Raw genomic sequence first — 57,671 nt, 5'->3', positions numbered from 1 at the left:
GATACATGCGCAGGCAAAAGACTTGGATTGTGCGGCGCGGCGGGAAAGCGAACAGATCGGACCACGACAAAAAAGCTGTTCCCATGCGTGCGGCAGGGAACAGCGTGAACTTGCTTACAATTCGACTATGATTCTTCCTCTTGCTCGGCCTGCCAATAGGTCTTGTAGTGCCGATGGGACGTCACGCAGACGTACCGTACGGGCGCAGATCAGTTCCAGTGTTCCGGTGGGCTGCAGCGCTTCCGCTGTGTCCGCCCACAATGCATAGCGCCGCTCAATGGGGCATTGTACGGAATCAATACCCAGAAGACTCACGCCCCGCAAAATAAACGGATGCACCGTAGTAGGAACCGCTCCGCCCCCGGTTAAACCGCTGACTGCAACGGAGCCGCCGTAACGGATCGAAGCAAGGACAAAGGCGAGCGAACGGCCGCCCACCGGATCAACGGCGGCCGCCCACGTTTGCTTCTCCAGCGGTTTAACGGCGGCATCTGGGCTGAGCTCGCGGCGAGCAACGATGTGGCGGGCGCCCAATGCCCGCAAATACTCGTGCTCGGCCTCTTTGCCCGTACTGGCGGCGACCTCGTAGCCTTTGGCAGCCAGCAGCGCAACGGCGCAGCTGCCCACGCCGCCGGTCGCACCGGTCACGAGCACAGGGCCTTGCCCGGGCCACAGCCCGTTGTGTTCCAGCCGCTCGATCGATATGGCGGCTGTGAATCCCGCGGTGCCGAGCGCCATCGCATCGCGCAGATCCAGCTGCGGCGGCACACGCACGACCCAGTCAGCGGGAACGCGGGCCAGCGGACTCAATCCCCCGAAGTGCGTCACGCCGAGGCCGAAGCCGGTCGCAAGCACACGCTCTCCCGGTGAAAACCGGCTGTCGGACGATTCCAGCACCTCTCCGGCCAAATCAATCCCGGGAACCATTGGATAAGTTCGGATGATACCTCCATCCGGCTGACACGCCAGCGCATCCTTGTAGTTCAGGCTGGAAAACCGCACGCGGATCAACACCTCGCCAGGCGGAAGATCGCCCGATTGCATTTCCCGTAGGCCCACCTCCAGCGCTCCCCCCCGTTTATCGACAACCAAGGCTTCAAATGATCCAGTTGAATCGTATCCCATGTCCATCTCCCCTTTTCCATACTTGTCCTGCTTGGATATCAGTGCAGATGCTCGTTTTATCGCTGAGGCACCGTGACGCATCAGCCGCTGTCCTACATTTTCCCTTAAATTATACATTGTCAAGTCACACATTACACGAGCACAATGTTAGGTCCGGGCTTGGGGACTTCAGGCTGTCATTCCGCGAGTTCCCCCGTGCCGCTCCACCGAATCATTTTGGTGCATTGGCCAGCGAGCAAATATGGTGAATGTCTTGGCTAGCAAAGAGACGTAAGCTCGCTGCAAGGGCTTGCCGTCCGCCGATCTCACGATGACAATAGAACACGTATTTACCATCTACTGGTTGTAAGCCGGTGTAAAACATCCAACCACAGGTAAAGTCTAAAGCTCACTTGCGAAAATTGTCGAACGATTATGGACTACCTCCCGCAACGACCGCTTTGCGTGTGTTGCTGCCGGCTTTCGCTAACAATCACAGTTTTGCTCACGCAAACTTTTAGGAGGACAAACACCGTGAAAAAACCACTCACTGCCGCCCTGCTGCCTATTGCCCTCTCCGTTTCAACCTTACTCGCGCTGTGTTCCGATGCTGCTGCCGGTGTTCACGCCGCGCCAGCTGCAGGCACGGCGGCATTCAAGGATACGACCAGCCATTGGGCCGCTGGCGCCATCCGCTGGTCCGTGCAGAACGGTATCGCAGATGGTTACGCGGATGGTACCTTCCGCCCGGTCACGCCGGTATCGGAGCCAATGTTTCTCGCAATGCTGCTGCGCGCTTATCCCGAAGTGAAGCTGCCCGCTGCGGCACCTGATTCACCTTGGCATAAACCATACTACGACCTCGCGGTCAGTGGAATGGCCGGTTGCGCATAGTACCGATGCAAAGAAGTTCAACCGTGGACGAACCGCTATGATCGTTGCCGCCAGAGCTAACACTCGCATGCTAATCAATAACGGCGACGATGAGTTTGGAACATATGAAATGGACGGGTGTTACGTTACATTCTTCTACGACCTCCACCGCAGCGGCGTCGTAACCGGAGTACAGGCCGTTGACAAGGCGACCGAGCTGGGGATGTCCTCCTTCTATCCGGAAGCCAGCAGCACGCTGGTATCCGCTTACGAGCGGCAAAGCTTCGATTTGGCCAATGCGGCCCGCGCGAAGCTTGGCATGTCTCCTTTTGCTTGGGATGATAGGATTGCCGGTACTGCTCGGAAACACAGCCAGGACATGGCTGCCAACGACTTCTTCGACCATAACAATTTGCAAGGCGCATCGCCATTTGATCGGATGAAGCGTGATGGCATTAAGATCCGGGCCGCAGCCGAAAATATCGCCGCCGGCCAAACGAGCGCGATCTTCGCCCACCATGGCTGGATGAATTCCGAAGGCCACCGAAAGAATCTATTGAGCGACATCAAAAGGCTTGGTGTCGGTGTGGCGTTCGGCGGCAGCATGTCTATTTATTACACGCAAAATTTCTACACGCCTTAACCGCCTGCGACGAGCAAATTCCTTCACACCACAGGGTCGGCTTCCATGATGTAAAAAAGAACCCCGTTGCCATCCGGCACGGGGCTTCAAGGTTCATATATTAAAAAAAGGGGGTCATCTATTATTATATGCCCTGCTTGTTATCAAATTATGAACTAAATATTTCATTTACATTACATTTTTTTCCTTAAATCATTGGTTTTCCATGCATATTGCGACTTTTCTCTCAGCCGTCATGTTCCGTTAAGCACAAAGTCCCTCCTGCAGGCGAACGAGCCCATCAGCTACAGCCAATAGCATACGGCATCTCGATGCACGATCTGCCGAAGAAGTAGGCGCGATAAGGCTGAACAGTCGTCGTTACATGCACATCGCATAGGCGACCACGCGTTCCATCTCGAACAGCATGCATGGTTTCGCTGGAAAATGGTCATATTACAAAACGTCCAACAATTACCTTGCAGAGAGGAGCATTTCAACATGAAAGTATTTGAGATCGACCAACCTGAGACCACCGAAATAGATAGAGAAACTCCGCATCCAGATGGTACCGACGTATCGGGTGAGCGATAAGCACAATCCCCACTGAAAACTCGGTGGGGATTTTTGCTGACGAAAACCAACTCATATCACTTTTTTATTTTAAGTTCGCATCTTCATTGGGGGGACAACACATGAAAGCATTGAAAGAGCTGAAAGAGTTCGTAGACTATTTACCCAAGCAGCCGAGGTTATGCCGCGGCTGTGTGTGGGGGACCTGGGACGGCACAAAGCAATATTGTTCCAAGATCAAGTGTGTGCGATCAACAACGTAACCCGGAGCCGCGGCTCCGGTTTTTGCATTGAGATTGGCGCATCCACTTTCCTCCGAGTCACCTCTGCCGCGCTTGCTGCCAGTAGCTGCCCTCACCGAAGTAATCTTGGCACGCTGTATCCAGCATCTGCAATGAACGGATAAAGGCTTTCAAATCACATGTATGAAACGTGTCTCGCAGCTCGCGGTCCTCTTCCGTCACCGAGTAAACATGGATTTCCGCACAACCATCCCACCGGATATTGACATCCAGGTGTTGATCCTCCGTCTCCAGCTCCAACGCTGTCACGCCGTGATCTTCCTCTCGTCGATGCACTGTTTTCACTACCCACATACCTGCACACCACCTCTGCGCTTAGCATAGCCCAACACCTAACAGTCTCATACGCCACCGAATTTAACCCGGACAAATCACCTACGCCCAGATCTGGGCATATATTGACCACAGATTAACGGGATGGAGTGTGACAAAATGGAGAAATTAACAAAAGGATATCCAAGACATTTAGCGTGGCATGAAACATTGGAAATGCACGAGCTGGTGGCGTTTCAGTCGGCTCAGCTGGTCGCTTTCAAAAAGAAGCTTCCCATGGTTAAGGACCCAGCGCTAAGAGCCTTATACGGGGAGACGATTCAATGCGTGGAAAACAACATCCGAGAGCTGCTGCAGTATTATCCTCACGCACCTAAGCCGGGCTACAGCCGCGATGATCACGAGTTTACCGCAGTGGAATCGATTCAGCTGCTGGGCTTCGCGAAAACAGCTGTGCGCTACTACGCCATAGCCATCACCGAAACGGCTACCCCGCAGCTGCGGGAAACGCTGCATAAACAACTGAACATCTTGATCGCCCTGCATGCCAAAGCGTTTTACTTTATGTATGAGCGCAGTTATTATCCCTCATACAACCTGGAGCAATTATTGGCCAACGATGTGAAAGTTGCTCACTTGGCGTTGTCACTGTGAGCGCCTCGCAAAATAAGGGAAAGGCAGCAGCCCCGAGCTGCTCCTTTCCCTTTGCTTTTTACATCAGTTTACGATAGCATCGAGCGTGCGGATTATTCCAAAACTTCGCGGTCTTCTTCCAATTGCTCATTCAGTCGGCTGGCGGCCTCCGTGTGTCCGGTGTTGAACGCTTGACCTACCGAAGCATTGGCATGTCTCAACGATTGCTCCGCCTGTTCGAGCATCCGGTCGGAAGGATGTTCTTCCGCCTGAGCCACCGCGTTGTGAGCTGTTTCTACCGAATTTACCGCCTGTGTTACTTTATTTTGTTCTGCCACGGGAATCACCTCCTTTTCATTGTACCCGTCTTAATATCTCCTGTTAAAGCAAATTAATCCGCGTACATGCGGCCGGTTCGCCCAGAATCTACTGTGAAACACAACATGCCACATGCTGACCGGGAAACAGCAATTGATTAACAGCATGAAACATATGCGATGTTAATGCTTCACACCCGCGAAGGCATCAAAACCTGGGCAAATTCGAAAGGTTATTGCTGGGATCGCCATCCGGATAAGAGCGCAGCGTCTTCTGGCCCTCACGGTTTCTGCCGGTATTGACGTCCTCGATCATGCCCGCTTCTGCCATTCCGATAGCGTGAGCGATATCCGCTACTGCTCCATTTTGGAATTGCACCGCACCGATAGCACCGTTGTCATAGTGCACGGCGCGAATAATCGCTTTGTTGGGATTAACGGTATGAGGTCCCATCCCATACTGCGTGCCGTCCCTCATATAAGTACCGTATTGAATGGGCTGCCCAGTTGGACTGTAGCCGGTGTAGCCTCCTTGAAATCCAACGTTTCGGTCATCAGCATTATTGATCCCCGTGTTGCGCCTTCCATAAGGGGCACGCGGATTACCGGACGCGCCGGGCATGGGCATGCCGCCTGCGCGCGATCTCGTGCCAACAATCTCCGATGGAGCGAACATCCCCTGCTGCGTAATGCCTGCAGAGCCAATATTTGTCGGCTGAGATCCGACGCCAGCGGCTTGTCTGAATGGCATGAAGTGCCGGTAATCCGGTATCGGCTGCCCATTCCAGGCAAAGCTACCGTTGTGCGTTGGTTCTACGGCGTTTTCATAAGCTGTGTTCGGTCCCCAGTAAGTCATCCGCCCGCGTGTTGGCATATGCATCAACTCCTCTATGGCTTTCACGTTTGTGCTGCACTGGCAGCGTCCCCTTGCTGCGACTGCTTCCCCTGCTGCAACTGCTTTCCCCCCTGCAACTGCTGACCCCCAGCTCTGTGTGGCCTATGCCGCGGCTGCTCCATATGAATGCTGACTTCGCCCTTATTAAGGGTGCACCCACAAGGGCAAAACATGCATCCTCTGGCGCGCAGCCTACCGTTGGAATAACAAAACCGACTGCCTTGGAACCGCAGCTCAATTGCTAGACTTGTCTAACTTGTTGGGTGCAGTTCAGCCGCAGCCGGTTATACACGAAAAAATATGAATAGATTTGGACGGGTGCTGAAGGCAAAGGTTATGCCCCACCTGCTGCAGGCTTAACATTCCGTATGACACTTACTTCAACACGGCGGTTGACCGCTCTTCCTTCGGCGGTATCGTTACTCTCCAAAGCATGATACTCGCCGTAGCCGGTAGAACTGAACAACGAAGGATCCACTGACTGGTTAGCAAGCAGCAGCCTCATGAAGTTCACTGCCCGCGTCGAGCTCAGTTCCCAGTTATCGCTGAATTCCCCGTTGGTGATCGGCACGTTATCAGTAAAGCCAGCCACTTGAACCTCATATCCCGGGTACTGCGCAAGCATATCCGAAATAGCGAGCGCCAGCTTCCTCGACTCGTCTTTGAGTGCGGCGGAACCCGACTCGAACAAGGCACGATCACGGATGGTGACCATCAATCTGTCATGAGTGAGTTTGGTGTCGAGCTGTGTGGTCAGCTGATTCTGCTCGATGTACGCATCCAGCTGTTTTTTTAACTCCTCCAATTCTCTTTCTTCCTTGTGAAGCTGTGCAGCCATCGCCTGCTGTTCAGGTGCATGCGTTGCCGGTGCGTCGTATTTTTTGCTGTCCACATTCGGCGCTATGTTCATAGGCACTACGTTGGACACTTGAAATTGGCCCGTTCCACCGGTGAACGCCGAGTTGAGGGAATGCATCAAAATGTCATATTTCTTAGCATCCATATTGCTCATCGCGAACAAAATGATAAAGAGAGCCAACAGCAGCGTCAGTAAATCAGCGTAAGGAATGAGCCATGATTCATCCACGTGTTCTTCGTGATGTTCTTTCTTGTGCTTACTCATCGCGACCACCCTGCTCGTCGTCCTCAGAAGGCCGCGCCGAAGTTGGCAGGAAGATCATAAGCTTTTGCCGAACCGCTGTCACCGACACGCCGGATTGAATGGACAGCAGGCCTTCCACCATCATCATTCTTATTTCCGCCTCTTTTTTGGACTTTTGCTTCAGTTTGTTTGCAATCGGGTGCCACATGACATACCCGGAGAAAATCCCTAACAGCGTCGCCACGAAGGCTGCGGAAATCAAATGGCCCAACGCTTCGACCTCGGCCAGGTTGCCGAGTGCCGCGATGAGTCCGACCACAGCGCCGAGTACGCCAAGAGTCGGAGCATACGTACCCGCTTGAACGAATATGTGCGCGCCTGAGCGGTGACGTTCCTCCATCGCACTGATGTCCTCCAACAACACGTCCCTGACGAACTCCTGATCATTTCCGTCGACGATGAGGCGCAATCCGCTTTTGAGAAACGGGTTGTCCACCCTTTCAATCTGGGCTTCCAGTGAAAGCAGCCCTTCGCGGCGGGTGATGCTCACCCACTCGGAAAACAGTTCAACGAGCTCCATTTTCGAGACGAGCTTTTGTTCGGTAAAAACCAGCTTGATCAGCTTTGGAAACTTCTTTAAATCCTCCAGCGGGAACCCTATGAATAAGGCTGCTGCAGTACCGACGAATATAATTAAGAGAGCAGCCGGATTGGCTAGTGCGGCCAGGCTGGCTCCTTTCAACACCATGCCGACCCCAACAGCAATAACAGCAAGTACACACCCGATTATTGTCGATTTTTCCATGATAAATCCTTCCGTTTCTATGAATTTTGCAATACTGTTTTTTAATTATATCGGGAACAGTCTTCCTGGTAATTACAGTTTTTTTACGGGGCCGCGCAAATTTTGCAGGATTTGATCGAAATGAGTCGTTTGTATGAACGTTATGAGGCAAAAAACACACTTTTGTGCATTAAGTCCTATAACACCAAAAGGGACGTCCCATTAATCGGAACGCCCAAGTCCAATTTTATACAGTTTAAGGGTAGTGCACCTTGCCTAATCGCTTCTTCGCCGGCCCCTCGATCACTTCTCCTTGATACGTAAACCGTGAGCCATGACACGGGCAGTCCCAGCTCCTTTCTCCCGCGTTCCATTGCAGCTCACATTTCATATGGGTGCAGGTTGTGTCCACCAGATGCAAGCGCCCTTGTGCGTCCCGGTACGCTCCCGCCCGCTGGCCATTGACGCGTACGGCCGCCCCTTCATCATTCAACAGCTGCTCCGGCGTCTTTTGCACCATTTCCAGCTTACCAGTAATGTAATGCTTGACTACATCGGCGTTTTCGGTGATGAATGTTTTGACACTTGGGTCCGCATGAAATCTGGACGGTGCAAAAAGATCCGTGTAGCGGTTTGCTTCGCCCATGATCAGCTGCACATTCATCAGAGCCGATAGGACGCCTGTGGTCATGCCCCATTTTTTGAACCCGGTTGCGACCATGACCTTGCGCTCCTCGGATGTGACATGGCCGATATACGGCAGCCTATCCAGCGTGAAAAAGTCCTGTGCCGACCATCTATAGCGGATGCCCCGCAATCCGAATGTTTCCTCTCCAAACTGCTGCAGCGCTTCATAATGCTTCATCGTGCACCCGCCCTGCCCCGTTTGGTGCCCTTCACCGCCGATGATGAGCATGTCCTCACCGTCCAGCACAGCAGACCGCAGCGACCTTTTCGGGTCGTCGGCGCTGATATACATGCCCCCGGGAAACTCTGACTTCGCCAACACGCCCAATGCATAAGACCTGCTTGGAAACATCCTCATGTGGTAATAGCCGCCGGCACCGTAAAAAGGAAAGTGGGAACAGGACACCGCGTAGGTACATGCAATTTTGTGGCCGTGGTTTGTCGTGATTTTGGCTGGAGTGCCTTTTTCCAGTGTCTCTGCCGTGGTGTATTCAAAGATCAAACCGCCGTGTTCTGCGATATATCGGACTAGCGGCTGCAAAAACTTGATTGGATTGAACTGCGCCTGGTCTCTCATTCTCACCGCAGCTTTAGTCGTGAACGGCAGCGGGGTATCGTCCAAGTAGTCGCCGGGTATGCCGAGCTGTTCATAGGCTTTGAATTCCGCCTGAAGCTTATCAATGCTATCATCGGAGCCCGTGTAAACGTGCGCGTGCTGCTCTGCGAAATCACATTCGATCCTGTGCTCATTTATAGTTTGCTTGATAAATTCTATTGCCTCATGATTCGCATCATAATAAAGTCTCGCTTGCTCCGCACCAAAATGAGAGATTAACTCATTGTAGATTAAATCATGCTGCGCGGTAATTTTGGCGGTCGTATGTCCCGTTGTGCCGTGCATGAGCCGGCCTGCCTCGACCAGTGCCACCTTAAGCCCTTGCTTTGTCAGCAAATACGCCGTCGTTATACCGGATATGCCCCCGCCAACCACAGCTGCATCTACGGTTATATCGTGTGTCAGCTTAGGAAAGCTTGGGAAGTTCGAAGAAGCCAGCCAATATGATTCTGAGACTTGCGGAAGCGCTGCCGGAATGGCATCTTTATGTGTCATCAAACATTCCCCCCCCAACAAACATTTAGCCTAATATAGCCAATATGAACCGCTTTTATGCGAAAACAGCCAGGTGAAAATCGGACATGAATCGATGATATTTTTCAACAGAGTGTCATTATTTTGCGTAAGAGGCGCATAGGATGACATAGCACTGTGCTCATGTGATTGGAAAAAGTGAGCTTGCATACTCTTGGCAAACTGAGTCAGAGCATTGGATTCGCCTATGATTTTTCTGGGAGGAGGGTACACTTATGGCTATTCGGCCGCCTATGCTGCAGCGGGGAGACACAATCGGGATTGTCACTCTCGGCAGTCCATTGGATGCGGAAGTCATTAATGAGCGCGTGGCGTATCTGAGGAACCTGGGTTTTAATGTGATATTGGGACGGTATGTGTATGCCAGTAACGGGTTTTTGGCGGGAACCGCCGAACAGAGGGCTCGTGACTTGATGGATATGTTTGAAAATCCGCAGGTTAAATTGATTCTGCCCACGCGAGGCGGGGTGGGCGTAGCCGATATTCTGCCTCACCTAAATTATGAGCGCATCCGACGGAATCCGAAGCTGATATCGGGCTATAGCGATATTACGATACTGTTGAACGTTCTATACCAGTACGCCAACCTGATTACGCTTCAGAGCTTGATGTTGATTGATTTTCGACCGGACACGCCGCCGTATAATTTTAATCAATTTTTTGCTGCAACGTCCACATTGAGCGTGAATAGGCGGATAGAAAACCCGCCGGACATACCGCAGGTAAGCCGGGTGCCGGGCAACGTCACGGGACCGGTCGTCGGAGGCAATCTGACATCATTCGTCGATACATTAGGTACGCCCTATGAGATTGATACCAGAGGGAGGATTCTGCTGATCGAAGAAACACATGAGCCGACGAATAGAGTATACAGGTTCATGAATCATTTGCGCCTGGCGGGGAAGTTCGATGACTGCATCGGAATTATTATGGGGCAATGCACGGGCTGTCCGGCGGCTTACGGCGTTTCCTATGAAGAGCTAATCAATAACTTCGTCGTGCCGCTCGGCAAGCCGCTGATGACCAATCTCACCGCAGCACATGGCGTGTATAAAGCCTCTGTCCCTATTGGGGCCATCGTAAACATGAATACCGTGAACAACACGCTGACTCAGATCGAACCTACGGTGAGCCCGGCAAATCATTTCCCACAACAGCGCAACCGTAGAGGGCAATCAGAGAGCCGCATGACATGATTAAGAATGCAAGGAGGTGAAAATGATGGCGGTTGTCAAGGCCAGAGATCAGGACATTGCTCTGTTAGCGCGACTGCTGAGGGCAGAAGCGGAGGGCGAAGGCCCACAGGGCATGCTGATGGTGGGAGTCGTGGGGATTAACCGTATCCGCGCCAATTGTTCCGATTTTCGAGGGTTACGAACCATACCGCAAATGGTGTACCAGCCCCATGCATTCGAGGCGACGCAGCACAGCTATTTTTATCAAAAAGCGAGGGAACGCGACAGACGGCTGGCGCGCAGGGCCGTGAACGGCGAGCGAGTATGGCCTGCTCGATTCAGCCTGTGGTATTTCAGGCCGCCGGGCGATTGCCCGCAGACTTGGTACAACCAGCCGTTCGTAGGACGGTTCAAGCGGCACTGCTTCTATGAACCGGAAGCAGAGGAGTGCGAAGGCATTTATAATACTTATTGATATCACTGGCAGACGGGGTCAACTCCCTTGTCTGCCTATTTTGTTTGTGGGGCACAGCGCTTCGGGTAACATCGGGCGATCACTTCACCAGCACAATCAGAAATGGCAGTACGGCAAAAGACGCCAGCGTGGACCAGAGAATGCATTTCGACACAAAATTAGGTGCCGCATTGCATCTCTCTGCGAGAACCACGGCATTGACTCCGACAGGCATCGCGGAGAGGATCAACAGGACGGCAAACAGCGTCCCTCGACATCAAGAATACGCAATACGCACCAGGCGATAACCGGTGCCAGCACCAACCGGACACCCATGCCGGTCCAAAACGTTGTCTGCAGCGCACGATGGTGCTCAGATCTTTTCACGCTCACCATCTGCGCTCCCAGCACCGCCAGCACCACCGGGGAGTATGCGGCGGCTACCATGGACACGCCCTGTTCAACGCCGGCAGGCAGGTGAAGATCAGAGGCCCGAAACACAACGGCCACAATGGCCGCGTAAATAGCAGGCAGTGAGAATATCGACTTCACGGCATTATTGACCGAAAACTGGGAACGTGCCGCAAAATATACCCCAACCGTGTGTACGATGATCATTTGGCCTATCACATATACGGAAGCGTGGTCCAATCCCAGCTGTCCAAACGCCAACAGCACAAGCGGAAGTCCGTAATTGACACTGTTGGTCAGCGTGGATACCAGGGTCAGGCCGGCGGTCTCGGGCGAAGCCAGCTTCAGCAGTTTGCCCACTGCATTCGCGATAGCCCATAGGAACATAAGATTTAGCAGCGAAAATCCAATTGTTTTGTACACGTCCCCAAAAGATATTTGCGCGGTCAACAGTGTGTCCAATATGATTGCAGGACTCAAAAAGTACAAATACAGCGTTAACAGCGGCTTGGTATCCCAGCTCTTAAAGCGCCCAAGCACCGCGCCCACAATGACCGGTATGGACAGCGGGACAATGACTTGGAACAGCGTTGAAAAAACCGTATGAACCATAGCTCCAGCGTCCTCTCTGTATAGGAAGCACTTCTTCATGCGATATCTGTACTATAACTCCAACCCACCCCTGCGTCTAAGACATAAATTGAATAAATTTGATAGAAACAGCCTATGGCCCAGTCATATTCAAAAAAAAGGAGGTTTAGCTTGCCACATATTTGACCATGATGGGTAGTAGGTGCGAATGAGGAACTGCAACACGCTTCGGGGGAGGTGACAGCACGTGAAAGATCAACTCATCGTTCAAAAAATCAATGCAGCCATCATACATAACCGTCTCAATTTCTTGCTATGGGTCAGGACTGGGAATCCGCAATACCTCAACTTGATCAGCAAAAAGGGTTAAGCCAACGCTGGTGGTACGGCATATTAATCAACTCGGACAGCAAAAACGGAGCCGTACATGATGTACGAACTCCGTTTTTTCTCTGCCTGGCGTGTGCACTCGCATATGTTATGCGGTCGCTGTCGTGTGCGTGGTGTGCTGTATCTCAGGCACATGAACCTCGAGCTGACATACGCCTGCATGATATCGTTGGCCTGCGACATAGTGAAAACCGCTTTGAAAAATAATCTCCTTGTCAGACCCGTTCGCTGCGTGAATCGCCGCACATTGGATGCAATAATACATGTGGTTTGGACCCCATTTCTGTCATTAATACAATCTTAGACAAAATATATGAGGTTAAAACGCTGTTTATGACTAATTGGACAAAATTTGTGTGAGACACGAATGGAATGGACGCGACAGGGTCTTTTTCCTCCAACGGTGCTCAACTGTTACTTCTTTTGCTCATCTTCTTTCTTCTCACCTTTTACGTCTTCCGTAATGTCATCCACTACACCTTTGGTCGAGTTGCGGAACTCACGCAGCGTGTCGCCTACGGCTCTTCCCAGCTGCGGCAGTTTTGCCGGGCCGAAAACAACGAGTGCAATGATTAAAATCAGAATCAAGCCTGGGATCCCAATGTTGGACATTATGTTTACACCTCCTATCGTTGAACTATGAATTCATCGCATTCTCACGTTTGCGCAACTGCCAGCCCGACACAACGATGCTTAACTCAAACAATAAAATCAGCGGAATGGTAACAGCTATATGTGATACAAAATCAGGCGGTGAAATACAAGAACCTACGATAACGAGCACCAGATATGCGTATTTCCTCACTTGTCGCAGACGCTGTGGAGTGAGCAAACCGAGCTTGGTTAAAAACAAGATCACCACCGGCATTTCGAAAGCGATTCCCATAGGGAAAATGACATTAAACATAAAGGAGAAATAGCGGTCGATCCCGTACGTTTCGACGGCCCCGATGCTCTGGTTCAGTTTCCCCATAAACGAGATCATCATAGGAAACACGACAAAATAACTGAAAGACAGTCCCATGACAAAAAGCAGAAAAGACAGGGGCACATAGGTTAATGTACCCTTCGCCTCCCTTTCCGTCAATCCCGGTTTGACGAAAGCCCATATGTGATAGAGTGCCAGAGGCAGAGTAAATAGAATTGAAAAAACAAAAGCACATTTCATGTAAATAAACATACCGTCTGTCAATGAAAACACGTTCCAAACAATGTTCACTGCTGCCGGCTGGGATTTAATAAACGTCAAAATGTTTGGTGACAGATATAATCCTGCGCATAAAGTGATAAAAAACCACACGATCACATAAACCAAACGTTTTCTCAATTCAGCAAGATGGCCTACAAATTCGTTTTGTTCTTGCATTCTATCACCTACCTCTTAATACGGTAAGGCCATGTGCTATTCAAGCTTCCCACCCATGTTGTGTGTCGGTCAAAGTGATATGTTTATTATACCACTGAATAGACTCTGCTTTAAACTTTTCTCCCCAAGAAGGTGTACCGCTCGAGGCCACCGCCACGGCGGTTTTCGCCTAAGTTAATGGTGGCATACTTGTAGCTTATCCCCTGCCAAATTTTTGCTATTCCTCCGTCATTTTACGCCTCAATTCGACAAAAAGCTATAAGCAAATTGTGAACGTTGCGTGTACGAAATAAAAGCGCTGCCATCGGCGATTCGCTATCCGCACAAAAGTGAGGTCGCGAGCACAACATGAAAAGAGCCGCCCGTTATTCGTCTCCCTTGTCGCATCGGCAAGGTGTTATGCCTCCGACTATCAACTGATGTAAGGATAAGAACAACGGGCGGCCTGGCCGCAGATGAGATGAGTATCACATCATATTCAATTCTTAGCGCCGTCCTCTCGCTTCGCAAACCATGTCGCTAAGATCGAGCCTGAAATATTGTGCCACACACTAAATATCGCACTTGGTACTGCGGCGAGCGGATTAAAATGCGCAGCCGCCAAGGCCGCGCCAAGGCCGGAATTCTGCATGCCTGTCTCGAGAGTCACGGCTTTTCGCTTCGCAAGGTTCATGCCAAATAGTTTGGCAAAGAAGTAGCCCAACACAAAACCTAAGCCGTTATGCAAAATGACAACAAGAAAAATGAGTGCGCCTGTTTCGATAATTTTTCCCTTGTTGAGCGCGACCACGATAGCTACAATCAGCACAATAGCAACGGTTGAGACGAGAGGCAGAGCCTTGACACTAGCCTCCGCCTGCTTTTTGAACAGCGCCTTCACAATGACGCCGAGCAAAATCGGAATGATCACAACTTTGATAATGTCCATGAATAGCGACTCCGTGTTAATGTCCATCCACTGACCCGCCAAAAGTGAAATAATTGCAGGCGTCGCCAAAGGCGCGATTAAGGTAGAAACCGACGCAATGGATACGCCTAGCGCGACGTCGCCTTTCGCAAGAAAAGTCATAACGTTGGACGCGGTACCGCTGGGGCAGCTGCCAACCAGAATGACACCGACTGCGATTTCAGGCGGCAGCTTAAGCGCGACTGCCAGCACGAATGCAAGACCCGGCATGATCAAATAATGTCCGATCACCCCGATGACGACATCCATAGGGCGGCGAAATACTTCCCGAAAGTCAGCCGACGATAGAGTGAGCCCCATCCCGAACATCACTATGCCCAATAACAATGAGATGTGATTTTTTAAGCCGACAAACAGCTGCGGAGCGAAAAATCCGAATATGGCAAACACGATAACCCATACCGAAAACGTACCGCCTACGAATTTACTGATTCTTTCCACCATACAAAACGCTTCTTTCCTATTGAATTCGCTTATCGAAATAAACTTCACATATCTTACTACACACCTTATGTATTCTCCAACTGTTTTTTATACAGATATAAATAAAAATGCCGGATGGGGTTAACCTATGGATGATCTACTAAATTTTGCAGGAGGGATTCCAGTGACACTAGAGCCTAGCGATTTCCCGGAGGATATTGAACTAGATGAGGCGGAGGAGTTAGCGCCCGACGTAGATGAGGATGGAGATTACGTTCACGTAGAGTGGGCGGGCTTCATTTAACACCGGCCACTGAAAAAGGGGGCGGGACGGCAGATTGTCGCCGTGAACCCCGCTCCTAAATGACTTGGTCTGGCTAGTACGCCGCCCCGCGCGGCTGCATGGCGCCGCGACGCTGTGTCAGCCTGCAGACCGGTTTTCGGGCTGTGAGCTGTCGGCTGCGGCCTACTCGGGCCCTCAGTTTTTTCGGGCTGCCGGCTGTGGGCTGTGACTACTCGGACCGTCAAAGCGGTGTTAGCCTTTGGCGTCCGTTTTTCTTTGTGTATCGTGGGTTTCGTCCAGTCTGGCCGATACTTTTTGATATACAAATGAAATCCCGAGCAGCACCAGTCCGAAGCAGAAGTAGGCCATAATCTTGCTGCTGGTGGACAAGTAACTCAGATCATACAAGAAAAGTTTGCCTGTAGCGAACAGCGTAATCGCAAGGCCCAACCGCCGAATGTAGATGTAATGCTTCCGGAAGCCATACATGATATAACCAATTGCCAGGAACAAATAGGTCAAGCTGAAAAGCAGCTTCATTGCGCCCATACGTAATTGCACATCAATAAACACAGTTACTATAGCGAATAAGTAAACTCCCATGAGGATTGGATACATCTCCAAGCTCTGGCGGTGCCGACGCAGGAAAGCCATCAGCAGCCGGCGCCCGCTGAAACACACGTATACATTGAAGCCGAGAAGCAAGGCAAGCGCGATATAATTTGCCGCTGTGTTGTACGAGTAACGAGGTTCGAGCGTGGGAATATTCAAAGTCATGTACTGGCATATCAAGTAACTCATCGCATACAGAAAAGCACAGTAATACTTCACCACACGGTCGTACAGCACTCTGGTTTTGCTCAGCGTGTATGCGAGAGCGATCGAGACGAATGCCATGTACAACCGTTCGTAGAAGTCATAGTGCGAAAACCCGACCGGCACCGCTGCATTGTACAGCCGTCCGCCCTCATATAGGAGGTAAAACCATGCATTGACCACAGAGAAATACTTGAACACGGTAATTACCCGAAGCTCCGTCAAGCTGTTGGATGCCGCCGTGACTGTGTGTGATTCAGCAGTTTGCTTTGCTCTGAGAGCATAAAACACGGAAACGCCGAGTGTACCTAAAACGATCGAGCTGAATTTTACATTAAAATTAACGTTGTCATAATAACGCAGCAATTCCGTCGGGATGTCCCACAAGTAAAACGCCAATAAGCACAGCAGCAAAATACCCCATCCGCCCCGCTCCAATTGTTTGTACCGGTACAAACCGCCATAAATGATCAACAACACGCCCTCCACCAGCCATCCCGTCGACAGCCAACTGCTGCTAAATTGGAACGGTATCATGAGAACGGCAAACGTCAGCGAAGTAGCGTAAAACAGCACCCGTGTCGGCTTTTCCTGCGGTATCACTCTTTGCGCAGCTCTGCCGAGGCCGAAATACACCATACAAAAAATCAGCGCCAGCAATCCCCTAAAGTCCTCCAATCCGGCTTTCCCAAACAACACATGCAGCATTCCACAGCTGGTCGCCGTGCTTAGTGCAAGTAATGTCACATCCCAGCCGGACAGCCTGGTTTGGTGCTTCATCGGATAGTACAAGGTGATACCAAGATACATGACGAATATGAGCGCCGAATACAACATACCTGCCGCTTCACTATGTGCCAGCAGCACGAGCGCTACCATCGAAGGGGCATGGAACAGAAAGCTGATATAGTTCACGACCACCCAACGCTGCCTCAGAGAAACAAGTAAGATGAGCAGATTAAGCAGGAAGAGATATCCCATCGCGGCGTAGACGGCACTGCCATCGAGCCCAAATGTGCCCACATATGAAAAAAACGGAAAATATCCTCCGACCAGACCTAATGAGCAAATTGTCCGAGAACGGTATCGGAGCGATAACAGGACTGCCCCTGCCGTGACGATTACCGACAGCGCGAAGCTGACATATATGTTGATGATATCAAGCAAAAAATAGCTGTAAAAAATGGACCCGTAGAATACGGAGATTCCGCCGCCAAGTAAACCTAGTGCAAAGGTCTGTCTATTTTTGTGAAAAAACCACTCTCCTCCCGCAAGCATCAGCGCCGCCAGCAGAAAAAAGGCCAATCCTTTCATATGTCCGCTAAACCAAGTCGAGTAGGAATACTTGAATGCGGCACCCACACCTATAACGATGAGCAGTATGCCAAGCTTGTTTATCCAATTCAATCCGATTTTCATCTCGATTTGATTTTGTTTTATGCGGCGCTCGGCCGTCTCCTCACTTATGCCTTCAGCAGCAAGGCTCTGTAGTCCATGCCCCACCCTGGCTTGCACCCGCATCTCTTCTTCCGCCATACGCTTACGGTGTGCAGCAATTTTCTGATTCAAGTCGGCCGAAAGTTGTTCTAATTTCTGTATAATCTCTGTCTGCTGCCCGTTCAACCGGCTGGAGGCTTCACGGAAGAGATGGTCGATGTCATGTGTTGCCTGCTGCTCGAATGTGTGAAGCCGATTGGAATGAGCTGCCGACTGTGCGGCGAAATACGTGTCCAGTTTTTCATGTGATGCAGCGAGGATGCTCAACTTTTCGTCGAGCATTCGTTCCATCAGCGACGCGCGCAGCTTGACATTCTCTTCTTCCTTCTGTTTATATTTGGCCTGCAGCTCGGTCCAACGGAATTTGTAATCCTCGTACTGCTGTCGGAGCTTCACATTGTCATGGATGATGTCATTGGACTCGTACGCATCGATTAACGCTTCATACTCCTTCATCAAACGGTTCTGATTATCCCGGATGAATAACAGCCGATCCCTGAAATCGTTCATCTGTCGCCCTCCACTGACATTGTTGGTTAATAATTCCATTTTATTCGCAGGCATACAGCAAAAAAAGTACTATCTTCGCATAGTACTCACAGGTGAGACGATTTGTTATTGTATTAAACCATACAGATTAATTGGGCAGCTTGTGCTCCACCATGATACTGCTAACGCCTGATCAGCCAGCGGCCGTCTATTCCGCAGACCCCGCTTCGATCGTTTCGTCCGCACTGCTCTATTTGTTCGATTGCTGTTGAATGATCTTCTCCAACGTCTGTGCACTCTGGATGCCTTTTACCACTTGCTGACCTATGGTAAGCGTCGGCACAGCGGATATACCGGCTTCATTGTACGCATGGTTCCGCGCTTGTTGGTGCACGTCCCCTGTGCTTTCTTGTCTGCAGCGCGTCGCGAAATTCCCCGGTGTTAAAAGCTTTCAACCTCAATTTTTTTTCTGCAAGTCAGGTTGGGGCAGCAAAGCGGGAGTGAAGATTCCTACTATGGCGTTGCCCATAAAAAAGCAGCGGGCTGATATATAGTCAGCCCGCTGGCAGCTTTATCCGAATTGAACCCCGGATAACTTGTGACTCAGAAGTAGCCATCGGGCATGAAGCTGCGGTATGGAACGATTTGGAATTGTGGGTTCAATCCAGCCGCGGTGCCGTACTGTTGTCCGCCAGCCATTCCCATTCCTCCGCCAGCCATTCCGCCCATGGCAGCGCCGCCCATTGCGCCTGCTCCCATTGCTCCGCCAGCCATTCCGCCACCGGCCATGCCGCCACCGGCCATGCCAGCGCCCATGCCGCCATCCATAGGAGGAGCTCCCATGGCTCTGCGGTCCATGCCGCCGTCCATTGCGAAGTAGCCGGTACCGTATGCTCCGCCAGGAACTGCGCGGTTCATTCCGCCTGCTCCGCCAGCCATTCCGCCCATGGCAGCGCCGCCCATTGCGCCTGCTCCCATAGCTCCGCCAGCCATTCCACCATCCATCATGCCCATGCCGCCGCGCATAGCTCCGCCGGCCATTCCGCCGCCCATAGCTCCGCCAGCCATTCCGCCGCCCATAGCTCCGCCGGCCATTCCGCCGCCCATAGCTCCGCCAGCCATTCCTGCGCCCATGCCTCCGTCCAGCAGAGCAGCGCCTGCTTGAGCTGTGCGCATCATGTCTGCGCCGACAGCAGTGGCACCGTTACCCATTAGGCCGGTAGCCATTCCTCCGCCCATGCCATCCATTCTGCGCAGTCCGCTTGCGATACCGCGAGCCCGGCTAGGAGGTGCAGCGTAAGGTGCTCCGTCTTCTTGTGCTTCAGGGTTCACGCCGCCAACGAAACCTTCGCGGCCAAAGAACGCGCTGCCGCCACGTTGTGCGGGACGAGTGGAGTCTCCACGCAAGTCTTGGTCATGTCCAAGACGGTTACCACGGTAGTTAGGCATATGGTATGGAAGAGTAGGTCCAATGCGCCAGTATTGTCCGCCTTCCAGGTCACCTGTGTTGGAGTTTCTGGTCTCCCCGCCGAACAAGCTTGTGCGGATAGCACCATTGAAGTTGTTGTACATACCGGCACCAATAAATCCTGCGCCGCCCATGCCAGCTGCTCCAACTCCACCTGCTCCGATGGCACCTGCGCCCATCGCGCCGCCACCCATAGCACCTGCACGGCCGTAACCGCCATAGCCCATGCCGCCATCCATCATACCAGCGCCCATTGCTCCGCCAGCCATGCCGCCATCCATCATGCCAGCGCCCATTGCTCCTCCAGCCATGCCGCCATCCATCATGCCAGCTCCCATTGCTCCGCCGGCCATGCCACCATCCATCATGCCAGCTCCCATTGCTCCGCCGGCCATGCCGCCATCCATCATGCCAGCGCCCATTGCTCCGCCAGCCATGCCGCCATCCATCATGCCAGCGCCCATTGCTCCGCCGGCCATGCCGCCATCCATTCCAATACCCATGCCGGTGCCCATTGCTCCAGCATATGCGCGTGCCATATTTCCGTCCATTGCCATTGCATTTATTCCTCCTCTGTATGTTTGTCCAGCTATTGATCCATTGATCGCAGTGGCGCCCATGGCACCACCATATGTGCCGCCAGCCGTCATTCCGTTCATTGCACCCGTACCGAATCTCGCTAGTCCACTTCCTGCCCCTGCGCCCATCATCCTCCCGTCCATGGTAGCTCCGTCAACGGCTCGTGCACCCGTTTGGCCCATGTTTCCCTGACCGTAAAACGAGCTACCTTGGCGGAATCGTTGGTACACCGATGGCACCAGGCCGATTGGCTGATAGCCGCGGTATAGTCCCGCGCTGCCGCCCCTGCCGTAAGTATTCGCACCGTCTCCCATTGTTCGCGGAGGAGGCTGTGGATAGCTCATGCTCATGGTCTTCCCTCCTTTTTTTAGTGCTTCTAGGAGAATTTTTTCCTCATCCGTTAGAAGCCATTATTATTGTCAGTATTTTCTCTTGTTTTTATGAAAATATATAATTGGAAATTTTAAGCAAAGGGCAGTTTGCTGTAAATCTCCCTTTAATAACATTACCTTCTGGCGGAATTTCATCCGAAAAAATTAAACATCGATCCCCTAGTACAAAAAAAAGGCTGGCAACCAACACGCAGGTGGTGACTCTTTTACCGTTTTAATTCTCGATATATCTCACGCAGCTTAACAAATACAAAAAGAGCCCGTCACACCATAACCGCTCATGCAATGCGTCCGGCTCTGGTGACAGGCTCTTCCAGCGTAAACCAAATTCAATTATAAGGTGGTGCGCGGCGGTAAACCTTCTGCCCCCCGAGCATGGCAGCAGCGGGCCCTTGTGGCACCGCGACATAGCTCGGCGATTGGCCGATTGCCACAGCAATCGCATGGAGCATCTCAATCTGGGTTGCAGAATCCAGAATCGCATCGCATGCGCGCTGTCACGGGCGAGCGCATAAAGCCCCCGGCGTGGTGCAGCCCAGCGTCAAATTATTCCCATGCTACGCTTAACAGCAGTCGATGCTTCATCATTGCAAGAATAAAATCCACATAGAAATCATGTCTAACGATGATCCGGTACTCGCCGTTTAAGTACAGATAGGACAAAACATCCGTTACGAGATCGTTATTTTCAAAATCACGTTGCACGGCCTGCAGTCGTTGTTTAAGCTGTTGGGTGTCCCCCACCAGACGAATGCGGAACTCGAAATCATTTTCGTTCGGCGATTCACTAAGCTCGATCATTTTGTCATCGAACGTATACTTCAGCATGAATCCCACGTCCCTTCCTCACATTAAATATCGTACGTAAATATAAATACTCGATAATATAATGGACAGAATCATCAATGGAAAAGCGTATAGCAGATACCGCACGAAGGTCAGTGGATATCCCTCCTTGGCAGCCAGCCCTGCGACAATTAAATTCGCACTCGCTCCAATGAGCGTACCATTGCCGCCCAAGCACGCGCCTAAAGCCAGGCTCCACCAAAGCGGCTCCAGATTTGTCACTCCCATGTTGCCCATTTCCTGTATCATTGGAATCATCGTCGCGACAAACGGTATGTTGTCAAGAAACGCAGATGCGATTGCACTCATCCAGAGGATTAACATGGAAGTGGTCAACAGATCACCTCCGGTCACTTCGATCGCTTGGGCTGCGAGCCTCGCTATCACCCCGGTCTCAACTAGGCCCGAGACAAGCACGAACAAGCCTACAAAGAAGAAAATCGTAATCCACTCCACGCTGCGAAACGCCTTTTCCAGCATGTGTTCACCGGTGATGAGAAGCAGAATGAACGCGCCGGTTAATGCGACTGTAGCGGATTCTAGATGCAGAGCCTGATGCAGGAAAAAGCCCAAGATGGTAAGTCCCAGCACAATCAGGCACTTCCTCAGCAAATTGCGGTCGGTGATGATACCGGTCTCATCCATATCCATGATGCTGCGCTGCAGCTCAGGTGTGGATTTAATTTGCTTGCCAAACATCATAAGAAACAGCGGTAAATAGGCCAGCACAATGATAACGGCAATAGGTGCCAAATTGTTGATAAACGCCATAAACGTTAACTCTTCCACTGCGCTGCCTATCATAATGTTAGGCGGATCGCCTATCAGTGTCGCGGTACCACCGACGTTCGAAGCGATAATTTGCGTGATAAGAAAAGGTATCGGGTTAACACGCAGCTGTCTTGTGAGACTGAAAGTCACCGGCACCATGAGCAGCACAGTAGTGACATTATCGAGGAATGCGGAAGCGAAAGCGGTGATAAGCACTAACAAGACCATAATCCTTTTGGGATTGCCTTTCGCCATTTTGGCTGCTTTCAATGCCACATACTTGAATAGCCCGGTCTCCGCCGTCACGCCTACGATGATCATCATACCCACCAGAAGTCCAAGCGTATTAAAGTCGACGTGATGCAGTGCTGTTTCTTGATCCACGATTCCCAGGACAATCATTAAAACTGCCCCGATCATCGCCAGGACGGTACGGTGGATTTTTTCAGAAATAATCAGCGCATAAATAATTAAGAAAATGCCGATTGCTAAAATTGCCTGCTGCTCCATAATGCTCTCCCCTAGCATGTTAAGATTATGACCATACTGCGGTCTAAATACCACGGTATAGTTACATATTCGCTGCCATTGCCGCTGGATTTGCGTGCAAAAGCAAAAAGAGCCCCTTGGTGACAGGCTCCTCCGTTAAATCTCCTATATGTAGTTAACATAGTGAATTATTATGGTTAACATCATACATTTTTTTCTGCCTAAAGTAAATGAGACATCACTCTGCTGTCACAAAACCGCCCAAGGTCTGAATTATATGGAAAAAGTATCCCAATAATAGGAATATTCTATACGCGGGGGGATTGCAGATGACCGCTTTCAGCGTACCATTTTTCATGGCTTTAATGCTATCAGGGATCGGTGAGGATTCAATCGCACTGGGCTATCAATCGTCGGAGAACTATCGCTCGTCCTCGCTTGATGTACAGTTGTCAGACGCACAGCCGCTTGCGAGGCACGACGTGCGTGAAGCCCTTGATCAATTTACCCGGACGAACGGCGGTCGCGTCGAAGTAGAATGGAATCACAGCTTGCGGACGCCGACCCTGCTGAGAGGAAAATTGACCGCGCCCTCCAATCACTCTCCTGGGTGGATCGCGGCAGGTGTGTTAAGCCGTCTAAAAACAGTGTACGGACTGAATCACCCTCACGATGAACTGAAAATCATTGAAGTGCGGAACACCCTCGGCGGCGCCAGTCACATCCGTGTGCAGCATGTGCTTTTCGGTACGCCCGTCTATGGCGATGAACTCATCGTACACATCGATAAGCAGGGCGTTGTCCGCCAGGTAAGGGGCGCCATTCACCCGGAATTGCATAAGCAATTGTTTAATCGGCCATTGTTTGCGGTGCTCTCGGAAAAGCAAGCCCTAGCCGCGGCAACCGCGGCGCTTGGAGCTCCACTAGAAGCGGCGGCACAGCGGGAAGTAACGATGCAGTACATGCCGACAAGAAAAGGGATTCCACTGGTCTATGTGATACAATTTCACTACAGTCGGCCCACGCCGCAAACAAGAACGGTCATCGTGCACGCATTGACCGGCAATGTTATCTCAGAGTAGCGTAATGCCATCGGGACTCATCGCTGTTACGGTGGAGGGGAGCACCATATTCCACAGCACTAGCGAGACTGATGCCCAGCACTGCAGGTGCCATATTCCACAGTACCAGCGTGAATCAATGCCCAGCACTACAGGTACGCGATGATTTTGCCGCTCAACGGAGAGAGAACAAACCGCCTGCGAAAAAATCAACCTATTTCTTGGCATCCCGATAACTAAATTGTTGTTACCGGCTGCTCTCCCGCAAGCGTGTGGCACGAACCAGCATCGATGCCAGCCCAGGAGCCATCCTTGCCGCCGCCCAGGCCAAACGGCCGGCAATTGGCGCAAAACAAAGGGCATGCGTTAGCCGCCCCCACCGGAGCGGGCCGGTAAATTCCGCAAGCACTGCCGCCGTATACTGCTGCTGCCATTTTTGCAGCGAAAGGCGGCCCCTCAGATACTGATCTGTGAGCGGCTCACATAAGAGCACCGAGCGAAGAGCCATAGACATGCCATCGCCACACAGCGGCGGAACCACCACAGCGGCATCACCGAGATGAGGGATTGTCTGCCAGGGCTGAGGCCTGTCCGATAGTGTGACCGGGGCCAGAGCCGCCTCGGTGCCCTCTGCCGGCTCTGCCGGTGTCAGCCGCCCTGCCAGTATCGGGTTACTGCGGGCCGCCGCCTCCAAAATAACCGGCACCGCGGAACCCAGCCCATGTACCGAATCCTTCGTGAATAGGGCTGCTGCATTCACCACCCCGTTTTCGACGCTATTTAGTCCCACGTAGCCGCCTGCGCAGACATAAAGTTCAACGGCAGAAACCGGTCGCATGCCTGTGAGGTGGCATTTTATGCCGACGTAGGTTGTCCGCCCCTTGCCCGGGGTTCGATTGGGAGCATCTGTTTGGCTAAGATCATCGGGCAGAAGCCCTCTTCGGCGGCGGCCGCCCCATGCAGCAAACACCGTCCGTGCTTGGAGCAGTTCTTGTTGTCCGCCCCGCCGCGTCTCAACCTCGTAGTACATTCCCGCCTGCCGAACGCCGATAACGGTGGTCCCGGTGCTTAGCTCTGCTCCTGCCCTCCTTGCCGAATCCAACAGAGCGGCATCAAGCGAATAACGGCTAATGCCCCAGGCGATACCAGGAAGCGGAACATCTACTATTTTACCATGTCGCGCAACAAGGCGGGCTGTTGAGATAGTGCTTGGCTCAAGGGAGCGGACCGTGCCGTAGAGACCCAGCTCCTCGAGCATCGCTTGACTCTCCGGGGACAGAAATTCACCGCATACTTTTATACGGGGGAATGTGTCGCGATCCAGCAGCATCGTTGACCACCCCCTATCCGCTAATCGCTTCGCCAAACTGCTGCCGGCAATGCCCGCTCCGATGACTACGGCGTCCCACAGCTTGCCCAACCGCCTCATCTCCCCTCTGCCTAGGTGACATCCTTCGGAATCACGACGGCATATCTAAACATCGGCCTCCACGAGTAAGATAACCCCGTCGTGCCTAGATCGTCCCTTAGCCGGTTCCAATCTTCGGCGCGAAAACCTTTCGCCACCGATAGCGGACCGTCATGCCGAATGTACCGGTTTGCAGATACGGCACGAGTGGCCAACCATACCGCGGTCCATGCCAGCCAATGCCGGTGGATGTCACTTACAACGACTCCCAATCTCGCCGCCTTTAGCATCGATGCAGTCACTCCAGGCAGCTCATTCTCATCAAAATGATGCAGAAACTGCGACCCGGTCACAATGTCTGCGCAATTCCCGGGCAGATCGTACACGCTGCGCTGCTCCACCTGCACGCGGGGCTCACGGCGAAACAATAGACGCGCCTCCTCACATGACTCTTCGGTCAGGTCAACCAGTGTGATGCTTAAGTTCACTCCGCGGCTGCTACCCCATCGAAGAATTCGCCGATTGACATCTCCGGATCCTGCCCCGACATCAAGAATGGTCAGTTTTTGCGGCTTGCCGGCATACCGCCACAGCCGTTTGAGACCGTATAAGCAGGGACCTGCCGCGCTAAATATACGGTTCAACCGCCGGAGATGGCTGAGCGCCTCCCGAAGCTCCGAGCCTCCCTGTGAGAAGTCATCCATGAGCTCGGCGGCGCTCGCCCGTCGGCTTAAATCCGGTATTTTACGCTCCATGTTCAAGCACCTCTGACTGATAGGCGGGTGGAACATACGTCAGTGTTTGCAGTTGCGCTGTAAGGCCAGGACCAAACGCCAGCGCCAGACCGCTTTTGGGGCCCGCACCGGCAAGCGATAGCTCCTCCCGCATCGCATGCATAACAAAAAGAATCGTAGCAGATGACAAGTTTCCATACTGCAGCAGGACATTCCGGCTGAAGCGGGTTTGGTCGTCAGTAAGTCCGCATACGGCCTGGATGGCATCAACAATCCCTCGGCCTCCAGGATGGATAGCCCACAACTCAGGGGGCGCATCCCCGCCCGGCAAACGGCATATCTCCGATAACAGGCTGGCACCGAGCAGCTTCGGGATGTCAGGCGATAGGTAGAGCTTGAATCCATAATTGCCTACGTCCCATGTCATCGCCTTGGCCGTACCTGGCAGAAGAGATGAATGCCCGCTCCCCAGCCGAAACGAACCTTTGCGCCCTGAGCTGGATGCCGCCCCGACGACGCAGGCCGATGCTCCATCCCCGAAAAAAGATGCGGCAAACAGATCCTCCCGCCGGCTTGACGGCTGGATATGGAGCGTACACAGCTCCACACATACAACCAGTATCTTCGCGGATTGGGCGCCTAAGCATAGATCGTGAGCCAGCCCGATCGCCTTCAATCCCGCCGCACAGCCAAGATAGGTCAGCGGAATCCGGTTGACCGTCGGGGACAGGCCAAGCTGCCAACATACCTCGGCGTCAAGTCCCGGCAGAAACTGTCCGGTGCAGCTAACCGTGATCAGATGAGTGATTTGGTCGGGAGCGGTGTTGGCGTCTTCCAACGCCTCACGCGCCGCACGCAGCGCAAGCGGCACCGACTCCCTTTTATATATGTGCATTCGCTCTTCGGTATTCGGCGGTGGAACGTCGGTGGACGGCAAGAAACGGTATGTATCAGATGCATCAGATGAATTGAGCAGGCGGGGCTCACACGTGTATCTAGTCTTGACGCCGCACTGCCGCAGCACCCGCTTCATCCATCTCATGGCATCCGGCTGCTCGGCAAATGCTTGTTCCAGCTGGCGGGCTGCGTCATCTTGACTAAACCTATGCTCCGGCACGGCTGTGCCTATCCCACAAATGGCAGCACCGGCGGAGTGTTGCTCCAGCGGCTGTGAATGTGAAGCGATACCTGCGTTAATCATGATTGCCCCCCTTTGACGAAACAGAAATTGGGTAAAAATGTCATACAAGCGCGATACTTCACCGGATAATCACACGCGGTGCAATAATTGTTTTTACCCCAGTTCATATGGGAGCAAAACTTATGATGCCAATAAGTTAATATGCCCTTTTGTCGGCAGATTATAGGCCTTCGTATCACGTATGCAGCGTGGCACGAGCCAGCGTGTCTGGCCTTCCTGTGACCGTCAAGCAGTACTGTCGCAGGTTGCGGCACCAACTGTTGACACATGTACACGAATAACCGTTCACTTGCCAGTTTTTTAATACCGCCCTGGAAGAGCGAGCAGCTGTGTGAATCGTGATTTTCTCTGAGACGGGGGCAAAATAACGACGGGGGTGATTTGAGTGAAATGTAATGTGGGCAACACGGAGCGCATTGTACGGATGTCAATAGGTGGCGCCATTATGCTATCGGGATTGTATTATAGACGTTGGTGGGGCCTGCTGGGGCTCGCTCCGATTCTGACTGGAGCATTCCGCTACTGCCCGGCGAACAATATGCTAGGTCTCGACAACTGCCAACGGAAAAACACTAATATTGCGATGACCAATTCTCCAGCTTAGCAAAACAATGGCCGCGGCATCGCGCGACCTGCACCCTGCAGCACAGACATCGTAAAAAAGCCCCTGGCTAATGCGATGCCTGCTTAGGGGTGCATTTTTTCTGCAGCAAATGTTACAAGTTTAAGCAGCCTTAGATTTGTTGGCAGCCCGCTTTTGATAGGATCGATAGAGCATCCATACTAAGAATAGAAACAGAGCATAGCCCAGCGCTGTCCAAGCCACTTGCCGCCAATCGGAGACAAGTTGGTCGCCAATGATGGCAAACACAAACATTACAGGTATTTTGCCAATCAGGGTGGCCGCAAAAAAGGTGCCGAAACTCATCCGGCTCAATGCGGTATACACATTTACTGCGAGTGCAGGTATAAACGGAATAAGCCGGGCGGTTAAAACCGCGACAAACGCGTGTTGTTCCATCAACTGCGTGAATTGATCTATACGCTTATATTTAGCCAAAAATTTTTTCCCCTGCTCCTGAAAAATTAACCTCAGTGACAAAAATAGCAGAGCAGCTGCGAACGTGGAACTGAATACGTTTAGGGCACCGCCGACAACGGGGCCATATTTTGCGCCGATTACACCTGCCACCACCCCGTAGGGCAGCACCGGTACCATAGCCAATAATACAGCGATTCCAAATACAAGCACGAGATCTACACTGCCAGCCTCCAACCAATGAAGGACTTCATCTTTATACATAATCATCACGATAATGGCTGACACGTAGCCAAGACTGATTAGCCACTTTTTTAGCATATAACGGACATTCTCCTCGGTTCGGCATTTTCTCAATCCATTCCTTGGACTCCCCCTGATCTGAGTTCGACTGGGCCCAGAATCACCATCCCCAATGGTTGGCTGTGCGCCCATCAAAAATCATACAGTACCCGTCGCTGGGTGTTCAAGTGCACCGCACTGGCTAGGTGCATCACAGTTTAGGAGTGACATGCTTGGCTTGCTCATACCGCCCACAAGTGCGTGCTTAAAAAAGAAAACGGCCGCCAGAGGCGGCCTGAGGCGGCCTATGTTTAAGAAACTTGAACAACGAAGGGCACGGTAAACACTTTTCCTTCTCGTTGAAACTGCCCCCAAATTTTATACGTTCCCGGGCTTGGGAATTTAGTCATGAACTCAGCGACAGGCCCTGTTGCCTTCTCATCAACCGGATGAACATGAAGATATTCCTCAGTATCTTCACTCAGAACGACCACATGACCTATAGCTCCCAAATACTGCTCCAAATCCGTGATGGGCTCTTTTGTGTCTGCATCGGTGAGCTGGAAGTTCAATTCAAAATCTTTCCCCGCTTCCGGATGATCGTTCTGAAGAGTAACTTGAATACCGTCGACAATTTTGGAATGGCTTTGATCCGAAGTCACAGGAATAGCCGCTGCAGAAGCACCTGCGACCTTGATCCAGTCGGTTTTTGTCGTTTTGCTTCCATTCGAAGGAACGTAATCGGCAATCAATTTGTATTCTCCGCCGGACGGGAAGTTATTGGTGATCACAAATTCACCCTTCCCTTTGTATTCCGGATGAATATGGTTGAAATATGACAAATCCTTGCTCACTACGATCAAGTGCAGCAATTTCTCGTGCTCGATGTCAAACTTATCTACCGGCTGACCGGCTTCTTCCTGAATATTGATTCGTACGATAGTCTCTTTCCCTGCTTCAGCATTCTCTGTTGACCAAACCGCGTTTGTTGCCGTCGTGCTCGTGTTCTCGCTGTGACTTCCGTGAGAATCAGAGCCGCCGTGTCCGTGTCCTGCTGCTGATTGCTGCCCGCCTATTGGTTGTTGCCCTCGCGACTGATCACCAACCGTTGGAACATTCGCCTGTTTACCAAAACCATACCCTGCAAAGAACGTCATTACAACGAGCAATACAATCAAAATAAACTGCCGTTGACCCATGTGACCTTCGCTCTCCTTATCTTTTCTGTCTACGTGCTGTAATCTAAGGGCATTAAGCACAACCGACACCGAACTCAGGGCCATCGCCGCTCCTGCAAGCCACGGTTCGAGATAGCCCAGCGCTGCAATCGGAATTCCGACCACATTGTATGCCAGCGCCCAGAACAGATTTTGTTTGATGTTCCGCATCGTTTGCTTGCTCATTGAGATGGCATCCGGAATGCTGTTTAAGTCACCGCGCATTAAAGTTACATCCGCGGCTTCCATGGCCACGTCCGTCCCCGTGCCGATCGCCATTCCGATATCCGCTGTGGCAAGTGCTGGGGCGTCGTTTATTCCGTCCCCCACCATGGCGACTTTTTCCCCGGCTTGTTGCAGTTTCGTCACTTCATTCGCCTTGCCGTCCGGAAGCACTTCCGCCAATACATGATCGATCCCCACCTGGCGTGCTATGGCATTGGCGGTGCGTTCGTTGTCGCCGGTCATCATGATGACCGCAAGGCCCAGCTGTTTCATACGGGCAATCGCTTGTCTCGATGTTTCCTTGATCGTGTCGGCGGCGGCCACCATGCCGGCGTAACGGCCATCGACTGCGACCAGCATCGCGGTTTTGCCTTCGGATTCCAGCTTGCCCATTTCTTCAAACGCCTTCTCCACGTTGACGTCGTTCTGAGCCATCAGTTTCTCTGTTCCAACCAGAATGCTTCTGCCTTCCACAACGGCGGTGATGCCATACCCCGGGATCGCTTGGAACGACTCAGTCGGTGGCATGGCAATGCCTTTGTCCCGGATGCCGGCAACAATGGCTTCTGCCAGCGGATGCTCGGAATTCTTCTCCGCCGCACCGACCCAAGATAAAACTTGTGCCTCCTCGAATTCTTCGTGGATACGTAAATCAGTGAGCTGCGGTTTCCCCTTAGTTACCGTACCTGTTTTATCCAACACGACTGTTGTCACTCGCTGGGTGTTTTCCAGGTGCTCCCCGCCTTTGAACAAAATACCTAGTTCCGCGGCGCGGCCAGATCCGGCCATGATTGACGTTGGTGTCGCAAGTCCCAGCGCACAAGGGCAAGCAATGACAAGTACTGCGATGGCATTCTCGAGAGCTTCAGCCACATCGCCCGGCCCTAGGACGAAGTACCAGATCACGAAGGTGATAGCGGCTATCCCGACCACAATCGGCACGAAGATGCCGGATATCACATCCGCGACCCTCTGAATCGGAGCCTTGGACCCCTGTGCTTCTTCCACAACTTTGATGATTTGCGATAGTGCAGTTTCTTTTCCTACCTTGGTCGCCTGCACCTTTAAAACACCGTTTTTGTTAAATGTGGCCCCTATCACCGGTTCACCGGGATGCTTCGCAACCGGAATGCTCTCCCCGGTTAACATGGACTCATCCACTGCTGACACGCCTTCCAAAACAACACCGTCAACCGGCACTTTATCGCCTGGTTTAACTAAGAAGATATCGCCAACCGCAACGTCTTCCACCGGCACGACTTTTTCCTCACCGTTACGAATGACGGTTGCTGTTTTCGCCCGAAGACCCACCAACGACTTGATGGCTTCGGAGGAACGCCCTTTGGCCAACGCCTCAAGCAGCTTTCCGAGCAGGATCAACGTAATCAACACGGCACTGGTTTCATAGTACAGAGCCGACGAAATATCCCAGATGGTGGCATACAGACTGAAAAAATACGCCGCTGACGTTCCGAGAGCCACAAGCACATCCATATTCGCGCTGCCGTTGCGTAAAGCTTTGAACGCCCCGATGTAGAACCTGCCGCCGATAATAAACTGGACCGGTGTCGCCAAAGCAAACTGAAACCTAGGCTCCATGAAAATTTCCGGTACCCAGATCCATGCCGTGAACGAGAAGTGTCCGACCATCGCCCACAGCAAAGGGAAAGTCAAGATGGCGGATATGATCAGCATCCATTGCTGATGACGAATTTCTCTTTGCCGGTGATCGCCATCCGTCTGCGCTTCCGTTTTCGGCGTGGCTTTGTATCCCAGCTGCTCAACCTTCTTGATTAGCTCCGCGGTGCTTACCATGGATGGGGCATATTCCACATGCGCGGTTTCCAGCGCGAGATTGACGGTCGCGTTGACCCCCTCCAGCTTGTTTAGCCCCTTTTCAATGCGGGCTGCGCAAGCTGCGCAAGTCATTCCCACAATGTCAAAATCAGCGGATTGCTTGACCGTTCCATACCCCAAATCCTTAATTTTCTGCTCTACCCGGGACATATCAACCTTCGCCGGGTCGAATTGAACGGTCGCTTGCTCAAGTGCAAAGTTTACATTAGCTTGGGAAACGCCCTCCAGCTTAGTTAGCCCTTTTTCTATTCGGTTGGCACATGCTGCGCAAGTCATACCCGTCACTTGCAGCGTTGCTTGCTTGTTAGCACTGTTTGATTGGGACTGGCTCATTGCACTCACCTTTTCCGTAAGGACCTTACGTGATCCATTTTTGGTATTTACCCGATTTCGTAACCCTGCTTCTCGATAATTTTTTCTTAAATTGATCTCAAACAGACTACTATCTTCATCACGATCTATCGTTACCGCATAGGTTGCAGATCGGTTTCGGCACTGTGGCCTTTAATCAAAATATACTATACCCCCCTTATGTATGTCAACGAGTAAAACCTCAGAAATGGTTTATGACTCATCCACTGCCACTCTACGTTTCGCTGAGAATGATTTTTACATAACCCGCATCAACCACAACATCAAAACAGTGATATGTATGTACTATGCCCCGTTGCCCTATGTCAATAATGTCAGCCTCAACAACAAAAACTCGGGGGAAACCTCACTTCCCCCTCGGTTTTGCCAATCACCGGCTGTTCCTTTTTCATCCGCCGGGACTAGTAAGCTAAAGACTCTCGCAGACGCTTAATATCGCTCAATGGGGGCAGACCAAACATTCGAGCGTATTCACGGCTGAACTGGGAAGGGCTCTCATACCCCACTTGGAATCCGGCATTCGCCGCTTCCGGTATATCGGAAAGCAATAAACGACGAGCTTCCTGCAATCGGACTTGCTTTTGATATTGCAAAGGGCTCATCGCGGTAACCTCTTTAAAATGAAAATGTAATGAAGATTGGCTCATGCTCGCGACCGCTGCCAGCTCGTCGATGCGGAGAGGCTTAGCGAAATCGCGGTTTATGAAATTAATCACTTTGGCGATCCGTTCAGCATGGCTGCCCGCTACGGCAAACTGCCTGATAGACGCCCCTCCCTGTTCATCCTGCAAAATCCGATAAAGGATTTCACGAATGACGAGAGGACCAAGTACTGGAATATCCCGCTCCGTATCCAAAAGCCGAACCAACCTCAATACTGCGTCCAGCAAAGCAGCACTCGTTTGGCTAACGAACAGCCCGCGCCCCCAGCCTTCTTTGTCACCCCATTCGGAAGGAAACGCCTTGATAATGTCCACGATTTGATCCGTACTAAAATTCAGCTGAAGGCTTAAGTAAGGATGCTGAGGTGCAGCCTGATTGATTTGACCGGTAATCGGCAGATTTACAGAGGCAACCAAGTACGACGCTGGATTATAGTGATAGCACTCTGGTCCTAGCATCACTAATTTCGATCCTTGCGCGACAATGCATAAAGCCGGGTCATACACGGAATAAATTGGTTGTGATTCTCTATCATACCGAAACAGTTTCAAAGCAGAAATAGCTGTTTCGTGGCTGCCAGCGGTAGGTGCATGGCGAGCAATGAGACTTGCCAATTCCCGCTGTTGTCTTGTGATTTCGTCATGCATTTTCATAGTGAGCATCAGACACTCCCTTTCTTTCACTGCGGTGGCTCTTACGAGTATTTTATACTTTTTGGAGGATTGTGCAATAACAAATCAGTGACCGTTTACACCAGCATGCCACTAGATCTCAGAGAGGCCTTCCTAATCATGAGAAAAGGACAGAAACCAACGTGTAGAAAAAACAATGCAGGCAAACATCTTATGTTAGCGTGAAGTTACCGAGAATGGCGACCTTTTCGATCATACGCTGAGTGGCGCTTCCACTCGGTTTTTGTTTGTGCCACTCTGACCTTATTGGCGATTGAAGATAAATAATTAAGAGGAGATCCACTCATAGTGACAGCAGTGACCATATAAAGCTCTTCAGAAATCACATCTATAAGTAAGCTTATTGATACGATGGATGCTTTGCCGGTTCTATAAAAAACAAAATCGAAGGATCCGGAGAAGTCGACATTGTTATCATCCAAAGCAACGAGACATGTAAGCAACAATTCCAATCAAGACTTTTCTTCTTAGATATAGACTAGTTATGTGTACGACAGTAATTTCTTTAAAGTCTCTATGAATTTGCTCCAAAATAATCCCATTCTGGACTTGTTGAAACCCAAATATGGAATATCTGGAGTGGCTTCAGTCACTTGGGATATAACTGGCAACTGAACGGATACAACAATGTAATCGGCAGGACTGTATTTAAAGCGCTCCTGACCCAGCCATAGCTCCTTCGCCCCTGCTACCATACAAAAGGAAGGCTTGTAAACTCCGTGGTTTTGTGCAGCCGCATTCGAGACACGCATGAAAAATAAAGACGGAATAGCAGTGTGGTGAACACCGTCCTTTTCTGAATAGCGCTCAATCATTTTAGTGAGTTCAATCTGCTGTGTAGTGATTATTTCAGACATTTGAATCACCTTGTTCTTACTATTAGTTCAAATTATAGTCCATAATCATTCTATTACATAAGTGTTGTGATAGGATTAGGCAAACATTTGGCACGAATGTTATACCGGTCGCTTTGTCACCTGGGGCATAATGTGAAAGGGGGAGAATACTTGCAATGAGCAACACCTGGAAAATCCACATGCTGACCCTTATCAGCTTTTTGGTCGGTACGTCACAATTCGTGATCTCATCTTCTGGGGATTGGATTGTTCACCTTGCTTGGAATTTTCGCCGTCGCAAAGCTGATTCCAACTAAGCAAGGGAAAGCACCTGTCCTACTTGGCAAACAACTTGCCCTTTCGAAAAATCCGAAGATCGCTACCGCTCTCGGTGTCACATTCTTCGTATTTATCGGCTATTCGGTGGTCAATACGTATATCACCTCCGTTATGTCATTCAGTGGAGGCGTAGTGAGCGTCATTCTTTTCGTATTATCATCGCGAGCTTAATCGGTTCCAAGCTTGGTGGCTTTCTGGCAGACCGTGACGGCACCGTGCGCACGCTCATCATCAGCATGATCGTTCAAGCACTAGCGCTTACGTTGCTATCTATTGCCGCTGGAACAAACTTCGTCGCCATCCCAGTAGTCATCCTTTGGACAATCGCTGCCTGGCCGTTCGGACCGGCGCAGAACTTTAATCTTCTTTCACTCGCTCCCGAAGCCTCGGGTATCGCTCAGCTTGAACAGACTCTCGTACAGTTCTGCTTTGCAGTTGGCGCTGGCATCGGAGGAGTTGCCTTAGGTGGAGCATCGATATTATCGCTGCGAGCCGCTGCGGTCGTGGCTGCGGTTGTCGTGGCGGCCGTTTCCTTTGGGCTTACCAGTACGTTCTCCAAACGCGCGGCGACGGAGTGAGCCTGTTATCGATGTAATGGATAATATCAAATTGATCTTAAATAATTTTGAAAAACTGGAGGATTTTATATGCAAAAAGTAACTTTGAACAATGGTATTGAGATGCCTATACTCGGTTTTGGCGTTTTTCAGATTCCAGATGCAAATGAATGTGAGCAAAGCGTTTATGATGCTATCATGGCAGGGTATCGGCTGATTGATACTGCTGCCTCTTATCTAAATGAAGAGGCAGTTGGCAAAGCGATCAAACGGAGTGGCGTGGGAAGAGAGGAATTATTTATCACTACGAAACTTTGGGTTCAGGATACTGGTTATGAGCGCACAAAAAAAGCATTTGAAAAATCACTGGAAAGATTACAGTTGGATTATTTAGATTTGTATTTGATTCATCAGCCATTTGGCGATGTACATGGCTCTTGGCGCGCTATGGAGGAATTGTATCGTGAAGGGAAGGTCCGGGCAATTGGCGTTAGTAACTTCCATGAGGATCGTCTGATCGATTTGATTATTCATAATGAAGTAGTTCCTGCCGTGAACCAGGTTGAAACGCACCCTTTCAATCAACAAATCGAAAATGCAAAATTCATGAAAGAGAATAGTGTTCAGATCGAATCCTGGGCACCTTTTGCTGAAGGGAAAAATAACTTGTTCCAAAATGAGGTATTGGTATCCATAGCTGAAAAGTATAATAAATCCGTTGCTCAGGTGGTTTTACGTTGGTTGACACAAAGAGAAGTCGTTGTGATTCCAAAGTCGGTACGTAAAGAAAGAATTATCGAAAACTTCAATATCTTTGATTTTGAATTAAATCAAGAGGATATGAACTGGATTGCTAATTTAGATACGAAACAGAGCCTGTTCTTTTCACATCGCGATCCTGCAATGGTGAAATGGATCGGTACCCGTAAACTTGATATTTAACATTCGTATTTCGAAAGACACCGGCAAGTTCTGTTTACACAAAAGAACTGTGAAAATAATTTTACAAGTAGTCGTTAAAATAAACAAATGCTGCCAGTTGCTTTAATGAAGCAAAGAGCAGCTGCTGCGCAGATTACTCCCTGGATCGTTTCATAACGAAAAGAACCGTACCCGTCGGTTTTTTTTGTCATTGCTTTTTAGACTGATTCGGTGTATGGTTTATCAATTCCAACCTACTCTTTCAGTTTGCTTGACTCAAAAGGAAGGAGTATCGGCTTTCAAGGATTGTTCTTTGTTTATTAACAAGCGTCTTACTAAGAAAGTGAATAGTAAGAACGAAAAAGCACCCCGACGATCGGGCGAAACGTAACGGCTGACAGCATGAACGCCCCCATTGCCAGGCCGACCTGCGTCTCATTGCCTCCTATATGTTTGATAAATAGCGGCAGCGTGGGATATAGCATATAAAATGCGACAAATAGGAATAGGTTTCCTACCGTCATGAGAATAAACGGCTTCGTCCATAAGCTTTCCACTTTTCATTCCTCCTTGGGAGCATTCGCAATCTGCAGGTCTCAGATTGGCAACCGCATTTCCTCATGCACTTGCGATCTTGTTCTCCATAACATGACGAATGAAACAATCACAATCGCCAGACACACCCAATAAACCGATCGCCCCCCGCATACTGGGCAATGATACCGCTGCCGAGCGTGCCTGCCAGCCTTCCGATGGTGGATGCGTTGGCATAGAGGGTTGTGGCCACTCCCGGTGAATTCGGCAGCATAGTGGTGAAATAGCTTAGTCCATTGCCCATCACGATCGCCACGAACGTTGCCTGCAGAAGCTGCGCCACGATTAGCTGCAAAGGATCATTCGATACACTTAAGATGACGAAATAGAACACCGCAATTACACTGCCAGTCATCATTAGGGTGTGATTCGATATCTTTCTCCCCAAGGCGCCCAGCAACAGCATGATGGGGATTTCCAGACCGGCACAAATACCGACCACTAACCCGACATCCGTATGCGTGCCATGAAGCTCGTTCACAATAAAGAGTGGCGTGTTGATTAAGTTCATGGCGTTAACCATGAACAGAAGGAAAAAGGCGATAAACGGCTGCCTGATCTGCCTGTTGCTGAGCGATGTAGCATCGGATGCGTTGCTCTTTCCCGGAAGTCTCGGATTCGCTTTCCGGCTTGCGAGAAACACGAATACAAGCGTTGCAATCGCAAGATAAAGGGCGGATGTGACCAGAAAAAGACCTCTATATCCAGCGGCAGCCAAAAGAAATGTTCCTCCCAATGGTCCGACCAGGAATCCCAGAGAGATTAATGAACGCAATGCAGATACCGCTAACGCTTTGTCGTCCGATTGGCTTGCATTGGCGGACTCATGTGCGTAAGCATAGATTTGCGGTATGGCGGCAGCCCCTAACCCATTCAAAATACTGACGACAATCAGCAGGATAAAAAAGTTATGAAATGCCAAGTACGAAGCATATCCCAAAGCGCATGAAAGCGCGGCCGCAATCAACAGCCACTTCCTGTCCAGACCGCTATCCGAGCGTTTGGCAATGAGCGAGTTTACAACCACCCCGCTCAACGAACTTACCGCCATGAACACGCCGAAGGCTCCGACGCTCATCCCCAGATCTTCCGTGAAATACAGGGGTAAATACGGCATTGTAATCGATATTCCGATCCCGATCATCAGCATGCAAACGACGAATACACGGTATCCTTTGATAGCGAACAGTCTTTTTAATCGTGTGTGCAGCTTCTACTCCTCCTTCGTTCCCAATTAATCCCTTCCCGTGTGAAAGAAAACCGGGTTGAGGAATCGTGTCCCCAACCCTTTTATGCGCATGACCATCTGGAGCTGCCTTCAGGTCAACATCTTTTTACTGAAAACCGATATAAGGATGAGGAACATACGGCTCTTCGAGAAATGCAATCTCGTCAGGTGTTAATTTGATGGAAAGTGCTGCTATGCCATCCTCCAGATGGGACATTTTCGTTACTCCAATGATCGGCGACGTGATCGGCTCCTTGTGCAGCACCCAGGCAAGCGCGATGTGGGAACGGAGAACGCCGCGTTGCTCCGCGAGTGCCGCAGCCCGCTCCACAACCAACCGGTCGGCATCCTCATGCGGGCCATATTGGGTTTTCTGCACTTGGTCCGTTTCGGAGCGATGGGTCGGTTCGTCCCAGTCCCGCGTCAATCTTCCTTTGGCAAGCGGACTATAAGGAATGACGGCGATCTTCTGGTCCTTGCATAGCGGGAGCATCTCCCTCTCCTCTTCACGGTAGATGAGGTTGTAATGATTCTGCATCGATACGAATCGGGTCCATCCGTTTTTCTCCGCGGTATGCTGCGCTTTCAGGAACTGCCACGCGTACATGGCGGAAGCGCCGATATACCTCGCTTTGCCGGCCTTCACCACATCATGCAGCGCCTCCATCGTTTCTTCGATTGGCGTTTCATAATCCCAGCGATGAATTTGGTACAAATCCACATAATCCGTTCCCAGACGTTTAAGGCTATGATCGATTTCCGTCATGATGGCCTTCCGGGAAAGACCTGCCGCGTTCGGACCCTGGCGCATCGGGAAACGAACCTTCGTCGCGAGGACAATTTCATCCCGTTTTGCATAATCCTTGAGCGCCCGCCCGACAATTTCCTCGCTCGTTCCGACTGCGTACATATTTGCCGTATCGAAAAAATTGATACCAAGCTCAAGGGCTTTTTTGATGATCGGCCGGCTCCGTTCCTCGTCTAGTACCCACGGATGACTCCACCGCTGCGCAATGCCAAAGCTCATACAGCCGATACACAGCCTGGATACGTCCAGGCCGGTATTTCCGAGTTTCACATATTCCATTGATTGATCCTCCCCTTCTAGCTAAATTCGCGGCGGCGGGGCAGCGAGAACCACAGCCCGTCGAGCCATGCCACCTGCTGTTCCGTCAAGGCATCCATGTCGGCGGCTTGCAGGCTCGCGTCCAATTGCTCCGGACGACTGGCGCCAATGATGGCGGAGGTGATGCCCGGCTGCTGCGTAACCCATCTTACTGCCGTCGTCACCGGATTCAGGCTGTGCTCTTCACACCAGGCCCGGTACCGCTCAACTGCGTCGAACGTCGCCTCTTTCCAGTATCGTTCCTGGTAGAAGGCACCTGCATTGTTTCCCAGTGCAAACCGGGTTCCTTCTTCAATACGGGCGTTTTTTCCGTATCGGCCCGTCAGCATGCCGCCAGCCAGCGGGTTGTAGCTGATAATACCGATCCCCTCGTCAAGCGCCATGGGAACCAGGTCGTCCTCAATCATCCGAAACAACAGATTGTACCGCGGCTGAACGCTTACGATCCGGGCGTAGTTTTTCCTGTCCGCAATGCCGTTTGCCTTTGCCACATGCCAGGCACGCCAATTCGAGATCCCGATGTAACGGACTTTGCCTTGCTGGACAAGATCGTCAAACGCGCGGAGCGTTTCATCCATGGGCGTGTCCGGGTTGAATTGGTGTGCTTGGTAGAGGTCGAGATAGTCCGTCTTTAAGCGGCGCAGACTGTCCTCGACCGCGGCGATGATATGCTTCCGGCTCAAGCCCTTTTCATTGGGGCCCGGTCCCATCGCGCCGAAACATTTTGTCGCGAGCACCACTTGGTCTCGTTTACCCTGCAGCCATTCCCCGATGATCGACTCGGTTGTACCCGCGACGGCATGTGATTGCCTTCCGATCGGATACACATCGGCCGTGTCGATGAAATTCACGCCGGCCTCATAGGCTGTGTCCAGAATTTCGAAAGAAGCCTTCTTGTCCGCTTGGTTGCCAAAGGTCATCGTTCCCAAGCACAAACCGGTTACCTTTAATCCCGTTTTTCCGAGCGAACGAATGTCCATCGGCTCACCTCTCTTGATGCGTAGGGCGAATAAGCATTTCATTCACCGCCACATCCGCCGGTTGTTCAATAGCAAAAGCAATCGCGCGCGCAATTGCTTCTGCTTCAATCGCACCTTTATACATTTCACCTACCGCAGCCTTTACATCCGGGTCTGTAATCGATTCCGTTAATTCAGACTTGACTGCTCCCGGCGAAATAATGGTTGAGCGAATATTGTTGCTATACTCTTCTTTACGCAGTCCTTCCGAGATCGCACGAACAGCATGCTTCGTTGCAGCATACACCGTGCTGGTTGGCCCGACTACGTGTCCGGCTACTGATGAAAGATTAATAATGTGACCTGACTTACGTTCTCTCATGGAAGGAAGCACCGCCGCGATTCCATCAAGAACGCCTTTGATATTGACGTCGATCACTTTGTTCCAGTCATCGATTTGTTTCTTGTAAAGAAACGAATTCGGCATTAATCCGGCATTATTGATTAAAACATCGATTTTCCCGAATTCCGTAAGCGCATACGCTGCGAGCTCTTCCATTTGTTCATGTGAAGTCACATCCGTAACTTTATAAATCGCTTGCCCGCCTTGATTTTGAATGTCTTCTTGGAGTTTCTTCAACCGATCTTCACGACGGGCGGCCAGTACCAGTTTTGCGCCTTTGGAAGCGAGTTCTTTTGCGGCAGCCTCTCCGATCCCGCTGGAGGCACCCGTAATAATACGACTTTACCTTGAAGTTAGACATATTAAATTACACCCTTTCGTCATTTCTCATTCGCGAATACTTCTTTTGCAACCATAATGGCTGACATGGCCTTCGGCCAGCCTGCATAGAAGGCAAGCTGGGTCATCGCTTCGATCAGCTCATTTTCCGACAGGCCGTTTTGTTTGGCCAAATTTAAATGGTTTTTAAGCTGCTGCGTATTTCCGCCGGTGATTAAGCTCGCTACGGTAATCAAACTGCGGTCGCGCGGAGAAAGCTCTTCACGCTTCCATACATCTCCAAACAAAACTTCGTCGGTTAGTTCCACCAACTTAGGAGCAAAATCTCCGATCGCTTTCTGAGCAACTGTAAGTTCTTTTGAGTCTGACATTTTATATCCCTTCCTTTCATTCTTATCATGCGAAGGTTGTTAAACATTTGTCAGCAAATTTAAGCTCAGTCTTATTATGCTACAATTAAAAAAGAGACCGTTATCCCATTGGTCTCGAATGATTACCTAATCCTCTCGCCACTACTTACGTGACAGACGAAGGTTGCATTATAATGAAATCATCAAAGATGAACGCACAAGGAGGATATTATGTCAGGACAAATAGATAATCTGCGGGATGAACTCGCCGAACTGATTGAGCGGCATGCGGGTCAGGACGGCGTTTTCGAGACGGCGATTCCGTCTTTATTTATTGTTCGCGTCTCGCAAGTGACTCAGCCCGTCTACAGAGTCTACAAGCCAGCCTTATGTTTCATCGCCCGAGGCTTTAAAGACGTATTGCTTGCACAGGAGCGATATGAGTATGGACCTGCCGACTATCTGATTTCGTCCATGAACTTGCCGGTGATCGGTCATGTCATAAAAGCTTCTCCCCATGCGCCATATCTGAGCTTGAAGCTGGAGTTTACACAGAATCAAATATTAGAGGTATTACATGAAGGGGGCGTTCAAATCGCCCCGCAAGAAGGCACAAAACGGGCGATGTTTGTCGGCGAGATCGAGTTATCGATATTGGATGCGATCATGAGATTGGCTCGTTTGCTGGACAAACCGAAAGACATTCCGTTCCTGGCTCCCTTCTACACGAAAGAAATCTTATACAGACTTCTTCAAGGGCAGTACGGTATTACGCTGGCGCAAATCGCGATGGAAGGCAGCAGCACCTACCGAATCCGGGAGGCAATCAATCAAATTATCCATAACGTCGATAAGCCTTTGCGAATCGAAGAGCTTGCGGAAATAGCCAATATGGGGATTTCTACGTTTCACAGGCACTTCAAGGAGGCAACTGCCATGAGCCCGCTTCAGTTTCAAAAACAGCTGCGGTTACAGGAAGCCCGGCGCATATTAATGTCCGAATCGACGGATGCCGCCGATGTGGCTTTCCGGGTAGGGTATGAAAGTGCATCACAGTTCAGCCGTGAGTATGCTCGTATGTTTGGTTTTCCGCCAAGAGAAGATATAAAGCGCTTGAAGGCGAGCTACGACCAAAGGATTCACGCGTAAATCAAGCAAGCAGGGAGCAGTAGCCTTAGGCTGACTGCTCCCTGTTTAACGGTTATTCATTATCAACTATCGATCAGAATAATTCAATCACCATTTGACAAAATAGCGAGGACACTATTGGCGCATTACGATAGTCAATTGGCACCTTCCGCTAGTTACAAGGTCACAGGGAATCGGTAACGTAAGGACTCGTAACCCCCTAGAGCTGAATGTCATCTCTGATCTGCAATCTGTTTATGAAACGCAAGGAGGTACCGCATAAATGACTTCTCATTTTTTCGACCGAATTAAAATGCCGGCCAATTTTTGGATGGAACTGCATAGGTCTAATATTGAAGTTTACGAGGTGCTTCGCAAAGCAGGATTACCGCTCACCATCCCTACTCAATCCACATTTGTCACCACAGCCCAATGTTTTATAATGCTCCCCATTGTCAAGACACGATTTCCAGAGAAATAAGTTAAGTTCTCCTTCCGGTCTTTTAGGATGCGATTGTCTTGACGATATGCGCATAGAACTGCGCGGGACATGCTTCTCCGAGCGACTGGTGAGGGCGTTCCTCATTGTAAAATTGGACATAGCGAGCCAGCCCTTTACGCAGCGCGCGCGGGTCTTCGAATTCGTTTATATAGATGCATTTGTATTTGAGCGAGCGAAAAAATCGCTCGGTGCGGCTGTTATCGGTGGCCCGGCCTTTGCCGTCCATCGAGACCTTGACGTCTTCTTTCTCCAGCAGCTCCAGGTAATCTTTATTTGTAAAGTGTGAGCCTCACACTTAGAATAGGGAGGACTGTTTAAAGAATACGCTATTTTCGTAAATATTGTTGCTTATAGGTTCGAAAAATTAATTAGAGAAAGCATACGATTGACAAAACAAATAATGGATGATATTTTATTTGAAATATCCAAAAATAGGGGGATTTTGGATGGAATCTAACGTTGCACGTAATAGGGCTGAACTTTCTGGGAAGGCAACAAATATTTTAGATTCCCGAACCTTAACATCCTCTCACAAAAGATTAGCGGAACTGATTACCGAAGGGATGACAGTTCTTGATGTTGGTTGTGGTACAGGAGCGATAACTCGCGGAATTACCGAAATTGTTGGACCTACTGGGCGTGCTGTTGGAATTGATAGTAATCCTGCACTAATTGAAAAAGCTAAACAGAATTTCGGTGATACTCCAGGACTGAATTTTGAAGTTGGAGATATTTTCAACCTTCCTTATAAAGATGAATTCGATTTAGTTACTTCTGCACGAGTCTTACAATGGTTATCTAACCCGTTTGAAGCTTTAAATGCTTTGAAATGTGCCACTAAGCCAGGTGGACAGGTTTTGATTCTTGATTATAATCATGAAAAGATAACTTGGAATCCAGAACCCCCTTTAAGTATGAAATCCTTTTATTCTGCATTTTTAAAGTGGCGTTCTGATGCAGGTATGGATAATGCTATTGCGGACCATCTTAAACTTATTTAAAGAAGTCGGAATAAACGAAATTATAATCACTCCTCAGCATGAGACTGCAAAACAAACAGATTTATGGGCAGACGTAGCTGCTAGTAGAGGAATTCAAATGGTTAAAGATGGGTTAATTACAGAGAGTGAACGTGCCTTAGCTGAAAACGAGTATCGTCAATGGATTAGTGAAACTGCTATGTCTCAAACAATGTATTTATTAGCGGTTGAAGGTCGCAGACAAAATTAATAACAAAAAAAACTCTAAAGGACAGCGGACCGCTGTCTCTTTTATTTGTTCAATTTTGTTAAGCGCCTTTTCTAAATTGCTGAACTGTGGTGAAATTCGCCCGTTTACAAGTGTCGAGCAGCATTTTTTTCTGCCTGTCGGTGTGGTCAAGCTTCTTGTGCAATTCCAAGAAACGGAACCAGAACATGTAGTTGTCGATATACTTCGTTGCGACGCCGTGGAACCTGTCCATCCACTTTTTCAGTTATGCCGAATACCCAGCTGCACGTGTTGAGGATATTCGGTGCGCAGTTGATTACCTAACCACATTAGATTATGTCAACGAAAATCGTATTGGCGTGCTAGGTGTTTGTGCAGGAGGCGGATATGCTGTAAATGCTGCAATGACAGAGCGTCGCATCAAAGCAGTTGCTACAGTCGTCGTCGCGAATATCGGTCGTGGATATCGTGAAGCCGATACCATCAAAGTTTTAGAGGAAGTTGCAAAACAACGCACTGCTGAAGCGCGCGGAGCCGAACCAATGGTTACACAATGGATTCCTAATAGTCATGCAGAGAGAGAAGAAGGCGGTATGACTGATATTGATCTTGTAGGGGCGGTTGATTACTACAGAACATCAAGAGGTCAGAGCCCTAACTCTCCTAACAAACTGAAATTCACCAGCATAGACTCGATAATTGCCTTTGATGCTTTCCTTTTGGCAGAACGTCTGCTGACTCAACCTTTGCAAATCATTGTTGGTAGCGTACAAGGAGCGTTTGGTTCATACAAGGACGGTCATGAGCTTTATAACCGAGCAGCTTCTGAGAAAAAAGATTTGTTCGTTATAGAAGGTGCAAGCCACTACGATCTGTACGACAGGCCAGAGCCAGTGAGTAAAGCCGTTGAAAAATTAGGTGCTTTCTATAAAGAAAATCTCTAATAATGTAAATGAGGGCAGCCAAAAGGGACACCCTTCAAAGTTCTATAAAGACGACGGTCAGTTGAAAACAAAATTTCGCCGTCACTTATGGTATGGTTCACCGTCACGGGGTGACTGGCGAATAAATTTATAAATACTGCGTTTAAAGACCCGGTTATTGTTATAAACCGTGTAAAGGGGAATTAACTTCTGACTACTATCATATGAGGAACGAATAAGCCAGAGGATCAATGTTAGCCCGATTCAAGTTGTTCTTCAATCTGTCTCGTGTGTGTAAGACGCTCCACCGTTTGCTTCTGTCGCCGAAGGTCATCGTTATTTCGACCCAATTCCATTTATCATAGAACCCTTTGAGGATCATCATCGAATTGCCAACTCAACAATTTCATTGGTTCCTCCATCACAGAAAATTATCGTATCCGGTAGTTCAATCCAGAATTACCTCCCAATGTTAATGTCATGACGCATCCCCTTACTTGACAACCATTCGACCAGTAATGATCGAATCCTGAACCGTTCATCTAAAGAAATGATTTCTATCCTATGTTCAATGGAATGGTAGCGATTGTTTAACTTCAGTGGATGGTTGCGTAACTCCAAAGCAAGCGACTTGGCCTACCTAGAAGACTAACGCATGACAACCTTGCATTATAAAATTGGAAGGTTATTTCACATGTTTAAATATAGATATAACATCTACTTCGCAACCTTTTATTCACAAATCCTGACAAGATATTAGCTGGCTTAGTTTAAAAAAGGACGCTCCCGCTGCTTTCGCTTGGGCTACGTCCTTTTCATTTTAATTAAAGTATTATATGCGGGTATCAAGTATTGCTCTAAATGAGGGGAGCCCCGAATTTCTCCCTCGGGCTCCCTTCTAGATGTAATCAGCTTGCATATCGGTTCACGACATCTTTTACTGGTTCCGCAGTTTTTTCACTGGTGCCAGACATCTTTATCACTGAACACAAACATGAAACATGAACTAAATGATTACTCCACCGTTACGCTCTTCGCCAGGTTTCTTGGTTTATCCACGTCGTTGCCGCGCGCCAGGGAAGCGTAGTACGCGAGCAGTTGCAGCGGAACGACCGATAAAGCTGGGCTGAGAAGCTGCAGCGTATGTGGTATCGCAAACACCTCATCCACCGTTTTCACCAGCTCGGTTTCACCCTCGGCGTTAAGGCCGAATACATGTGCGCCGCGTGCTTTGACTTCCTTAATGTTGCTAACTGTCTTCTCCAACAGCTCCTCTTGAGTGGCCAGCGCGATGACAGGAATCCCCTCTTCGATTAACGCCAATGTGCCGTGCTTCAGTTCGCCCGCCGCGTACGCCTCAGAGTGAATGTAAGAGATCTCTTTCAGCTTAAGTGATCCTTCCAACGCTACCGCATAATCTAGTCCGCGGCCGATGAAGAATAAATTGTTGTGGGTCGCCACCTGCTCAGCCCAATTTTTAATGGTGTCGGCTTGCTCCAAAATCCGCTCTACCTTCTCCGGCAGCCGCTTTAATTCAGCGATCACATCGGCAATGTATCCCGCTTCCTGCGTGCCCAATGTCTGTGCGAGGTACAAGCCGAACAAATAAAATGCAACCAATTGCGACGTATATGCCTTTGTGGAGGCGACCGCAATCTCTGGTCCTGCCCATGTTGTAATCACATCGTCAGCTTCCCGCGCCACTGAGCTGCCTACCACATTCGTGATCGCCACAACACGAGCTCCACAGCGCTTCGCCTCTCGCAGGGCAGCCAGAGTGTCCGCAGTTTCACCGGATTGGCTGACCACCATAACCAGCGTGTTCGGCGTAATGATGGGCGACCGATACCTGTACTCGGACGCTACATCAGTTTCCACAGGTATACGAGCTAGCTTCTCGATGATACCTTTACCTACCAAACCGGCGTGATAGGCTGTGCCACAAGCGACGATGTGTACCTGTTGAATCGACCGGATGTCGTCTTGGCTCATCTTAACTTCATCCAAAACAACTCTCGTACCGGATGCATCAATGCGGCTGCTTAGGGTATCACGGTATGCTTTTGGCTGTTCGTGGATTTCTTTCAGCATGAAGTGATCAAAACCGGCTTTTTCCGCCGTTACAATATCCCAATCGACATGGAATAATTCCCGGGAAATAAAATTCCCCTCTAATGTCATTAATTCGACACCGTCTGTAGTTAAAACTGCCATTTCACCGTCATTCAAGATGTACACATTTCGCGTATAATCCAGAATTGCGGGGATGTCGGAGCCGATGAAGTTTTCTCCTTCTCCAACGCCGATGACCAATGGGCTGGCCAGCCGCACCGCTACCAACTTCTCAGGCTCATATTCCGTTAGCACGCCAAGGGCGAACGCGCCACGCATGCGGCTCACCGCTTGCTGAACGGCCTTTACGATATCACCGTCATACAAGCTCGCGATCAAGTGTGAAATAACCTCCGTGTCCGTCTCCGACACGAATACGTGCCCTTTGGCGACTAACTCTTCCTTTAAGGAAATATAATTTTCGATAATACCATTGTGCACTACAGAAAATTTCTGCGAGTTGTCAGTGTGCGGATGGGAGTTTACATCGGACGGCTTCCCGTGTGTTGCCCACCGGGTGTGCCCAATGCCGATAGAACCCGTCAAAGGAGATTCGCCCAACTTGGACTCCAGATTGGCCAGTCTGCCTTTCGACTTTTTTACCTGCAGACCGTCTTTCGTGAAGACAGCTACACCTGCGGAATCATAGCCGCGATACTCCAGCTTTTTTAAGCCTTCAATTAGTATATTTTGAGAATCACGTTTACCAACATAACCAACAATACCGCACATAAGGGATAGAACCTCCTAGTTTTCAAAAAACAAGTAAACACTGCTTCGATGCACGTTGGACTCTTGTACACCCGGTCGCCCGGATGGTTTGCTTTCCAACTTTACGGTAGTATCTGCTACCGGAAGGTCCCCGCCGAATGTTTCGAACACCTTCACCTCGTCAGCTTGCGAGTTGCCTTCTTTTGTTCATCATCCCGGATAGGACGTGGTAAGTGGCGACACACTCTCAAGCTCTGGCGCTAGTTTAATAGCTGCGTCTACCCACCTTTCTATGTTCGACTGAATGCATACAACCATCTTATTCATTTTACCAGCGAAGTGCAACAGATACTTTACGCTATATTTCGCATTTTCCCAGATAAAAAAAACCTCCGATCCTACGATCGGAGGGTCTTACGGATAATTATAGGTATTATGGCTTAATATTCGTTAAGCGTGATGCGGTTGGCATTCCTGCCTATTATGCAAGTTCTCTTTCAATGACACCCGCGATGTCCTGGACGTACGCCTCGACCTGAGCCCGATCTGGCCCTTCCGCCATGACTCGAATTAGAGATTCCGTTCCTGATGGTCTGACCAATACGCGGCCATTGTCGCCGAGTTCCATTTCCACCTTGCGAATGGCGTCGCCGATCACGGCATTCTCCTTCCATTTGCTCTTATCCGACACTCGAACGTTGACCAACTTCTGCGGATATTTGCGCATAATTTTCTTCAGTTCGCTCAGTTTCTTGCCCGACTGTATAAGGGTGTCCGTCAATTGCAGAGCAGTTAAAATACCGTCCCCGGTCGTATTGTAATCCAGGAAAATCACGTGGCCAGACTGCTCACCGCCAAGGTTGTAGCCGCCTTTGCGCATTTCCTCCATCACGTAGCGGTCACCTACCGCGGTTTTCGCAGCTGTCATTCCGGCTGACTCGACGCCTTTAAAGAAGCCAATGTTGCTCATCACAGTCGTAACGATGGTGCTGTGCTTCAGCTTCCCGGCCTGATTCAGGGCATTGCCGCATATGCTTAAGATAAAATCACCGTCAACCTCGGCGCCTGTTTCGTCAACAGCGATTAATCGGTCGGCGTCACCGTCGAAAGCCAATCCCAAATCAGCCTTCTGCTCCAATACCGCCTTCTGCAGCGCCTCTGGGTGGGTGGAACCACAATCATCGTTGATGTTCCGGCCGTTCGGTTCCGCCCCCATCGTTATCACTTCAGCGCCCAGGGCTGCGAATACCTTCGGAGCCAATTCGTAAGCTGAGCCATGGGCACAATCCAATACAATCTTAAACCCTTTGAAAGATGACTGTACGGTCGACTTCACATAATCGAGATACTTGTATTTCGCCTGCTCATCATCCGCAACAGAGCCGAGATCTCCTCCTACGGGGCGTGGCAATTCGTCCACTTCAGCGTCCATCAGCCGCTCGATCTCGAGTTCTGTTTCGTCTGAGAGCTTAAAGCCGTCTGCGGCAAAAAATTTAATCCCGTTATCCTGCACCGGATTATGTGATGCCGAAATCATCACACCAGCGTCGGCCTTTAATTCTCTTGTCAAGTATGCCACTGCCGGCGTTGACACGACACCCAGGCGCACCACATTGGCACCAATGGATAGTAATCCGGCAACCAAGGCCGCCTCCAGCATCGTGCCGGAAATTCGAGTATCACGGCCAATCACAACGGTAGGCTTTTCTACTTGCCCTGCCAATACATAACCGCCGCAGCGGCCAATTTTATACGCCAGTTCCGCCGTAAGTTCCTTATTGGCTACCCCACGAACGCCATCAGTACCAAAATATTTCCCCATGTTCTCCGTCTCCTTTTTAACATTATATCCCTACATCTTGTTTTTTGCTCAAGGGCGTGCACTGATTTCGACAGTCGCGGTGAAGTCTTGCTGCGCCGCTTTTTTTATAAACGTAGGCAAATTCCATGTCACCGGAATAACATGTCGTCCGGGGGGCAAGTTGCTCACATCAAGGATTGCCTGCGTATCCTGTGCTTTTGCCTTCTCGAGCAGTGCAGGTGCGCCTTCCACCACAAGATTCAGTCTGCCTGTTTCCGGAAGCACCACTTCCGTGTTGAACCCGTCGTTTTGGCCAATGATGGAAAGAGGGATTTGTTCCAGCGTCTTCGTCACGGAAGGCACTATGTTGATCTTCACTTCCACTTGTTCTGGATCCAATTGTGTGACCTTGTCCTGCGGCGGCACATCAAGCGTGATCGTGTATTCCTTCTCCTCAGTCAATTCGGCCAAATTGATGCTCGGTCCTTCGTAGTACTCCATGCGGTTAAGCACATCTTGCGGGCCATACACAGTGATTTTGTCCGTGTTTTGGACAAGTGACGCCACGCTAAGCCCCGGTGGAGGCTCACCGAGCAGCTTAAGCTGCAGCGGCACGGTAGTAAACGGGCTGGTGATCGGCACCTCGACCTCCACGACAGGATGATTGATCGTCGCTGTATCCAGCGGTTTGCCGTCCTTATCGTACGCCACAAGCCGCGCTGTGGTGGATACCGCCGACTGCGCTTTCTCCACGTTCACATCCGCTCTCACGGACTCCACTGCATCAATCATGGCGCTGGGCACAGTCACCGTCACCTTATTCGGCTTAACCACAGGCTGGCCGGCCTTCAACCCCACATCGGGAATACCTGTGACATTAATTGTCACCGGCATTTGCTTGTTTGACTTCTCGTCTACAATAACCTTCGCACTAGGCGGACTAATTTGGACGGTCACATCAGATGGGAAGCCCACCGGCGTAAGAGGCACAATGCGTTCACCCTTCTCGACATCGGTGAGATCCAGTACCACAGCGTAGTTACTCGCGTTCAATGCCCGCCTGAGCGCCGACTCTTTACCGGTTAACGTCACAACCACCTCTGCCGGCTCTATCGATGCCAGATGAAAGCGAGCACTGTCGTATTTCGGCGTGACCGCGACATTGGTGATCTGCTCCTCGCGGACACCGTTGCCGTTCGTGCCCGGCAGTGTGTTGTCTTCCATCTGTACAAGAGCCCACAGCAGAATGCCGATAATTAAAGCAACTACCTTCACTACATTCGTATTACGCAGCCATTGATCCATCTAGCGCCGCCTCCATTTCCATATGGAGTTTTTTTCCTTGGTCCTTTTCGGGGATTGTAATTCCTCGAACAGCTTGGAAAGCAGCGGCTCTTCTTTGATATCGCGTATAATATGTCCATTCATCGCCAGCGACACCTGCCCTGTCTCCTCTGAGACGATGACTGACAGCGCGTCTGACACCTCACTCATGCCGATCCCGGCACGGTGCCGTGTTCCCAGTTCCTTGCTGATAAATGGATTTTCGGACAGCGGCAGGTAACAGCCTGCAGCCATAAGCTGATTTTTTCTCAAAATGACCGCACCATCATGTAGTGGTGTGTTCGGAATAAAAATGTTGATCAACAACTCGGAGCTGATGTGCGATTCCATAGAAATACCCGATTCTATGTAATCATTCAGACCCGTTTCCCTCTCAAATACGATCAGTGCACCTATCCTGCGTCGTGCTAAGTAGTTTACGGCCTTAATAACCTCTCCGAGGCGCCGATTAAGCTCCTGCTCGTCCTCCGTGGCTGTTCGGCTAAACAGCGTGCCACGGCCCAATTGCTCCAGCGCTCGCCGCAGCTCCGGCTGAAAGATGATAATCACCGCAAGGACACCAAAAGTAAACATCTGATTCATCATCCACTGTAACGTGTTCAGCTTAAACCATGTACTCAGCGCCCAGGTGACTACCACGACAAAAATCCCTTTTAGCAATTGGATGGCCCGCGTGCCTCTAACCAGCAGTATCAGCTGATAAATCACATAGCTTACAATTAAAATATCAATAATGTCTTTTAAACTGATGGCCGGTATGAAATCCATTGCATTGCCCCCAAACGATACGCGGCTTTTATTTATATTTATCTATGCCCACAATTAAATCATACCATAATATCAACACAAAAACCCTCCCTTTCACATTATGTTTAAGAGAGGATTTTGGAAATTGGTGCGTATGTCCTAATTTATTGCGATATGTGGGTTGCCCAATCACTCATTTTAAACCAGAGCCAGCTAAACGCCTCATCTATTTGCGTTATCTGCCCTGATATATGGGCGGTAGATGCCAAAGATACTGAACCGTCTATCACAACAATGTTTCCCTCAATGTCGCCGTCCACTTGCAATTTACCGTTCTCCACCGTTAAATTGCCATCAACCGTTTGACCTGCCGGAACCAAAACGGTATCTCCCTGTATAACTACTGACTGCAGATCTGCACCCCGCACCATCAGTTCCGAGTCCGCGTTCCATGCGGACATGAAACTGCCGAGCATGACCAGTGCGAACACCACGGCTACCGAGGCAGCGGGATGCGAGCGGAACCACCGGCCCCAGCCATGTTTCTGCTGCGCAGGCGGTAAGGCTTGCATGATACGCTCCGTCAAACCGTCAGGGACAGTCGGCCTCGGTGCCGCTTGAATCAGTGCTTCCATCTTTTCCAGTTCATTTAACCGTTCCCGGCAAGAGGGGCATGCGACCAGGTGTTTCTTTAGCTCTAACGCTTCCGGTCTGCTTAAGCTACCGTCCAAATATTCATGCATTAAAGGGAGGGCTTCCTGGCATTGCATGTTGGCCCGCTCCTTTCTTTTTCCATGTTTGCTTTTGCAGATTACCATACGTATGACAACCGGTTATGTTTCAAAAACGCTTATAAAATATTCTCCATTTTTTTCCTTAGGTGCTCCCTACCCCGGTGCAATCTGGTTTTGATCGTGGTGATCGGCAGTGACAGCACCTCACTGATTTCTTGCAAAGACAGATCCTGCAAATACCGGAGCACCACTACCGTTTTATACTTTTCCGGCAGAGTTTCAATGGATTTACGTATTTCGTTTCGAGTTTCGGATAAAATGACCTGGTCGTCCGGTGTATCGTCCTCGCTGGGGAGCATCGCATACCAGTCCGTGCCTTCGCCGTCATTCATTTCAGCATCCAAGGAATAATTCGGCTTTCGTTTGCGGAGACGGTCAATGCAGAGATTCGTGCCAATCCGGTAAATCCACGTGGAGAACTTCTGATTCTCGTCGTAGCGCTCCAAATTTGTGTACACTCTCAAAAATGTTTCCTGCACAATCTCCTCCGCCTCATGCCTGTTATGCAGCATTCTGTAAGCCAGATGAAAGATTTTCTCCTTATATAACTCCACCAGCTCAGCGAAAGCGGCCCTGTCACCATTTCGGGCTAATTTCGCGAGTCTCACGTCGATTTGTTCCAACCGTCATTCCTCCAAACTTGCGCTGACGACACCATTTTCCACGTACCGCACTGCAGTACGTCACCTGCTGTTACCAGCTAAAACCAATAAAACCCAAGAAAAGCATACCAAACGAGCACCCCCATGTACAGTCTCCCCCAAAATGCACATAGAATTAACCCAGCACCCGAACCAAACTGCACTGGGTGGAGTGACAGCGGCAGTATTGGGCATTGTGACACCCCTGCCTATACCTCCATCGAGTGAGTGCTGCCTCGGTACCGGACAATTTTGTAGGCCTATACAGAAAAAGCCGGACAGCCTGGTTGAGGCCGCCCGACTCTATCGTGTATTGCTGGTAAGTGCGTGACATATGGCATCAGCCCGTATTACGAAGCCCCGCTGCAATACCGTTTATGGTGAGCAGTACTTCGCGGAGCAGCAGAATGTCCTCCTCTTCAGTGCGCCCCGTTTGTCCCCTCAGCTCCGTCAACAGCTCAACCTGCATGTAGCTCAGCGGATCCACATACGGATTACGGAGCCGTATCGACTCTTGAATAACAGGCACATTATCCAAAATCTCTTTTTGTCCGCTAATCTGCAAAGCCAGATTGGATGTGCGCTCAAATTCTTCGCTGATTGCCGTAAAAATACGCTCAGCCGCTGACTTATCCTTGACCATGCTTGCATACTCTTTGGCAATCAGTAAGTCGGATTTGGCCAGAGCCATCTGCACATTGTCAATCAGGGAACGGAAAAAGGACCACTTCTGGTACATGGTTTGCAGTACTTTCAGATTCTCTTCCTTGCCCTGATAATAGCTGTAGATACCGCTGCCTGCCGCGTACCATGCCGGAAGCAAATAACGGCTTTGGGTCCAAGAGAACACCCATGGGATGGCCCTCAGATCCTCGAATCGGTCGCTGTTCTTTCTCTTTGACGGTCGCGAGCCGATGTTGAGTTCACCAATCTCCGGAAGAGGCGTGGACTCTTTGAAAAAGGCCAGGAAGTCCGGATCGCGGAAAATCAAGTCCTGATATTTCGTCTGTGCCTTCTCAGATATGTCACGCATGATCGGCTCCCACTCTGGTTCAGTGGCCTCCGTCTGCGGATTGCGTGCGGAGAGCGCTGCGCTAATCAGCGCAGATGTCGCTTGCTCTAAACTGCGATAGGCGATCCCCTTCATAGAGTATCGGGATGAAAGTACTTCACCCTGTTCGGTAATCTTAATGCCGCCACCGATGGTGTCGGCGGGCTGCGCCAGAATACTGCGATTAAGAGGCATGCCTCCGCGGCCCAAAGCACCTCCACGACCGTGGAAGAATTTCAGCTTGACGCCATATTCCGACGCGGCCGCTGTGATACTGCGAAGCGCCACCCGCAGCTCCCAATTCGCGGTGATCACGCCGCCGTCTTTGTTGCTGTCTGAATAGCCCAGCATAATCTCCTGCAAATGATTCGTACTGGCCAAACTATTGCGATAAGCCGGAATTTCGAACAACGTGCGCATGATATCCGGTGCAGCATGTAGATCATCAATGGTTTCGAACAATGGAGCAGACTGCAGCGTGCATACGATTGAGCCATCGGACTCCTGCCGGTATAAACCAGCTTCCTTGGCGAGCACCAGCACTTCGAGCACATCGCTTGCGCCCGCAGCCATACTAATCAAGTAACTGTAAATACAATCCCGCCCGAATTCCTGCTGCGCTCGTTTAATGGTGTGATACACGTTCAAACATTCCGCTGTGGATTCCGAGTAATCCATGTAAGGGGATGTGATCGGACGCCGCTCAGTCAATAAGCTGCTAAGCAGTTTGATCTTGTCATCCTCGCTTAATGCCGAATAATCGTCACAGATATGCATTTTAGCCAATATTTCGGTCATCGCAAGCTCATGCTCTTTGCTGTGTTGTCTAACATCAAGTGACACCAAATGGAAGCCGAACAATTCTACCTGGCGAATTAATTTCGACAAGTAAGTGTCTACTATGAAATCAGCAAAGTGATTGCGCAAGCTGCGCTCTATGATTTTCAAATCCGACAAAAACTCTTCCGGCGAGTTGTACTTGCGTTCCACGCTCACCTTCGGGTTAGCGGCCTGCAGAATCTTTTCTATCATGTACGTTACCTTAATCCGATAAGGCTCTTTTTCGTTGCGCCATACCTCATGGGAGCGCAAATCCAGCTTCTCACGATCCGCCTGGATCGAATCCAGCAACTCCTGCGTCACTTCTACAATATTTTTACTAAAGCTCAAATGCTGTAAAAATTCCCGGAGTAGTGCTGCATATTTCTCCAATGCCAGCTGACGGTGTAACGTCAACGCCTGCCATGTGATATTAGAGGTGACAGAAGGGTTGCCGTCACGGTCTCCACCTATCCAGGAGCCGAATTTCATGTAAATCGGTACATGCCAGTCCTTTTCCGGGTAATATTTTTTCAGACAGCGTTCCAGCTCCTGATAAACTTCCGGAAGCACCTCAAACAGTGTTTCATCAAAATAGTACAACCCATTCTTCACTTCGTCCAGCACGGTAGGCTTGCGGTCCCTAAGCTCGTCAGTTTGCCAAAGGGCAACCACTTCGCCCAACAGCTTGTCGCGCAGCTGCTCCCGTTCACGGAACGTCAAGCTAGGATTATCGAGCTGCATCATATCATTAGCGATACGCTGGTGAATGTCGAGCACTGCACGGCGTGTCGCTTCTGTCGGATGTGCTGTCATGACGAGCTCTAACGAAATGCCCTGCATAATCTCTTCCACTGCTGCGGCGGAAATCTGCTGCTGCTTCAAACCACGCACTATATCTTCGATAGAGCCAGGCTGTACTTCTTCACCAGTAGAGCGTTCGTAGTCGCGTTTGCGGCGAATCCGGTGATTCTGCTCGGCGATATTAATGAGTTGGAAATATATCGAAAACGCGCGGATCACCTGGTGTCTTTTCTCCGGAGCCAAAGAACTGATCGTGGTTTTAAACTCGGTATACATTTCTGGAGTGTATTGTTCGCGGAGTGTCTTGCTCATCTCCCTGATTTTCTCTACCAGGGCGAGCAGCTCGTTTCCGCCTTGATGAACAATTACTTCACCTAAGATATGTCCCAAAAATCTAACGTCTCTGCGAAGCAGGTTGTTTGACGTATTTTTGTTGATCAAGTTGACTGAATCCGACATGTTCTTCCTCCATCCTTACCTAGGTCATAGTGAGTATTTTATCACAAACAGCTCGCTACCGTGCAGTAAATTTATATGGATAATAAAAAAAGCCTCATACCGAAGCTTGCAAAATAGCATTAACGTAACTACTGCTGGTGGGCACACGACTTTTAACCGCCTGTGAGCATGCCTTCGACACCACCTTATTAAACTAAAAAAAGACCTCATCGGTCTTAGTTATCGTTATGTATGGAGCGGGTGATGGGAATCGAACCCACGCTACCAGCTTGGAAGGCTGGAGTTCTACCATTGAACTACACCCGCAAAACAAAAATGGTCGGGACGACACGATTTGAACATGCGACCCCCTGGTCCCAAACCAGGTGCTCTACCAAGCTGAGCTACGTCCCGATACTACCTAAAGCAGGAATTCATTACCTTTGATAACACGGTGCAATGTGATGTCGAGAAATATTTATGGCGTTCCCTGAGAGATTCGAACTCCCGACCTTTTGATTCGTAGTCAAACGCTCTATCCAGCTGAGCTAAGGGAACACTTAGATTGGAGCGGAAGACGGGAATCGAACCCGCGACCCTCGCCTTGGCAAGGCGATGCTCTACCGCTGAGCCACTTCCGCAAATGAATGCGCGTAGAGGGACTTGAACCCCCACGGTCGCCCGCTAGATCCTAAGTCTAGTGCGTCTGCCAATTCCGCCATACGCGCGCTTCAAACAGTGAGCCATGTAGGACTCGAACCTACGACACCCTGATTAAAAGTCAGGTGCTCTACCAACTGAGCTAATGGCTCGTACAATGGCTGGGGATCTAGGATTCGAACCTAGGCATGACGGAGTCAAAGTCCGTTGCCTTACCGCTTGGCTAATCCCCATTATGCGAGCGACGCTGGTGCCGCCGAGAGGACTTGAACCCCCAACCTACTGATTACAAGTCAGTTGCTCTACCAATTGAGCTACAGCGGCATGGTGGACGCTGACGGGATCGAACCGCCGACCCTCTGCTTGTAAGGCAGATGCTCTCCCAGCTGAGCTAAGCGTCCAAGTTAACTATGAAATTCTACATGACTTTTCAAGGTTTGTCAACACGTTTTCAATCCCTTGCGTCAGCCAAATGACCCGTAGGGGATTCGAACCCCTGTTACCTCCGTGAAAGGGAGGTGTCTTAACCCCTTGACCAACGGGCCACACTCTGGAGCTTCCAACCGGGATCGAACCGGTGACCTCATCCTTACCATGGATGCACTCTACCTACTGAGCTATGGAAGCATATGGCTCCCCGAACAGGACTCGAACCTGTGACAACTCGATTAACAGTCGAGTGCTCTACCAACTGAGCTATCAGGGAATGTTACGCTTGGCAACGTCCTACTCTCCCAAGACCCTGCGGTCTAAGTACCATCGGCGCTGGAGGGCTTAACGGTCGTGTTCGAGATGGGAACGCGTGGTTCCCCTCCGCCATCATCACCAAACGAGTCAAGGCTAGCACCTTGAAAACTGGATC

General features: G+C 50.3%; 47 protein-coding genes, 12 tRNA genes, 1 rRNA gene and 6 pseudogenes. 14 read left to right on the top strand and 52 right to left on the bottom strand.

Going from position 1 to position 57,671, the window contains the following annotated elements:
* Nucleotides 1–114: 114 nt before the first annotated feature.
* Nucleotides 115–1,125, bottom strand: a complete 1,011-nt coding sequence (locus tag CBW46_RS17805; protein WP_089201362.1) for an acrylyl-CoA reductase family protein — start codon at nucleotides 1,123–1,125, stop codon at nucleotides 115–117.
* A 513-nt stretch (nucleotides 1,126–1,638) separates the two neighbouring features.
* Here CBW46_RS17805 and CBW46_RS21950 point away from each other — a divergent pair.
* Complete coding sequence (locus tag CBW46_RS21950; protein WP_165842368.1) at nucleotides 1,639–1,998, top strand: S-layer homology domain-containing protein; 360 nt, start codon at nucleotides 1,639–1,641, stop codon at nucleotides 1,996–1,998.
* Between the two features lie 67 nt (nucleotides 1,999–2,065).
* Nucleotides 2,066–2,620 (top strand): CAP domain-containing protein, encoded by a 555-nt coding sequence (locus tag CBW46_RS21945; RefSeq protein WP_165842367.1) that lies wholly within the window; start codon nucleotides 2,066–2,068, stop codon nucleotides 2,618–2,620.
* Nucleotides 2,621–3,492: 872 nt separating this feature from the next.
* On the opposite strand, the gene CBW46_RS17790 is transcribed toward CBW46_RS21945, so the two are convergent.
* On the bottom strand, nucleotides 3,493–3,768 hold the full coding sequence (locus tag CBW46_RS17790; RefSeq protein WP_089201317.1) for a hypothetical protein: 276 nt from the start codon (nucleotides 3,766–3,768) through the stop codon (nucleotides 3,493–3,495).
* Nucleotides 3,769–3,906: 138 nt separating this feature from the next.
* Between CBW46_RS17790 and CBW46_RS17785 the strand changes: the two genes are divergently transcribed.
* The gene (locus CBW46_RS17785) at nucleotides 3,907–4,401 is read left to right on the top strand and encodes a spore coat protein (RefSeq protein ID WP_089201316.1); all 495 of its coding nucleotides are present in this window, start codon (nucleotides 3,907–3,909) and stop codon (nucleotides 4,399–4,401) included.
* Between the two features lie 92 nt (nucleotides 4,402–4,493).
* Here CBW46_RS17785 and CBW46_RS17780 read toward each other — a convergent pair whose 3' ends face one another.
* From CBW46_RS17780 to CBW46_RS17760, 5 genes are all read right to left on the bottom strand, one after another.
* Complete coding sequence (locus tag CBW46_RS17780; RefSeq protein WP_089201315.1) at nucleotides 4,494–4,718, bottom strand: hypothetical protein; 225 nt, start codon at nucleotides 4,716–4,718, stop codon at nucleotides 4,494–4,496.
* A gap of 187 nt (nucleotides 4,719–4,905) precedes the next feature.
* Nucleotides 4,906–5,571: a DUF3892 domain-containing protein gene (locus tag CBW46_RS21940; protein ID WP_243633383.1), complete on the bottom strand. Its 666-nt coding sequence runs from the start codon at nucleotides 5,569–5,571 to the stop codon at nucleotides 4,906–4,908.
* Nucleotides 5,572–5,926: 355 nt separating this feature from the next.
* On the bottom strand, nucleotides 5,927–6,715 hold the full coding sequence (motB, locus tag CBW46_RS17770) for a flagellar motor protein MotB (RefSeq protein ID WP_089201314.1): 789 nt from the start codon (nucleotides 6,713–6,715) through the stop codon (nucleotides 5,927–5,929).
* A complete protein-coding gene (gene motA / locus CBW46_RS17765; protein WP_089201313.1) occupies nucleotides 6,708–7,499 on the bottom strand; it encodes a flagellar motor stator protein MotA in 792 nt (263 codons plus the stop codon). The genes motB and motA overlap by 8 nt, the downstream gene beginning before the upstream one ends.
* 235 nt (nucleotides 7,500–7,734) lie before the next feature.
* A complete protein-coding gene (locus tag CBW46_RS17760) occupies nucleotides 7,735–9,276 on the bottom strand; it encodes an FAD-dependent oxidoreductase (protein WP_089201312.1) in 1,542 nt (513 codons plus the stop codon).
* Nucleotides 9,277–9,530: 254 nt separating this feature from the next.
* On the opposite strand from CBW46_RS17760, the gene CBW46_RS17750 reads away from it, so the two are divergent.
* Together CBW46_RS17750 and CBW46_RS17745 are read left to right on the top strand one after the other, a co-directional pair.
* The gene (locus CBW46_RS17750; RefSeq protein WP_089201310.1) at nucleotides 9,531–10,511 is read left to right on the top strand and encodes a S66 peptidase family protein; all 981 of its coding nucleotides are present in this window, start codon (nucleotides 9,531–9,533) and stop codon (nucleotides 10,509–10,511) included.
* A gap of 25 nt (nucleotides 10,512–10,536) precedes the next feature.
* Nucleotides 10,537–10,965: a cell wall hydrolase gene (locus CBW46_RS17745; protein ID WP_089201309.1), complete on the top strand. Its 429-nt coding sequence runs from the start codon at nucleotides 10,537–10,539 to the stop codon at nucleotides 10,963–10,965.
* A 79-nt stretch (nucleotides 10,966–11,044) separates the two neighbouring features.
* Here the strand turns inward: CBW46_RS17745 and CBW46_RS17740 are convergent.
* Nucleotides 11,045–11,967 (bottom strand): annotated as a pseudogene (locus CBW46_RS17740) (AEC family transporter).
* A 226-nt stretch (nucleotides 11,968–12,193) separates the two neighbouring features.
* Here CBW46_RS17740 and CBW46_RS22100 point away from each other — a divergent pair.
* Complete coding sequence (locus tag CBW46_RS22100; RefSeq protein WP_279386471.1) at nucleotides 12,194–12,316, top strand: hypothetical protein; 123 nt, start codon at nucleotides 12,194–12,196, stop codon at nucleotides 12,314–12,316.
* 108 nt (nucleotides 12,317–12,424) lie between these two features.
* Here the strand turns inward: CBW46_RS22100 and CBW46_RS22380 are convergent, their stop codons facing one another.
* From CBW46_RS22380 to CBW46_RS17690, 9 genes and pseudogenes are all read right to left on the bottom strand, one after another.
* On the bottom strand, nucleotides 12,425–12,601 hold the full coding sequence (locus tag CBW46_RS22380) for a DUF3973 domain-containing protein (protein WP_111361088.1): 177 nt from the start codon (nucleotides 12,599–12,601) through the stop codon (nucleotides 12,425–12,427).
* A gap of 149 nt (nucleotides 12,602–12,750) precedes the next feature.
* Nucleotides 12,751–12,951 (bottom strand): twin-arginine translocase TatA/TatE family subunit, encoded by a 201-nt coding sequence (tatA, locus tag CBW46_RS17730; RefSeq protein ID WP_089201308.1) that lies wholly within the window; start codon nucleotides 12,949–12,951, stop codon nucleotides 12,751–12,753.
* Between the two features lie 22 nt (nucleotides 12,952–12,973).
* Nucleotides 12,974–13,702, bottom strand: a complete 729-nt coding sequence (gene tatC / locus CBW46_RS17725; RefSeq protein ID WP_089201307.1) for a twin-arginine translocase subunit TatC — start codon at nucleotides 13,700–13,702, stop codon at nucleotides 12,974–12,976.
* 478 nt (nucleotides 13,703–14,180) lie between these two features.
* Entirely contained in the window at nucleotides 14,181–15,113 is a 933-nt protein-coding gene (locus tag CBW46_RS17720) for a bile acid:sodium symporter family protein (protein ID WP_089201306.1), read from the bottom strand.
* Between the two features lie 514 nt (nucleotides 15,114–15,627).
* Nucleotides 15,628–18,198, bottom strand: coding sequence for a DUF2339 domain-containing protein (locus CBW46_RS17715; RefSeq protein WP_089201305.1), 2,571 nt, complete (start codon nucleotides 18,196–18,198; stop codon nucleotides 15,628–15,630).
* A 229-nt stretch (nucleotides 18,199–18,427) separates the two neighbouring features.
* Nucleotides 18,428–18,577: pseudogene (locus tag CBW46_RS17710) on the bottom strand (hypothetical protein); the annotation flags it as partial.
* Between the two features lie 203 nt (nucleotides 18,578–18,780).
* Entirely contained in the window at nucleotides 18,781–20,574 is a 1,794-nt protein-coding gene (locus CBW46_RS21430) for a hypothetical protein (protein WP_165842366.1), read from the bottom strand.
* A gap of 588 nt (nucleotides 20,575–21,162) precedes the next feature.
* Nucleotides 21,163–21,453 carry a hypothetical protein gene (locus tag CBW46_RS17695; protein WP_165842365.1) on the bottom strand — a complete coding sequence of 97 codons (291 nt, stop codon included), beginning with the start codon at nucleotides 21,451–21,453 and terminating at the stop codon, nucleotides 21,163–21,165.
* Between the two features lie 9 nt (nucleotides 21,454–21,462).
* Entirely contained in the window at nucleotides 21,463–22,743 is a 1,281-nt protein-coding gene (locus CBW46_RS17690; protein WP_243633382.1) for an ArsB/NhaD family transporter, read from the bottom strand.
* A gap of 308 nt (nucleotides 22,744–23,051) precedes the next feature.
* Between CBW46_RS17690 and CBW46_RS17685 the strand changes: the two genes are divergently transcribed.
* Nucleotides 23,052–23,804: a PepSY domain-containing protein gene (locus CBW46_RS17685; protein WP_089201301.1), complete on the top strand. Its 753-nt coding sequence runs from the start codon at nucleotides 23,052–23,054 to the stop codon at nucleotides 23,802–23,804.
* Between the two features lie 226 nt (nucleotides 23,805–24,030).
* Here CBW46_RS17685 and CBW46_RS17680 read toward each other — a convergent pair whose 3' ends face one another.
* From CBW46_RS17680 to CBW46_RS17670, 3 genes are read right to left on the bottom strand one after another with little or no spacing between them, the layout of a single operon-like run.
* On the bottom strand, nucleotides 24,031–25,203 hold the full coding sequence (locus CBW46_RS17680; RefSeq protein WP_089201300.1) for an NAD(P)/FAD-dependent oxidoreductase: 1,173 nt from the start codon (nucleotides 25,201–25,203) through the stop codon (nucleotides 24,031–24,033).
* Between the two features lie 20 nt (nucleotides 25,204–25,223).
* Nucleotides 25,224–25,946, bottom strand: coding sequence for a methyltransferase domain-containing protein (locus CBW46_RS17675; protein ID WP_089201299.1), 723 nt, complete (start codon nucleotides 25,944–25,946; stop codon nucleotides 25,224–25,226).
* Nucleotides 25,936–27,126 (bottom strand): type III polyketide synthase, encoded by a 1,191-nt coding sequence (locus tag CBW46_RS17670; RefSeq protein ID WP_207802320.1) that lies wholly within the window; start codon nucleotides 27,124–27,126, stop codon nucleotides 25,936–25,938. Before CBW46_RS17670 ends, CBW46_RS17675 begins: the two co-directional genes overlap by 11 nt.
* Before the next feature lie 385 nt (nucleotides 27,127–27,511).
* On the opposite strand from CBW46_RS17670, the gene CBW46_RS17665 reads away from it, so the two are divergent.
* The gene (locus CBW46_RS17665) at nucleotides 27,512–27,730 is read left to right on the top strand and encodes a YgaP family membrane protein (RefSeq protein ID WP_089201298.1); all 219 of its coding nucleotides are present in this window, start codon (nucleotides 27,512–27,514) and stop codon (nucleotides 27,728–27,730) included.
* Nucleotides 27,731–27,850: 120 nt separating this feature from the next.
* Here CBW46_RS17665 and CBW46_RS17660 read toward each other — a convergent pair whose 3' ends face one another.
* The 4 genes and pseudogenes from CBW46_RS17660 to CBW46_RS17645 form a co-directional block, all read right to left on the bottom strand.
* A complete protein-coding gene (locus tag CBW46_RS17660; RefSeq protein WP_165842364.1) occupies nucleotides 27,851–28,486 on the bottom strand; it encodes a TVP38/TMEM64 family protein in 636 nt (211 codons plus the stop codon).
* Between the two features lie 1,190 nt (nucleotides 28,487–29,676).
* A pseudogene (locus tag CBW46_RS17655) lies at nucleotides 29,677–32,079 on the bottom strand (heavy metal translocating P-type ATPase); the annotation flags it as partial.
* Between the two features lie 440 nt (nucleotides 32,080–32,519).
* Nucleotides 32,520–33,443 (bottom strand): AraC family transcriptional regulator, encoded by a 924-nt coding sequence (locus tag CBW46_RS17650; protein ID WP_089201295.1) that lies wholly within the window; start codon nucleotides 33,441–33,443, stop codon nucleotides 32,520–32,522.
* Between the two features lie 512 nt (nucleotides 33,444–33,955).
* The gene (locus CBW46_RS17645) at nucleotides 33,956–34,330 is read right to left on the bottom strand and encodes an AraC family transcriptional regulator (protein ID WP_089201294.1); all 375 of its coding nucleotides are present in this window, start codon (nucleotides 34,328–34,330) and stop codon (nucleotides 33,956–33,958) included.
* A gap of 533 nt (nucleotides 34,331–34,863) precedes the next feature.
* On the opposite strand from CBW46_RS17645, the gene CBW46_RS17635 reads away from it, so the two are divergent.
* Together CBW46_RS17635 and CBW46_RS17630 are read left to right on the top strand one after the other, a co-directional pair.
* Nucleotides 34,864–35,226: an MFS transporter gene (locus CBW46_RS17635; protein WP_089201292.1), complete on the top strand. Its 363-nt coding sequence runs from the start codon at nucleotides 34,864–34,866 to the stop codon at nucleotides 35,224–35,226.
* A gap of 69 nt (nucleotides 35,227–35,295) precedes the next feature.
* Entirely contained in the window at nucleotides 35,296–36,147 is an 852-nt protein-coding gene (locus tag CBW46_RS17630) for an aldo/keto reductase (protein ID WP_089201291.1), read from the top strand.
* Between the two features lie 329 nt (nucleotides 36,148–36,476).
* Here CBW46_RS17630 and CBW46_RS17625 read toward each other — a convergent pair.
* The 6 genes and pseudogenes from CBW46_RS17625 to CBW46_RS17600 all read right to left on the bottom strand — a co-directional run.
* Nucleotides 36,477–36,683: pseudogene (locus tag CBW46_RS17625) on the bottom strand (MFS transporter); the annotation flags it as partial.
* A 107-nt stretch (nucleotides 36,684–36,790) separates the two neighbouring features.
* Entirely contained in the window at nucleotides 36,791–37,837 is a 1,047-nt protein-coding gene (locus CBW46_RS17620) for a sugar efflux transporter (protein ID WP_243633381.1), read from the bottom strand.
* A 217-nt stretch (nucleotides 37,838–38,054) separates the two neighbouring features.
* Complete coding sequence (locus CBW46_RS17615; RefSeq protein ID WP_089201290.1) at nucleotides 38,055–39,035, bottom strand: aldo/keto reductase; 981 nt, start codon at nucleotides 39,033–39,035, stop codon at nucleotides 38,055–38,057.
* A 17-nt stretch (nucleotides 39,036–39,052) separates the two neighbouring features.
* Complete coding sequence (locus tag CBW46_RS17610) at nucleotides 39,053–40,054, bottom strand: aldo/keto reductase (RefSeq protein WP_089201289.1); 1,002 nt, start codon at nucleotides 40,052–40,054, stop codon at nucleotides 39,053–39,055.
* A gap of 4 nt (nucleotides 40,055–40,058) precedes the next feature.
* A complete protein-coding gene (locus tag CBW46_RS17605; protein ID WP_089201288.1) occupies nucleotides 40,059–40,772 on the bottom strand; it encodes an SDR family oxidoreductase in 714 nt (237 codons plus the stop codon).
* 44 nt (nucleotides 40,773–40,816) lie between these two features.
* Nucleotides 40,817–41,146, bottom strand: coding sequence for a carboxymuconolactone decarboxylase family protein (locus CBW46_RS17600; protein ID WP_089201287.1), 330 nt, complete (start codon nucleotides 41,144–41,146; stop codon nucleotides 40,817–40,819).
* A gap of 210 nt (nucleotides 41,147–41,356) precedes the next feature.
* Between CBW46_RS17600 and CBW46_RS17595 the strand changes: the two genes are divergently transcribed.
* Complete coding sequence (locus CBW46_RS17595; protein WP_089201286.1) at nucleotides 41,357–42,274, top strand: AraC family transcriptional regulator; 918 nt, start codon at nucleotides 41,357–41,359, stop codon at nucleotides 42,272–42,274.
* A gap of 482 nt (nucleotides 42,275–42,756) precedes the next feature.
* On the opposite strand, the gene CBW46_RS17585 is transcribed toward CBW46_RS17595, so the two are convergent.
* Nucleotides 42,757–43,008 (bottom strand): integrase core domain-containing protein, encoded by a 252-nt coding sequence (locus CBW46_RS17585; RefSeq protein ID WP_341538198.1) that lies wholly within the window; start codon nucleotides 43,006–43,008, stop codon nucleotides 42,757–42,759.
* Between the two features lie 193 nt (nucleotides 43,009–43,201).
* On the opposite strand from CBW46_RS17585, the gene CBW46_RS17580 reads away from it, so the two are divergent.
* Nucleotides 43,202–43,756, top strand: a complete 555-nt coding sequence (locus CBW46_RS17580; protein WP_243633380.1) for a class I SAM-dependent methyltransferase — start codon at nucleotides 43,202–43,204, stop codon at nucleotides 43,754–43,756.
* Complete coding sequence (locus CBW46_RS21935) at nucleotides 43,710–43,985, top strand: hypothetical protein (RefSeq protein ID WP_243633379.1); 276 nt, start codon at nucleotides 43,710–43,712, stop codon at nucleotides 43,983–43,985. Before CBW46_RS17580 ends, CBW46_RS21935 begins: the two co-directional genes overlap by 47 nt.
* A gap of 58 nt (nucleotides 43,986–44,043) precedes the next feature.
* Here CBW46_RS21935 and CBW46_RS21930 read toward each other — a convergent pair.
* A pseudogene (locus CBW46_RS21930) lies at nucleotides 44,044–44,229 on the bottom strand (IS1595 family transposase); the annotation flags it as partial.
* 1 nt (nucleotide 44,230) lies between these two features.
* Here CBW46_RS21930 and CBW46_RS17575 point away from each other — a divergent pair.
* Nucleotides 44,231–44,908 (top strand): annotated as a pseudogene (locus tag CBW46_RS17575) (alpha/beta hydrolase); the annotation flags it as partial.
* Between the two features lie 993 nt (nucleotides 44,909–45,901).
* On the opposite strand, the gene glmS reads toward CBW46_RS17575, so the two are convergent.
* The 20 genes from glmS to rrf form a co-directional block, all read right to left on the bottom strand.
* Nucleotides 45,902–47,731, bottom strand: coding sequence for a glutamine--fructose-6-phosphate transaminase (isomerizing) (glmS, locus tag CBW46_RS17570; RefSeq protein ID WP_089201284.1), 1,830 nt, complete (start codon nucleotides 47,729–47,731; stop codon nucleotides 45,902–45,904).
* A 460-nt stretch (nucleotides 47,732–48,191) separates the two neighbouring features.
* On the bottom strand, nucleotides 48,192–49,532 hold the full coding sequence (glmM, locus tag CBW46_RS17565) for a phosphoglucosamine mutase (protein ID WP_089201283.1): 1,341 nt from the start codon (nucleotides 49,530–49,532) through the stop codon (nucleotides 48,192–48,194).
* Between the two features lie 48 nt (nucleotides 49,533–49,580).
* Nucleotides 49,581–50,816, bottom strand: coding sequence for a CdaR family protein (locus CBW46_RS17560; RefSeq protein WP_089201282.1), 1,236 nt, complete (start codon nucleotides 50,814–50,816; stop codon nucleotides 49,581–49,583).
* A complete protein-coding gene (gene cdaA, locus CBW46_RS17555) occupies nucleotides 50,817–51,623 on the bottom strand; it encodes a diadenylate cyclase CdaA (protein ID WP_089201281.1) in 807 nt (268 codons plus the stop codon).
* 143 nt (nucleotides 51,624–51,766) lie between these two features.
* A complete protein-coding gene (locus tag CBW46_RS17550; RefSeq protein ID WP_089201280.1) occupies nucleotides 51,767–52,372 on the bottom strand; it encodes a zf-HC2 domain-containing protein in 606 nt (201 codons plus the stop codon).
* An 80-nt stretch (nucleotides 52,373–52,452) separates the two neighbouring features.
* Nucleotides 52,453–53,019 (bottom strand): RNA polymerase sigma factor SigW, encoded by a 567-nt coding sequence (gene sigW, locus CBW46_RS17545; protein ID WP_089201279.1) that lies wholly within the window; start codon nucleotides 53,017–53,019, stop codon nucleotides 52,453–52,455.
* Nucleotides 53,020–53,377: 358 nt separating this feature from the next.
* Nucleotides 53,378–56,170, bottom strand: coding sequence for a phosphoenolpyruvate carboxylase (gene ppc / locus CBW46_RS17540; RefSeq protein WP_089201278.1), 2,793 nt, complete (start codon nucleotides 56,168–56,170; stop codon nucleotides 53,378–53,380).
* Between the two features lie 232 nt (nucleotides 56,171–56,402).
* Nucleotides 56,403–56,476, bottom strand: a tRNA-Gly gene (locus CBW46_RS17535).
* 10 nt (nucleotides 56,477–56,486) lie between these two features.
* Nucleotides 56,487–56,563, bottom strand: a tRNA-Pro gene (locus CBW46_RS17530).
* Between the two features lie 67 nt (nucleotides 56,564–56,630).
* A tRNA-Arg gene (locus CBW46_RS17525) sits at nucleotides 56,631–56,707 on the bottom strand.
* A gap of 8 nt (nucleotides 56,708–56,715) precedes the next feature.
* A tRNA-Gly gene (locus tag CBW46_RS17520) sits at nucleotides 56,716–56,790 on the bottom strand.
* A gap of 7 nt (nucleotides 56,791–56,797) precedes the next feature.
* A tRNA-Leu gene (locus CBW46_RS17515) sits at nucleotides 56,798–56,877 on the bottom strand.
* Between the two features lie 11 nt (nucleotides 56,878–56,888).
* Nucleotides 56,889–56,961 (bottom strand) — tRNA-Lys (locus tag CBW46_RS17510).
* Nucleotides 56,962–56,967: 6 nt separating this feature from the next.
* Nucleotides 56,968–57,042 (bottom strand) — tRNA-Gln (locus tag CBW46_RS17505).
* A gap of 15 nt (nucleotides 57,043–57,057) precedes the next feature.
* Nucleotides 57,058–57,133, bottom strand: a tRNA-Thr gene (locus tag CBW46_RS17500).
* 1 nt (nucleotide 57,134) lies between these two features.
* A tRNA-Val gene (locus CBW46_RS17495) sits at nucleotides 57,135–57,210 on the bottom strand.
* Between the two features lie 72 nt (nucleotides 57,211–57,282).
* A tRNA-Glu gene (locus CBW46_RS17490) sits at nucleotides 57,283–57,354 on the bottom strand.
* 6 nt (nucleotides 57,355–57,360) lie between these two features.
* A tRNA-Thr gene (locus tag CBW46_RS17485) sits at nucleotides 57,361–57,436 on the bottom strand.
* 3 nt (nucleotides 57,437–57,439) lie between these two features.
* Nucleotides 57,440–57,515 (bottom strand) — tRNA-Asn (locus tag CBW46_RS17480).
* 7 nt (nucleotides 57,516–57,522) lie between these two features.
* Nucleotides 57,523–57,639 (bottom strand): 5S ribosomal RNA (rrf, locus tag CBW46_RS17475).
* Between the last annotated feature and the right edge of the window lie 32 nt (nucleotides 57,640–57,671).

The organism is Paenibacillus xerothermodurans (assembly GCF_002220865.2).
Lineage (GTDB): Bacteria > Bacillota > Bacilli > Paenibacillales > NBRC-103111 > Paenibacillus_S > Paenibacillus_S xerothermodurans.
Note: the sequence above shows the minus strand (reverse complement) of the source record. Positions and strands in the feature narration are given on the sequence as shown.

Coding starts and splice junctions, on each gene's coding strand:
- CBW46_RS17580 (WP_243633380.1), top strand. CDS start 43,202: ATGGAATCTAACGTTGCACGTAATAGGGCTGAACTTTCTGGGAAGGCA.
- motB (WP_089201314.1), bottom strand. CDS start 6,715: ATGAGTAAGCACAAGAAAGAACATCACGAAGAACACGTGGATGAATCA.
- CBW46_RS17760 (WP_089201312.1), bottom strand. CDS start 9,276: ATGACACATAAAGATGCCATTCCGGCAGCGCTTCCGCAAGTCTCAGAA.
- CBW46_RS21940 (WP_243633383.1), bottom strand. CDS start 5,571: ATGCCAACACGCGGGCGGATGACTTACTGGGGACCGAACACAGCTTAT.
- CBW46_RS17750 (WP_089201310.1), top strand. CDS start 9,531: ATGGCTATTCGGCCGCCTATGCTGCAGCGGGGAGACACAATCGGGATT.
- CBW46_RS17550 (WP_089201280.1), bottom strand. CDS start 52,372: ATGCAATGCCAGGAAGCCCTCCCTTTAATGCATGAATATTTGGACGGT.
- CBW46_RS17670 (WP_207802320.1), bottom strand. CDS start 27,126: ATGATTAACGCAGGTATCGCTTCACATTCACAGCCGCTGGAGCAACAC.
- CBW46_RS17610 (WP_089201289.1), bottom strand. CDS start 40,054: ATGGACATTCGTTCGCTCGGAAAAACGGGATTAAAGGTAACCGGTTTG.
- CBW46_RS17715 (WP_089201305.1), bottom strand. CDS start 18,198: ATGAACGATTTCAGGGATCGGCTGTTATTCATCCGGGATAATCAGAAC.
- ppc (WP_089201278.1), bottom strand. CDS start 56,170: ATGTCGGATTCAGTCAACTTGATCAACAAAAATACGTCAAACAACCTG.
- CBW46_RS17645 (WP_089201294.1), bottom strand. CDS start 34,330: ATGTCTGAAATAATCACTACACAGCAGATTGAACTCACTAAAATGATT.
- CBW46_RS17615 (WP_089201290.1), bottom strand. CDS start 39,035: ATGGAATATGTGAAACTCGGAAATACCGGCCTGGACGTATCCAGGCTG.
- CBW46_RS17785 (WP_089201316.1), top strand. CDS start 3,907: ATGGAGAAATTAACAAAAGGATATCCAAGACATTTAGCGTGGCATGAA.
- CBW46_RS21945 (WP_165842367.1), top strand. CDS start 2,066: ATGCTAATCAATAACGGCGACGATGAGTTTGGAACATATGAAATGGAC.
- CBW46_RS17690 (WP_243633382.1), bottom strand. CDS start 22,743: ATGGAGCAGCAGGCAATTTTAGCAATCGGCATTTTCTTAATTATTTAT.
- motA (WP_089201313.1), bottom strand. CDS start 7,499: ATGGAAAAATCGACAATAATCGGGTGTGTACTTGCTGTTATTGCTGTT.
- CBW46_RS17675 (WP_089201299.1), bottom strand. CDS start 25,946: ATGGAGCGTAAAATACCGGATTTAAGCCGACGGGCGAGCGCCGCCGAG.
- CBW46_RS17630 (WP_089201291.1), top strand. CDS start 35,296: ATGCAAAAAGTAACTTTGAACAATGGTATTGAGATGCCTATACTCGGT.
- glmS (WP_089201284.1), bottom strand. CDS start 47,731: ATGTGCGGTATTGTTGGTTATGTTGGTAAACGTGATTCTCAAAATATA.
- CBW46_RS17620 (WP_243633381.1), bottom strand. CDS start 37,837: ATGCCGTATTTACCCCTGTATTTCACGGAAGATCTGGGGATGAGCGTC.
- CBW46_RS22380 (WP_111361088.1), bottom strand. CDS start 12,601: ATGTATTATTGCATCCAATGTGCGGCGATTCACGCAGCGAACGGGTCT.
- glmM (WP_089201283.1), bottom strand. CDS start 49,532: ATGGGGAAATATTTTGGTACTGATGGCGTTCGTGGGGTAGCCAATAAG.
- cdaA (WP_089201281.1), bottom strand. CDS start 51,623: ATGGATTTCATACCGGCCATCAGTTTAAAAGACATTATTGATATTTTA.
- CBW46_RS17685 (WP_089201301.1), top strand. CDS start 23,052: ATGACCGCTTTCAGCGTACCATTTTTCATGGCTTTAATGCTATCAGGG.
- CBW46_RS17660 (WP_165842364.1), bottom strand. CDS start 28,486: ATGCTAAAAAAGTGGCTAATCAGTCTTGGCTACGTGTCAGCCATTATC.
- CBW46_RS17720 (WP_089201306.1), bottom strand. CDS start 15,113: ATGGTGGAAAGAATCAGTAAATTCGTAGGCGGTACGTTTTCGGTATGG.
- CBW46_RS21430 (WP_165842366.1), bottom strand. CDS start 20,574: ATGAGCATGAGCTATCCACAGCCTCCTCCGCGAACAATGGGAGACGGT.
- CBW46_RS17560 (WP_089201282.1), bottom strand. CDS start 50,816: ATGGATCAATGGCTGCGTAATACGAATGTAGTGAAGGTAGTTGCTTTA.
- CBW46_RS17790 (WP_089201317.1), bottom strand. CDS start 3,768: ATGTGGGTAGTGAAAACAGTGCATCGACGAGAGGAAGATCACGGCGTG.
- CBW46_RS21935 (WP_243633379.1), top strand. CDS start 43,710: ATGCAGGTATGGATAATGCTATTGCGGACCATCTTAAACTTATTTAAA.
- CBW46_RS17595 (WP_089201286.1), top strand. CDS start 41,357: ATGTCAGGACAAATAGATAATCTGCGGGATGAACTCGCCGAACTGATT.
- CBW46_RS17745 (WP_089201309.1), top strand. CDS start 10,537: ATGGCGGTTGTCAAGGCCAGAGATCAGGACATTGCTCTGTTAGCGCGA.
- CBW46_RS17650 (WP_089201295.1), bottom strand. CDS start 33,443: ATGCTCACTATGAAAATGCATGACGAAATCACAAGACAACAGCGGGAA.
- tatC (WP_089201307.1), bottom strand. CDS start 13,702: ATGCAAGAACAAAACGAATTTGTAGGCCATCTTGCTGAATTGAGAAAA.
- CBW46_RS17600 (WP_089201287.1), bottom strand. CDS start 41,146: ATGTCAGACTCAAAAGAACTTACAGTTGCTCAGAAAGCGATCGGAGAT.
- CBW46_RS17805 (WP_089201362.1), bottom strand. CDS start 1,125: ATGGGATACGATTCAACTGGATCATTTGAAGCCTTGGTTGTCGATAAA.